The organism is Pseudoalteromonas sp. SG41-1 (genome assembly GCF_014164575.1).
Taxonomy (GTDB): Bacteria; Pseudomonadota; Gammaproteobacteria; order Enterobacterales; family Alteromonadaceae; genus Pseudoalteromonas; species Pseudoalteromonas rhizosphaerae.
In genome coordinates, this window is record NZ_JACJFL010000005.1 from 57,672 (window position 1) to 115,342 (window position 57,671).

The 57,671-nt window shown below is 40.9% G+C and carries 58 protein-coding genes (2 of these 58 cut by a window edge); 47 read left to right on the forward strand and 11 right to left on the reverse strand.

Features of this window, described 5'->3' with window-relative positions; translation table 11 throughout:
• Together H5203_RS05450 and H5203_RS05455 are read left to right on the forward strand one after the other, a co-directional pair.
• A protein-coding gene (locus tag H5203_RS05450; RefSeq protein ID WP_182758306.1) for a hypothetical protein crosses the window boundary here: on the forward strand, window positions 1–1,301 show its 3' portion. 283 nt of this gene lie to the left of the window's left edge; only the last 1,301 of its 1,584 coding nucleotides appear in the window; the start codon falls outside the window, past its left edge; its stop codon occupies window positions 1,299–1,301.
• Window positions 1,291–2,817, forward strand: coding sequence for a class I adenylate-forming enzyme family protein (locus H5203_RS05455; RefSeq protein WP_182758307.1), 1,527 nt, complete (start codon window positions 1,291–1,293; stop codon window positions 2,815–2,817). The genes H5203_RS05450 and H5203_RS05455 overlap by 11 nt, the downstream gene beginning before the upstream one ends.
• Before the next feature lie 5 nt (window positions 2,818–2,822).
• On the opposite strand, the gene H5203_RS05460 is transcribed toward H5203_RS05455, so the two are convergent.
• The 3 genes from H5203_RS05460 to pseB are packed head-to-tail and all read right to left on the reverse strand — an operon-like array spanning window position 2,823 to window position 6,169.
• Window positions 2,823–3,977: a Gfo/Idh/MocA family oxidoreductase gene (locus H5203_RS05460; protein WP_310736544.1), complete on the reverse strand. Its 1,155-nt coding sequence runs from the start codon at window positions 3,975–3,977 to the stop codon at window positions 2,823–2,825.
• A gap of 39 nt (window positions 3,978–4,016) precedes the next feature.
• On the reverse strand, window positions 4,017–5,171 hold the full coding sequence (gene pseC / locus H5203_RS05465; protein ID WP_145239433.1) for a UDP-4-amino-4,6-dideoxy-N-acetyl-beta-L-altrosamine transaminase: 1,155 nt from the start codon (window positions 5,169–5,171) through the stop codon (window positions 4,017–4,019).
• The gene (gene pseB, locus H5203_RS05470; protein WP_182819464.1) at window positions 5,168–6,169 is read right to left on the reverse strand and encodes a UDP-N-acetylglucosamine 4,6-dehydratase (inverting); all 1,002 of its coding nucleotides are present in this window, start codon (window positions 6,167–6,169) and stop codon (window positions 5,168–5,170) included. Before pseB ends, pseC begins: the two co-directional genes overlap by 4 nt.
• Before the next feature lie 210 nt (window positions 6,170–6,379).
• Between pseB and H5203_RS05475 the strand changes: the two genes are divergently transcribed.
• Window positions 6,380–7,165: a flagellin gene (locus H5203_RS05475; protein ID WP_182819465.1), complete on the forward strand. Its 786-nt coding sequence runs from the start codon at window positions 6,380–6,382 to the stop codon at window positions 7,163–7,165.
• Between the two features lie 163 nt (window positions 7,166–7,328).
• Window positions 7,329–8,765: a sigma-54 dependent transcriptional regulator gene (locus H5203_RS05480; RefSeq protein ID WP_182731007.1), complete on the forward strand. Its 1,437-nt coding sequence runs from the start codon at window positions 7,329–7,331 to the stop codon at window positions 8,763–8,765.
• 405 nt (window positions 8,766–9,170) lie between these two features.
• Here the strand turns inward: H5203_RS05480 and H5203_RS05485 are convergent, their stop codons facing one another.
• Window positions 9,171–9,758, reverse strand: a complete 588-nt coding sequence (locus H5203_RS05485) for a DNA-3-methyladenine glycosylase I (protein ID WP_145239421.1) — start codon at window positions 9,756–9,758, stop codon at window positions 9,171–9,173.
• A gap of 140 nt (window positions 9,759–9,898) precedes the next feature.
• On the opposite strand from H5203_RS05485, the gene H5203_RS05490 reads away from it, so the two are divergent.
• The 31 genes from H5203_RS05490 (at window position 9,899) to H5203_RS05640 (ending at window position 40,580) form a co-directional block, all read left to right on the forward strand.
• Entirely contained in the window at window positions 9,899–11,011 is a 1,113-nt protein-coding gene (locus H5203_RS05490; RefSeq protein ID WP_182819466.1) for a PAS domain-containing sensor histidine kinase, read from the forward strand.
• Window positions 11,008–12,486: a sigma-54 dependent transcriptional regulator gene (locus tag H5203_RS05495; RefSeq protein WP_182731009.1), complete on the forward strand. Its 1,479-nt coding sequence runs from the start codon at window positions 11,008–11,010 to the stop codon at window positions 12,484–12,486. The genes H5203_RS05490 and H5203_RS05495 overlap by 4 nt, the downstream gene beginning before the upstream one ends.
• A gap of 178 nt (window positions 12,487–12,664) precedes the next feature.
• The gene (gene fliE, locus H5203_RS05500; protein ID WP_145239413.1) at window positions 12,665–12,997 is read left to right on the forward strand and encodes a flagellar hook-basal body complex protein FliE; all 333 of its coding nucleotides are present in this window, start codon (window positions 12,665–12,667) and stop codon (window positions 12,995–12,997) included.
• Between the two features lie 20 nt (window positions 12,998–13,017).
• On the forward strand, window positions 13,018–14,733 hold the full coding sequence (gene fliF, locus H5203_RS05505; protein WP_145239410.1) for a flagellar basal-body MS-ring/collar protein FliF: 1,716 nt from the start codon (window positions 13,018–13,020) through the stop codon (window positions 14,731–14,733).
• Window positions 14,726–15,766 carry a flagellar motor switch protein FliG gene (fliG, locus tag H5203_RS05510; protein WP_145239407.1) on the forward strand — a complete coding sequence of 347 codons (1,041 nt, stop codon included), beginning with the start codon at window positions 14,726–14,728 and terminating at the stop codon, window positions 15,764–15,766. The genes fliF and fliG overlap by 8 nt, the downstream gene beginning before the upstream one ends.
• Before the next feature lie 3 nt (window positions 15,767–15,769).
• Complete coding sequence (gene fliH, locus H5203_RS05515; RefSeq protein ID WP_182758310.1) at window positions 15,770–16,588, forward strand: flagellar assembly protein FliH; 819 nt, start codon at window positions 15,770–15,772, stop codon at window positions 16,586–16,588.
• Window positions 16,589–16,606: 18 nt separating this feature from the next.
• Window positions 16,607–17,941: a flagellar protein export ATPase FliI gene (gene fliI, locus H5203_RS05520; protein WP_145239400.1), complete on the forward strand. Its 1,335-nt coding sequence runs from the start codon at window positions 16,607–16,609 to the stop codon at window positions 17,939–17,941.
• Window positions 17,941–18,387 carry a flagellar export protein FliJ gene (gene fliJ, locus H5203_RS05525; RefSeq protein WP_145239397.1) on the forward strand — a complete coding sequence of 149 codons (447 nt, stop codon included), beginning with the start codon at window positions 17,941–17,943 and terminating at the stop codon, window positions 18,385–18,387. The genes fliI and fliJ overlap by 1 nt, the downstream gene beginning before the upstream one ends.
• Window positions 18,388–18,515: 128 nt before the next feature.
• The gene (locus tag H5203_RS05530; protein ID WP_182819467.1) at window positions 18,516–20,909 is read left to right on the forward strand and encodes a flagellar hook-length control protein FliK; all 2,394 of its coding nucleotides are present in this window, start codon (window positions 18,516–18,518) and stop codon (window positions 20,907–20,909) included.
• Between the two features lie 102 nt (window positions 20,910–21,011).
• Complete coding sequence (gene fliL, locus H5203_RS05535) at window positions 21,012–21,542, forward strand: flagellar basal body-associated protein FliL (RefSeq protein WP_145239392.1); 531 nt, start codon at window positions 21,012–21,014, stop codon at window positions 21,540–21,542.
• A 9-nt stretch (window positions 21,543–21,551) separates the two neighbouring features.
• Window positions 21,552–22,643, forward strand: a complete 1,092-nt coding sequence (fliM, locus tag H5203_RS05540) for a flagellar motor switch protein FliM (protein ID WP_145239389.1) — start codon at window positions 21,552–21,554, stop codon at window positions 22,641–22,643.
• Window positions 22,644–22,665: 22 nt separating this feature from the next.
• The gene (gene fliN / locus H5203_RS05545) at window positions 22,666–23,064 is read left to right on the forward strand and encodes a flagellar motor switch protein FliN (protein WP_145239385.1); all 399 of its coding nucleotides are present in this window, start codon (window positions 22,666–22,668) and stop codon (window positions 23,062–23,064) included.
• On the forward strand, window positions 23,061–23,444 hold the full coding sequence (fliO, locus tag H5203_RS05550; protein WP_145239382.1) for a flagellar biosynthetic protein FliO: 384 nt from the start codon (window positions 23,061–23,063) through the stop codon (window positions 23,442–23,444). Before fliN ends, fliO begins: the two co-directional genes overlap by 4 nt.
• Window positions 23,445–23,448: 4 nt before the next feature.
• Window positions 23,449–24,189, forward strand: a complete 741-nt coding sequence (gene fliP, locus H5203_RS05555) for a flagellar type III secretion system pore protein FliP (protein ID WP_145239379.1) — start codon at window positions 23,449–23,451, stop codon at window positions 24,187–24,189.
• A gap of 43 nt (window positions 24,190–24,232) precedes the next feature.
• On the forward strand, window positions 24,233–24,502 hold the full coding sequence (fliQ, locus tag H5203_RS05560; protein ID WP_145239376.1) for a flagellar biosynthesis protein FliQ: 270 nt from the start codon (window positions 24,233–24,235) through the stop codon (window positions 24,500–24,502).
• 1 nt (window position 24,503) lies between these two features.
• Window positions 24,504–25,283, forward strand: coding sequence for a flagellar biosynthetic protein FliR (fliR, locus tag H5203_RS05565; RefSeq protein WP_145239372.1), 780 nt, complete (start codon window positions 24,504–24,506; stop codon window positions 25,281–25,283).
• A gap of 9 nt (window positions 25,284–25,292) precedes the next feature.
• Window positions 25,293–26,423: a flagellar biosynthesis protein FlhB gene (gene flhB, locus H5203_RS05570; RefSeq protein ID WP_145239369.1), complete on the forward strand. Its 1,131-nt coding sequence runs from the start codon at window positions 25,293–25,295 to the stop codon at window positions 26,421–26,423.
• Window positions 26,424–26,518: 95 nt separating this feature from the next.
• Window positions 26,519–28,627: a flagellar biosynthesis protein FlhA gene (gene flhA, locus H5203_RS05575; RefSeq protein ID WP_145239366.1), complete on the forward strand. Its 2,109-nt coding sequence runs from the start codon at window positions 26,519–26,521 to the stop codon at window positions 28,625–28,627.
• A 23-nt stretch (window positions 28,628–28,650) separates the two neighbouring features.
• Entirely contained in the window at window positions 28,651–30,132 is a 1,482-nt protein-coding gene (gene flhF, locus H5203_RS05580) for a flagellar biosynthesis protein FlhF (RefSeq protein ID WP_182758312.1), read from the forward strand.
• On the forward strand, window positions 30,125–30,985 hold the full coding sequence (locus H5203_RS05585) for a MinD/ParA family protein (protein WP_145239360.1): 861 nt from the start codon (window positions 30,125–30,127) through the stop codon (window positions 30,983–30,985). The genes flhF and H5203_RS05585 overlap by 8 nt, the downstream gene beginning before the upstream one ends.
• Window positions 30,986–31,011: 26 nt before the next feature.
• Window positions 31,012–31,722, forward strand: coding sequence for an RNA polymerase sigma factor FliA (locus H5203_RS05590; RefSeq protein WP_145239602.1), 711 nt, complete (start codon window positions 31,012–31,014; stop codon window positions 31,720–31,722).
• A gap of 40 nt (window positions 31,723–31,762) precedes the next feature.
• Complete coding sequence (cheY, locus tag H5203_RS05595) at window positions 31,763–32,146, forward strand: chemotaxis response regulator CheY (protein WP_016708035.1); 384 nt, start codon at window positions 31,763–31,765, stop codon at window positions 32,144–32,146.
• Between the two features lie 17 nt (window positions 32,147–32,163).
• Window positions 32,164–32,928, forward strand: coding sequence for a protein phosphatase CheZ (locus tag H5203_RS05600; protein ID WP_145239357.1), 765 nt, complete (start codon window positions 32,164–32,166; stop codon window positions 32,926–32,928).
• Window positions 32,929–32,942: 14 nt separating this feature from the next.
• Window positions 32,943–35,141, forward strand: a complete 2,199-nt coding sequence (locus tag H5203_RS05605) for a chemotaxis protein CheA (protein ID WP_182731013.1) — start codon at window positions 32,943–32,945, stop codon at window positions 35,139–35,141.
• 68 nt (window positions 35,142–35,209) lie between these two features.
• Window positions 35,210–36,340 (forward strand): chemotaxis response regulator protein-glutamate methylesterase, encoded by a 1,131-nt coding sequence (locus tag H5203_RS05610; protein WP_145239351.1) that lies wholly within the window; start codon window positions 35,210–35,212, stop codon window positions 36,338–36,340.
• Window positions 36,333–37,097 (forward strand): flagellar motor protein, encoded by a 765-nt coding sequence (locus H5203_RS05615; protein ID WP_145239348.1) that lies wholly within the window; start codon window positions 36,333–36,335, stop codon window positions 37,095–37,097. Before H5203_RS05610 ends, H5203_RS05615 begins: the two co-directional genes overlap by 8 nt.
• A gap of 5 nt (window positions 37,098–37,102) precedes the next feature.
• On the forward strand, window positions 37,103–38,062 hold the full coding sequence (locus H5203_RS05620) for a flagellar motor protein MotB (protein ID WP_145239345.1): 960 nt from the start codon (window positions 37,103–37,105) through the stop codon (window positions 38,060–38,062).
• Window positions 38,063–38,070: 8 nt separating this feature from the next.
• Entirely contained in the window at window positions 38,071–38,841 is a 771-nt protein-coding gene (locus H5203_RS05625; RefSeq protein ID WP_145239342.1) for a ParA family protein, read from the forward strand.
• Window positions 38,842–38,844: 3 nt separating this feature from the next.
• Window positions 38,845–39,642: a chemotaxis protein CheW gene (locus tag H5203_RS05630; RefSeq protein WP_145239338.1), complete on the forward strand. Its 798-nt coding sequence runs from the start codon at window positions 38,845–38,847 to the stop codon at window positions 39,640–39,642.
• A gap of 19 nt (window positions 39,643–39,661) precedes the next feature.
• On the forward strand, window positions 39,662–40,159 hold the full coding sequence (locus tag H5203_RS05635) for a chemotaxis protein CheW (protein WP_145239335.1): 498 nt from the start codon (window positions 39,662–39,664) through the stop codon (window positions 40,157–40,159).
• A gap of 16 nt (window positions 40,160–40,175) precedes the next feature.
• On the forward strand, window positions 40,176–40,580 hold the full coding sequence (locus H5203_RS05640; protein WP_145239332.1) for a DUF2802 domain-containing protein: 405 nt from the start codon (window positions 40,176–40,178) through the stop codon (window positions 40,578–40,580).
• A 13-nt stretch (window positions 40,581–40,593) separates the two neighbouring features.
• On the opposite strand, the gene H5203_RS05645 is transcribed toward H5203_RS05640, so the two are convergent.
• Window positions 40,594–40,902, reverse strand: coding sequence for an EscU/YscU/HrcU family type III secretion system export apparatus switch protein (locus H5203_RS05645; protein WP_145239329.1), 309 nt, complete (start codon window positions 40,900–40,902; stop codon window positions 40,594–40,596).
• Between the two features lie 3 nt (window positions 40,903–40,905).
• Window positions 40,906–43,590, reverse strand: coding sequence for a flagellar hook-length control protein FliK (locus H5203_RS22810; protein ID WP_259399567.1), 2,685 nt, complete (start codon window positions 43,588–43,590; stop codon window positions 40,906–40,908).
• Between the two features lie 102 nt (window positions 43,591–43,692).
• Here H5203_RS22810 and ccmA point away from each other — a divergent pair, with 102 nt between their 5' ends.
• The 10 genes from ccmA to H5203_RS05700 are packed head-to-tail and all read left to right on the forward strand — an operon-like array spanning window position 43,693 to window position 51,438.
• The gene (gene ccmA, locus H5203_RS05655) at window positions 43,693–44,313 is read left to right on the forward strand and encodes a cytochrome c biogenesis heme-transporting ATPase CcmA (protein ID WP_145239326.1); all 621 of its coding nucleotides are present in this window, start codon (window positions 43,693–43,695) and stop codon (window positions 44,311–44,313) included.
• Window positions 44,313–44,999 (forward strand): heme exporter protein CcmB, encoded by a 687-nt coding sequence (gene ccmB / locus H5203_RS05660; RefSeq protein ID WP_145239323.1) that lies wholly within the window; start codon window positions 44,313–44,315, stop codon window positions 44,997–44,999. The genes ccmA and ccmB overlap by 1 nt, the downstream gene beginning before the upstream one ends.
• A 1-nt stretch (window position 45,000) precedes the next feature.
• A complete protein-coding gene (locus H5203_RS05665) occupies window positions 45,001–45,738 on the forward strand; it encodes a heme ABC transporter permease (RefSeq protein ID WP_145239320.1) in 738 nt (245 codons plus the stop codon).
• A 2-nt stretch (window positions 45,739–45,740) separates the two neighbouring features.
• Entirely contained in the window at window positions 45,741–45,944 is a 204-nt protein-coding gene (ccmD, locus tag H5203_RS05670; RefSeq protein ID WP_145239317.1) for a heme exporter protein CcmD, read from the forward strand.
• Window positions 45,941–46,420 (forward strand): cytochrome c maturation protein CcmE, encoded by a 480-nt coding sequence (gene ccmE, locus H5203_RS05675; protein ID WP_145239314.1) that lies wholly within the window; start codon window positions 45,941–45,943, stop codon window positions 46,418–46,420. The genes ccmD and ccmE overlap by 4 nt, the downstream gene beginning before the upstream one ends.
• A 1-nt stretch (window position 46,421) precedes the next feature.
• Entirely contained in the window at window positions 46,422–48,389 is a 1,968-nt protein-coding gene (locus tag H5203_RS05680) for a heme lyase CcmF/NrfE family subunit (protein ID WP_145239311.1), read from the forward strand.
• On the forward strand, window positions 48,386–48,958 hold the full coding sequence (locus tag H5203_RS05685) for a DsbE family thiol:disulfide interchange protein (protein WP_145239308.1): 573 nt from the start codon (window positions 48,386–48,388) through the stop codon (window positions 48,956–48,958). Before H5203_RS05680 ends, H5203_RS05685 begins: the two co-directional genes overlap by 4 nt.
• Window positions 48,955–49,416: a cytochrome c-type biogenesis protein gene (locus tag H5203_RS05690; protein ID WP_145239304.1), complete on the forward strand. Its 462-nt coding sequence runs from the start codon at window positions 48,955–48,957 to the stop codon at window positions 49,414–49,416. The genes H5203_RS05685 and H5203_RS05690 overlap by 4 nt, the downstream gene beginning before the upstream one ends.
• Complete coding sequence (ccmI, locus tag H5203_RS05695; RefSeq protein ID WP_145239301.1) at window positions 49,417–50,697, forward strand: c-type cytochrome biogenesis protein CcmI; 1,281 nt, start codon at window positions 49,417–49,419, stop codon at window positions 50,695–50,697.
• A gap of 9 nt (window positions 50,698–50,706) precedes the next feature.
• Complete coding sequence (locus H5203_RS05700) at window positions 50,707–51,438, forward strand: VacJ family lipoprotein (RefSeq protein WP_145239298.1); 732 nt, start codon at window positions 50,707–50,709, stop codon at window positions 51,436–51,438.
• Between the two features lie 69 nt (window positions 51,439–51,507).
• On the opposite strand, the gene H5203_RS05705 is transcribed toward H5203_RS05700, so the two are convergent.
• Complete coding sequence (locus H5203_RS05705) at window positions 51,508–52,731, reverse strand: EAL and HDOD domain-containing protein (protein WP_145239295.1); 1,224 nt, start codon at window positions 52,729–52,731, stop codon at window positions 51,508–51,510.
• 377 nt (window positions 52,732–53,108) lie between these two features.
• Between H5203_RS05705 and putP the strand changes: the two genes are divergently transcribed.
• The gene (putP, locus tag H5203_RS05710) at window positions 53,109–54,620 is read left to right on the forward strand and encodes a sodium/proline symporter PutP (RefSeq protein WP_182819468.1); all 1,512 of its coding nucleotides are present in this window, start codon (window positions 53,109–53,111) and stop codon (window positions 54,618–54,620) included.
• A 70-nt stretch (window positions 54,621–54,690) separates the two neighbouring features.
• Here the strand turns inward: putP and H5203_RS05715 are convergent, their stop codons facing one another.
• Window positions 54,691–55,005, reverse strand: a complete 315-nt coding sequence (locus H5203_RS05715; protein WP_145239289.1) for a YebG family protein — start codon at window positions 55,003–55,005, stop codon at window positions 54,691–54,693.
• A 261-nt stretch (window positions 55,006–55,266) separates the two neighbouring features.
• Between H5203_RS05715 and H5203_RS05720 the strand changes: the two genes are divergently transcribed.
• Window positions 55,267–55,563 (forward strand): ComEA family DNA-binding protein, encoded by a 297-nt coding sequence (locus H5203_RS05720; protein WP_145239286.1) that lies wholly within the window; start codon window positions 55,267–55,269, stop codon window positions 55,561–55,563.
• Between the two features lie 16 nt (window positions 55,564–55,579).
• Here the strand turns inward: H5203_RS05720 and H5203_RS05725 are convergent, their stop codons facing one another.
• From H5203_RS05725 to nhaB, 3 genes are all read right to left on the reverse strand, one after another.
• Window positions 55,580–55,882 carry a DUF6170 family protein gene (locus H5203_RS05725; protein ID WP_145239283.1) on the reverse strand — a complete coding sequence of 101 codons (303 nt, stop codon included), beginning with the start codon at window positions 55,880–55,882 and terminating at the stop codon, window positions 55,580–55,582.
• Window positions 55,882–56,394 carry a disulfide bond formation protein DsbB gene (gene dsbB, locus H5203_RS05730; RefSeq protein ID WP_145239280.1) on the reverse strand — a complete coding sequence of 171 codons (513 nt, stop codon included), beginning with the start codon at window positions 56,392–56,394 and terminating at the stop codon, window positions 55,882–55,884. The genes H5203_RS05725 and dsbB overlap by 1 nt, the downstream gene beginning before the upstream one ends.
• 123 nt (window positions 56,395–56,517) lie before the next feature.
• On the reverse strand, window positions 56,518–57,671 hold the 3' portion of the coding sequence (gene nhaB / locus H5203_RS05735) for a sodium/proton antiporter NhaB (RefSeq protein ID WP_145239277.1). 430 nt of this gene lie beyond the right edge of the window; 1,154 of the gene's 1,584 nt are visible here — the last part of the coding sequence; its start codon lies off the right edge, out of view; its stop codon occupies window positions 56,518–56,520.

The window sequence follows — 57,671 nt, forward strand, 5'->3', positions numbered from 1 at the left end:
TGATAAAGAAATCCGGTTTTACCTTAACCGTTATTGATGATAACGAGCGACAACATACTTGCGATTTTTTGATTGATTATAAATGGGTAGGACCGAATACAAAGAGCCGTTATGAATCGCTAGTACCGACTGATTGCGTTCGTCTTTTAGGCCCGAATTATTGTATTTTAGATCCCACATATCGTACCGTTGAAAAGCACTCTTCGGAGTCAGATCTTCCCGTTCGAGTTTTATTTTCATTAGGTGGCGGTGGTGATCTTTTTATTCTAAAAAGAATCTTTGATGGATTACCAAGAGCCATTCAAGCAAATGTTCTTTTTGATATAGTGGTAGGTCCCTATGCAACGAATAAAGATACTATGTATGCTATTGGGCAAGAGTTTCCAAATATTAATATTTTAGAGAATGTAACTTGCCTGAAAGAGTATTATGAAAGAGCCTCACTTTTTGTGGGTGCATTAGGCACCTCTTTTTATGAATGTGCTGCGACTAAAACACCAGCGATTACTTTTTCTCTTGAGGATAACCAGACTAATGATATTGATATCTTGGAGTGGTTAGGTCACTACCTCCATATTAATGATGTTTCTATTGATGATTTTTTGCGATTAGGAGAGTTAATTGATATCGCTCTTAGTCAATTACCAAGATTACAATTGCTGGTAGCCAAAAGAAAAGTATCGGTTGATGGCGAGGGGGCACGGCGAATAGCTAAAGCTCTTGTCGGTGAGAAGATATCAACAAATTGTTTTGCTATTGCTGAGCAGCACTGCGAAGTAAAGACTGAATTAACAGATAATTTGGTTGTTTGCCAAGTTGATGATACCCATATAAATAGTTATTTATCGGCTAGAAACTTACCTAGCAATAGCGTGAGAATGACTGTGCAGAATGCTATTAAGCCATTGGAACATTATTTATGGTGGTTTAATCAATCACGTTTTAACTTTGTGATTACAGAGCGAGAAGGCAGTAGGCAATCTCAAAGTTTGTATATCTGGCATAATTTATATAAAGATAAGTATTTATATGGCGGCTGGTTTTCTTGTAATCAAGATCTTTCTTTGCCCATAGCTATGATCGCCTTACAATGGCAACTTGAGTTTTGTAAAGCGAGTCATCCCAATGCTATTTGGCTTGCGGTGATCCACAAAGACAACAAATTTGTAAATTTGCTAAATAGCTATATGGGATTTGTGGCAATACCAATACATTCAAAAGAATATAAAGTAACGCAACAGTTATTTCCTTTGGCCGATGAGCAGTTTAATTTTGTAATGTGGGACCCAAATGCACAATAAAAATATATACCAGCTTGTTCAATCACATACGGTTACTCAACCTGAGAAAATTGCGTGTATATATCAACAGACCCAAATTAACTACCAACAACTAATAAATAAGGTTGATTCTTTAGCTGCTGGCCTGACTCAGTTAGGAATTAAGCAAGGACATAAAGTTGCGTTATTTTGTCCAAATAACCTCGAGTTTACATATTGTTTATTAGCTGCGGCTAAACTGGGTATTGCGCTTGCGCCATTACCACTAACTCTTAAAGGACAGGCTTTATCAAAAGCGTTACAAGTAGCTGATTGCGAGTATGCTATAGCATGGATAAGTGTGGCTGAACAACTTGTTAATAATGATGTTTTAGCTACCGACAATATAATTACGATAGGTGGCAATAGTGATAACTTGATTGATTTGGTCAATGTAATGTCTGCATCCACGGCGCAATATGATGAGTTTCCAGTAGAAAATATCAATTTACCTTATATTCTTACCATGACTTCAGGTTCTACTGGTCAACCTAAGCCAATAGTATTTACTCAAGCGACTAAAATTGTTCGCGCATTTGATGCGACGGCTCAGTATTACCAATTAGATAAAAGCGATGTTGTGTTGGTTTCAACACCTTTATATCATTCACTTGCACAGCGCTCTTTACTGATGCCACTAATGTTGGGCGCAAGTGTAGTTATTTTACCCAAGTTCTCAGTTAATGCTTGGCTTGATGCAATCAATACTCATAAAATTAGTTTTTTATTTGCTGTTTCAAGTCAACTAAAGGCCTTGATCCCAGAGTTAGCAAAAGCGCAGTTAACAAGCTTGAAGTGTGTTGTATCATCTTCTGCAACGCTTGAAAGCGACGACAAAAAGTCACTGTTATTAGCCTTGAATTGCCGTTTCCATGAATGTTATGGGGCATCAGAAATGGGGGTGATCAGTGATTTTGATATAACCGAGCCGAATGTACCGATCAATAGTGTAGGTAAGCCTTTACCAAATCTGAAAATAAAGATATGTGATGCTGAACGTAATACTTTGTCTAATGGTAATATCGGTGAAATAGCTTGTCGCTCACCAACTGCGTTTGCACAATATTATAACTTACCAGAGCAAACTGCGCAGAGTTACGACAGTGATGGTTATTTTTTTACTGGTGACCTTGGTTATTTGGATGATGATAATTATCTTTATTATGTTGGTCGAACAAAAGAAGTTATTAAATCGGGCGGGATCAATGTTTACCCGAGCGATATTGAGTTGGTAACTAATTACTTACCTTGGATTTCTGAGTGTGCGGCTTTTGGAGTAAGTGATGATAAATTTGGAGAAGTCATTTTATTATCTTTTGTTTGTAATGATGCTGCGCCAGTGAATGCAAAAATGCAGTTGCAAATGCATTTATTCAAAGAACTTACTGACTATCAGCAACCGCGAATTTTGTTTGAGATGAAAAGACTGCCAAAAACCGAAATGGGTAAAATCCATAAACCGAGTATCAAGCAGGCATATCTAGAGAGTTGTAATTAAGCGTATTACACGCTTTCCCAGCCAAGTGTTTGTGTCGAACGTTTAGCAGCAGCAAATAACTTTAAGCCATCTGCGGCGTGTTCTAAACCAAATACGTATGGTTGGTTATTTTCTTGCCCTAGTTGAAAACATTGTAAATCTTCAGCGATGTCGCTGTATAAGTTTGCAAATGCTTCTACAAAACCAGTGGGGTGGCCTGGTTTCATGCGGTTATATCTAAATTGGTGGGCGTAGTCGCACTGACCCGCTCGGTCTAATATCTCTCGCCTACCATCATTAAAATTTAGTTCTAACTCATCGGGGTTGAGCTGTAACCATTTAGCACTTCCGGTATCTCCATACACTCTGATCTGTAAACCGTTACGATGACCAATAGCCGTTTTTGACATCCACATGCTGCCTTTGACGCCACTGGCATACTTTACTAGCATTTGTACGTCATCGACTAAATTAGCATATTGAGAGTGGTTACTAAATTCAGCTAATGTGTGAGTTGGTTCCTCACCCAATAAAAAGCTACTTAGGTGATGAAGGTGAACACCTAAATCTAAGCAAATGGTTGGTACTTCAGCATCTCGCAGACGCCACGCCTGCGGTTGTGATGTTTTTCCCGCGATATCGGGGGGGCGGCGAAAGCCTTCTTGCGGCATTTCTAAGTGAATTTTTTGAATTGTTCCCAGCTTTCCTGAATTTATTAAATGCTTTAACTCACGTACCATTGCATAGCCACTGTAGTTAAAAGTAACAGCTAAAAATTGTTTCTTTGGATCATAATAAGGGCGAAGAGTTGCAATTTCTCGTGGTCCACAAACCATCGCTTTTTCACAGATTACGGGTAATTTTTTTTCGAATAAATACTGTAAAACTTCTAAATGATGTGGTGTTGGAGTGAGCACTACAAAAGCATCAATGTGACCCTTTTCAGCTTCGACCATTTCTTTCCAATCTGCGTAAACACGTTCTGCTGGGATCCCCCAATGAATACCTGTAGCTTGATTATTTTCTTGATTACGACAAAAGGCACCGGCAACAACTTGAAATTTATGATCCATGTGAGCTGCGCAAAAGTGCACATAACCAACAGCTGACGTGTTACCCCCGCCAATAAAAGCAAGTTTGAAAGTCGGGTGAGTTTGTAACATAGTTGCCTCAAGGTTCATTAAATAATATGTTTATATCGTCAAAAAAGGTTGAAAACTTTAATTTAAGATTTGCTGTAGAGTGTTCAGTACAAAATGCACTTCTTGCTCTTTCAACGATGGATGAAGAGGAAGGGTGATAGCACCTTGATAATATTTTTCAGCATTAGGGAAGTCACCAACCTTAAAGCCTAGAGTTTGATAGTATGGCTGTAAATGTATTGGAATATAATGAACGTGGCCAATGATCCCAGCTGCTCGAAGCTGAGTTACAGCGTTTTTATGACGAGTTGTATTGCTATTATTTAGTTGAATTATGTACAAGTGATAAGCGGAATAACAGGTATCAATTTGCTGTAATGGACGAACCAAATTTAAATCAAGATGTGTATCATATATTTTAGCAAGGTGATGTCGCTGCTTAACAAATTCGTCAACTTTACTTAGTTGGCTAAGCCCTAACGCTGCGTGTAAATCAGTCATACGATAATTAAAGCCAAGCTCGATTTGCTGATAGTACCAAGGTCCATGACTTGCATCGGTCATTTCACTTTCATCTGATGTGATCCCATGGCTTCTTAATCGTTTTAAACGCTTTGCTAAATTATCATCATTTGTAACCGCCATACCGCCTTCAGCTGACGTGATGATTTTCACAGGATGAAAGCTGAATACGCAAATATCTGAAAACTCACAATTACCAACAGGTTTATCTAAATATTTAGCACCAATGGCGTGAGAGGCATCTTCGATAATTTTAAAATCATATTTAGTAGCGAGCTGATGAATGGCTTGCATATCGCATGATTGACCCGCCAAGTGTACCGGTATGACAACTTTAGGTAAGCAGTTATTTTTTTCTGCTAGGATCAGCTTCTGCTCAAGTTCCTTAATCGACATGTTGCCGGTATCTAAGTCAATATCAACAAAGTCAATCTTAGCACCACAATAAAGTGCGCAATTACTTGATGCTACAAAAGAAATAGGAGATGTCCAGACTATATCGTTTTCTCCAACGCCTAATGCTAGGCATGCGATATGTAACGCCGATGTTGCACTATTTACTGCAATGCCATGCTTTACTTTACAGTAACTAGCAATGCCAGCTTCAAATGCAGGTACTTTAGGACCTTGCGTGAGCCAGTCAGATTGTAAAACGTTGAGTACCGCATCAATATCTGCTTGGTCAATAGATTGCTTTCCATATGGGATCATAAAAGTGCCTGAATATTAAAAGCTGCTATTTCTTCTATTGTCAAAAAGTGGGGGTTACTTAAAGAACTATACTCAAACCCGACTTCAACTTTTTTACCGCGCTCATTTAATGCGTTTGTATCAAAACTATTGCTGCGACTACTAAATTTAATACCAGGTGCAATCACAAAATGATCATCAAATTCGTAGGTATCAAAACACAAATCAGAAGGGCACATCACCTCATGTAATTTTTCACCCGGGCGAATACCAATATTTTTATGTGGCAGGTTTGGTGCCATAGCTGTTGCTAAATCTGTAATACGAATTGATGGGATCTTGGGAACAAAAATTTCTCCCCCTAACATCCTCTCAAAGTTAGTTAAAACAAAATCAACACCTTGTTGTAGGCTTATCCAAAAGCGGGTCATTTCTTCATGGGTGATAGGGATATGGTCGCGGCCTTGGTCAATAAACTTTTGGAAAATAGGCACTACTGAACCGCGCGAGCAGACTACATTACCGTAGCGAACAACTGAAAATGTGGTGCGATTACCACCGGCAATATTATTAGCGGCAACAAACAATTTATCGGATGCTAATTTTGTCGCACCATATAAATTAATTGGGTTGGCTGCTTTATCAGTAGAAAGCGCAATGACTTTTTCAACATTATTATCTAAGGCAGCATCAATGACATTTTCAGCACCATTGATGTTAGTTTTGATGCATTCCATCGGGTTATATTCTGCGGCAGGGACCTGTTTAAGAGCTGCAGCATGAATAACGTAATTTACTCCACGCATTGCACGGCGTAAGCGGTCTTTGTCGCGTACATCACCGATGAAGTAACGCATACATGGTTGATCAAAGTCTTGCTGCATTTCAAATTGTTTTAACTCATCACGAGAGAAAATAATTATTTTTTTTGGCTTGTATCGCTCAAGTAACGTTTTTACGTATTTTTTACCGAATGATCCGGTACCACCGGTAATTAAAATTGTTTTGTTATCGAACATAGTTTTACCCAAGTTATTTATCATTGGCGTAGTTATAGTAAAAAATTAAATACGCAAAAAGTGAAATTTAATACACTGCTCAGTACTTTACCTATTAACAGAGTATGTTAGCAAGCACGATGCCAAGTTAATTTAATTAAACAATGGTACAAAGTGCAAAATTTGGCAAATTAAGCTATAATTTAACCAATCAGCGTGTCGGAGCCTGTTATGAAAATTCAATCACCAGCAACTAGTTTTTTAAACCAAACACAGCAAACCAGTAACAAGCTTGCAGAGCAACTTGCTACGGGTAAAAAAGTCAACTCTGCGGCAGATGATGCCGCTGCATTACAAATAATTAATAGATTAACCTCCCAGCAAGACGGTTACAGCCAAGCGGTGAATAATGCCTATGATGGTATTTCTTATTCGCAAGCGACCGAGTCAAACTTGTCGGGTGTCAACGATGCTGTCTCGCGTATTCGTGAATTATCTATCCAAGCAGGTAATTGGGCATTAAATGATAATGACCGTGCTGCTTTGCAAGAAGAAGTAGTGCAGTTACAAAGTCAAATTACAGAGACGTTTGAAAATGCTAATTTTGCAGGAAAACCTATGTTTGATGGTCAGTCGGTGTCGTTTCAAGTTGGTCCAGATGCGAATGCAAATCAAACGATTACTCCTTCGGACGGTAGTTTTGCATCAGTAATATCAACAATTGATATTTCTACTCAAGCAGGTGCTCAAGCTGCAATTGATATTAGTGACCAAGCGGCGGACGAAATTAACGCCCAGCGAGCTGAACTTGGTGCTTTTCAAAATACTTTGGCAAGTACCATTAAAGGCTTAGGAACTCAGCAAGAAAATATTGCCGCGAGCCAAAGTCGAATTCAAGATACCGATTATGCTCAGGCGGTTTCACAGCAAGTATCAAATGATATTTTAGCACAAGCGTCAGTTGCACTGCGTGGACAAGCCAACCAATCGGCTGAATCTATTTTAGGCTTGCTTTAATATTAAAGATACTGCGGTAATTCTTAAGTATTACTTGCAATTAGCTAAGCGTCTATTTTTTGGCATGGTTGTCAAAAAACTGCCGCTTAGTGCTTGCATCCCTGTCAAACTCGCTTACAATTTAAATTATTAATAGCTTGTAGTAACTGTGGTTCGCTAAATAATGATCTTGATCTTAGATAATAATAATAATCGTGCGATTGGTTTACATGCTGCGCTTACCTTTATTGGTGAGGCAGTGCAACTGCTTGATGATGCAAGCCTTGAACAAGAATGTGAAAAATACCAAAAGCAGTCATGTATGGTGATCCTCGGCGCATTACAAAGTTTAGATCATGAGAGCGTGATCAAGCGCCATCCAACAATACCATTTCTATTAATTGGTGAAACCCTTAAATCACTGTTGAGCATTGCCAATGTAGTTGGCCTTATCTGTGAACCTTTTAACCATGATGTAACGACTCAATTACTGCATGATTGCCAACAGTATCAACGGATGTTACCAAATGAGCATAAACACGCAAAACCGCACAAAACCTTTGATGGCTTAGTTGGTGAAACTGAAGCGGTTAAAGATGTACGCTTTTTAATTGAACAAGTTGCTAAAACGGACGCTAATGTATTAATTTTAGGCGAATCAGGTACTGGTAAAGAAGTGGTTGCTCGTAATGTTCATTTACTATCAAAACGTAATACAGGGCCATTTGTACCCGTTAACTGTGGGGCGATACCTGCGGAGCTGTTAGAAAGTGAGTTATTTGGTCATGAAAAAGGCGCGTTCACCGGTGCTATTTCAGCGCGCAAGGGCCGCTTTGAACTTGCCCAAGGTGGGACGCTTTTTTTAGATGAAATTGGCGATATGCCGCTGCAAATGCAAGTAAAGTTATTGCGAGTGTTACAAGAGCGCAGCTATGAGCGGGTTGGTGGTACAAAACCAATTCAAGCGGATGTGCGGGTGATTGCTGCAACACACCGTGATCTTGAAAAAATGATAGAGCAAGGAAGTTTCCGCGAAGATTTATATTATCGACTCAATGTTTTTCCTATCGAAAACCCATCACTTGCAGAACGTGCTGATGATATTCCATTATTATTAAAAGAGCTAATGCGCCGTATTAATGAGCAAAGTGGTACTACCGCTAAATTTACCGAGCGCGCAATTGATAGTTTAAAAGAGCATACATGGCCGGGTAATATTCGCGAGTTAGCGAACTTAGTTGAGCGTATGGTGATCATGTTACCAGATAAAGTGGTTGATATTCCCGATCTACCAGCAAAATATCGTTATATTGAAGTTGATGCTTATGAACCACAATATCCCGAAGAGCTTATGGAGCGTGATGCTTTCAATGATATTTTCAGTACTGGTTTTAGTGATTACGACGATGAGCCAGAAGTTGAAGCAATTCAGCCATCAGCAGACCTTTTACCCGACGAAGGGATTGAGCTAAAAGATTATTTAGCTGAGCTGGAAATTAGCCTGATCACTCAGGCCTTAGAGCGTTATGATTATGTCGTAGCGCGTGCTGCGGAGATCTTGGGTGTACGCCGCACAACCTTAGTTGAAAAAATGAAAAAATATAACCTATCACGAGATTAACAGCTAAGAGCAGGTTTTAGGTGTCAGGTAGCAGGTTTTAGGCAGAAATTAACCAAGTACGATGGTAATTACACCTTTAGAATGGGCTTCGTCATTACTTGTAGGCGTTAAGCTTGCTGACGCGCACACCGTCTTTAATTCGGGGGGTGCTATGGTGAATATCACTAAAAAACCTTTTGCACAAAGAGAAGACAATGAGGGTAAATGAGAAGAAAAAATGCCACGGGCTTCGAGCGACGAGCTTCGAATACCCTAAAATCTAATACCTTTATTTTTACCTCATAAGCGCAGCGCACTCTTAACCTCTTTGTGAATACATTTTAATTGCGCGGGATAAACCCGCGCCTACAAGATTAATTGCGCAAAGAGAAGATTTTCTAGCACCTAGCACCTAGCACCTTTCACCTAGTATTTTTCAATAATCTCTGCTTTTCTAAAACAATCATTACTATGATCATTCACCATACCACAGGCCTGCATATGGGCGTACACTGTGGTTGGACCTAAAAACTTAAATCCCCGTTTTTTTAAATCTTTTGCAAATGCAGTTGAGGCCTCTGTAATTGCAGGGTAGTCACTAAGTTTATCTAACTCATTCACTAACGGCTTACCACCTACAAACTGCCATTGATAGTTACTGAAGCTGCCAAATTCTTGCTGAATTTCAATAAAACGTTTGGCGTTATTTATAGTTGCTACAATTTTTAAACGATTACGTATAATTGTTTCATCAAGCATTAATCGTTCAACATCGTGCTCGTTCATTTGTGCGACTTTTTCTACATCAAAATCCAAAAATGCACGACGATAGCCATCACGTTTCTTTAAAATCGTATACCAACTTAATCCTGCTTGTGCTGATTCCAGAGTAATAAATTCAAAAAGTGTTTGGTCATCATATACTGGGATCCCCCATTCATCATCGTGATAGGCAACATAGTCATCTTTACTGGTATCGAGCCAAGGGCAGCGACATAAATTTGTTGAATTCATAGTGTCTCCTTGCTTTGCTTATTTTAGTTTGTCATTTTTTTGTCGCGTTATTTATACGCTAAGCAAATGAAATTAATCAATATAATTGTTGGTACAATTTGTGCATTTAGCTAGTTAGATCCTGTAAACGAGAATGCATTATGGCCTTAGCTAATGTCTTAAAACCACAATTTATCACAGCGACCCAGTATAACCCATGCTTACTGCAAGAAGAGTACATTGGTGAGTTAAGTGAATTACGCCAGCAAGCCAGTTGGTTAAGTCATTTAGTAGATACAATGCCTGCGGGTGTTGTGGTGCTTGATGGTCGCGGTTTGATCGCTAAAGCTAATCAAATCGCAACAGACATGTTAGGGGAACCACTCGAAGGTGAAAAGTGGTTCAGTGTGATCCAGCGCTCGTTTCGGCCCCAACAAGATGATGGCCATGAAGTATCGCTAAAAGATGGACGCTTAATTAAGTTAGAAATAACGGCATTAGCGCCAGAGCCAGGGCAATTAATCTTAATGACTGACTTAACCGAAACGCGTCGTCTACAAACACGCGTTGCACATATGCAGCGTTTAAGTGCATTGGGTAAAATGGTGGCATCTTTGGCACATCAAGTGCGAACACCACTGTCTGCTGCGATTTTGTATGCCGCTAATTTAGGTTCAAAGCGGTTACCCGAAAGCTCTCGAGGCAATTTTCATACTAAGTTAATGTCGCGTTTAAAAGATCTCGAAACCCAAGTAAACGATATGTTGTTGTTCGCAAAAAGTGGCGATCAGCAAGTTGTTGAACATGTTTCCATGCAGCAATTATTAACTGAAGTGAAAACTGGCGCTGATGCTATGGTCGCACTTAATAATAGTGAACTTCAGGTCAGTTTACCTGAGCCTGATATCGAGATAATGGGCAATAAAACTGCGCTTGCCAGTGCCACTCAAAACCTTATTCACAATAGTATTCAAGTCATTGGCAGTAATGCACTCGTTCAATTAAGTGCGCAGCGGGATGCGAGTGACCCCGAGCTAGTGTGTATTACTGTAAGTGATAATGGCCCTGGGGTCGATTTAAGCTTACTTGATAAATTATTTGAACCATTTTTTACTACCCGAAGCCAAGGCACAGGTTTAGGCTTAGCGGTGGTTAGTTCAGTCGCAAATGCACACCAAGGACGAGTTGAAGTAACGAACAATGCTCAAGGCGGAGCCTGCTTTAGTTTACTGTTACCTATTTGTACAAAGTCAACATCGGCGGAGGCAATATGAACAACACGATTTTAGTGGTTGAAGATGATGCAGGGCTTCGTGAAGCCTTGATTGATACGCTTGAAATGTCTGGAATAGATTGCGTTGCGGCTGACAGTGCCGAGCAAGCTATGGTGCTACTTAAAAAAGACAGCTTTTCGCTGGTCGTGAGCGATGTGCAAATGGGCGCGATGAGTGGTCTTGATTTACTGCGCAGCATAAATCTTAATTACCCTGATCTACCGGTTTTAATGATGACAGCGTATGCGACTATTGATGATGCTGTTGAGGCTATGCGGTTAGGGGCAATTGACTATATGGCCAAACCGTTTGCGCCCGAAGTGCTACTTAATATGGTAAGCCGCTATCTACCTGAGCCGGAAAAAGAAACTGACGGGCCGATTGTCGCTGATCCGAGTAGTATTCAGCTATTAGAACTTGCAAGTCGGGTTGCTAAATCGGATGCTAGTGTGATGGTGCTTGGTCCTAGTGGCTCAGGTAAAGAAGTACTCGCACGGTTTATCCATGATAAATCAGATCGTGCAGAGCAGCCATTCGTCGCAATAAACTGTGCTGCGATCCCTGAAAATATGCTCGAAGCTACATTATTTGGCTACGAGAAAGGCGCGTTTACTGGTGCGATTCAAGCTTGTCCGGGTAAATTTGAGCAAGCACAAGGTGGCACAATTTTACTTGATGAAATCACTGAGATGGATTTAGGCCTACAAGCTAAGTTATTACGTGTATTACAAGAACGCGAAGTTGAACGTTTAGGTGGTCGCAAAACTATTAAGCTGGATGTGCGTATTTTGGCTACCAGTAACCGTGATTTAAAAGAGGCTGTGGCTAAGCACCAGTTTAGAGAAGATTTATATTATCGATTAAATGTATTTCCGTTGATGTGGCGTCCACTTTGTCAACGTCCAGGCGATATTGTCGTGTTGGCAAAGCATTTAATTGAACGTCATCTCAATAAAAGCAAAGAGCCTATCGCTGTACTTAGCGAACCGGCAGAGAAAAAATTATTAGCTCATACTTGGCCAGGTAATGTGCGTGAACTGGATAATGTGATCCAGCGTGCGCTGATATTACGCCACGGTGATATGATTGACGAAAGTGCTATTTTTATTGAAAATTTAACCCAGACTCCTCTAACTGCGGCTTTATCAGCAAGTTTAGTGCCGGCTAATTCAGCACCAGAAAGCACTACTTCGGCGGTTACAAGTTCACCAACTAATGATGCTTATTATGATCTGCAAGCGCCAGCAATAAAAGCCACAGCACAACGCAATCAGCTGCGTGAAGAATTACCAAGCTTGGATTCGGGAAGTTACAAAGATGAACTTAAAGATAAAGAGCATAGAATTATTTTAGAAACCCTAAATCGTTGTCAAGGCAAGCGTAAAGATGTAGCTGAAACATTAGGGATCAGCCCACGAACATTACGTTATAAATTGGCTCAAATGCGTGATTTGGGGATCACCTTACCTGCTTAAGCCTCTATAATTTTTGTTTTCCTTCACTATTTAATTTACGCTCAGCCTTGCTGGGCGTAAACTTGTCAAAACTCTGACAACTAAAATAAATCTTAAGCTTCTGATATTTATTGGTTTATTAGTTGGCATGCTTTGTGCTTTATTAAGTTATTAGTAAACTGCATCGTCAGAGACAATTATGAAAATTCAAAACAGCGCATTATTTCAAGAAATGCAATCTATGGCTCTCGAAGCTGGTCGTAGTAATCAAGTAAACAAATTACCGACGCAGGCGCAGCCTACTTCGAGCGCCCAATTTGGCGATTTGTTAAGTGATGCACTCAATACAGTGAATGGCCTTCAAGCTGATGCGAAACAAAAAGTCGTAGCGGTTGAAATGGGTGATCGAAATGTGTCATTAGCGGATGCAATGATCGCATCACAAAAATCGTCAGTTGCCTTTGAAGCTACGGTGCAAGTTCGTAACAAACTTGTAGAAGCCTATAAAGAAATCATGAACATGCCTGTTTAACTAGGTAGTGGAGAATTATTGTGGCGCAATCTAATCAATCAACAGATCTTGCTTTGGCCGGCGGCGGTATCGACCAAACTGATAATGACGATCAACAAGAACAAAAGTCAGGCTATTTAAGTGCATTAAACGGCGTTGATGTATTGCGTCAGGTTACTCTAATTATTGCATTAGCGATTTGTTTAGCGATTGCTATTTTTGTGATTATTTGGGCACGTCAACCAGATATGCGTCCACTTGGAAAAATGCCAACGGAAGAGCTAATTCAAACGCTCGACTTTTTAGATGCACAAAAAATTGACTATCAACTTGATGGCAATGTGGTTTCTGTTCCTGAAAATGAATATCAAAATATTAAATTGTTAATGACCCGCGAAGGTATTGAGCAAGCGCCGAACTCGGGTACTGATATTATCATGCAAGATATGGGTTTTGGTGTTAGTCAGCGTTTAGAGCGTGAACGTTTAAAGCATGGTCGTGAACAACAACTAGCGCGTACGATTGAGGAACTACAAAATGTCACGCGTGCTAAAGTATTATTGGCAATACCGAAAGAAAATGTTTTTGCTCGTCGTGAGAAAAAACCATCCGCAACAGTGGTATTAACTTTAAAACGTGGTCGTATGCTCGGTAGTGAAGAAGTGGACGCCATTGTTGATATTATTGGTTCAGCAGTGCAAGGTTTAGAGCCGTCACGAGTAACTGTAACAGACCAAAATGGCCGATTACTTAATTCAGGATCGCAAAGTGCGTTAGCTGCTCGCTCACGCAAAGAATACGATATTGAACGTAAACGTGAACAAGAATATCTAGATAAAATAGATGGTATCTTAATGCCAGTTATTGGTATGGGTAACTACACTGCACAAGTCGATTTAAGTATGGACTTTAGTGCGATTGAAGAAACTCAAAAACGCTACAACCCTGATTTACCGGCGGTACGCAGTGAAACCACCTTTGAAGAAAACAACATCGGCGGGTTAGCTATCGGTATTCCTGGCGCGCTGACAAATCAGCCTCCAACAGATTCAAATATTCCTGAAATTGCCGGTCAAGGTGGTGCAGGCTCTGGTTCATCACCCAGTCGCACTCACAAAGAAGCGACACGTAACTATGAACTTGATACTACTATCTCCCACACACGTCAGCAAAGTGGTGTTATTCGTCGAATTAGTGTGTCTGTGGCAGTCGATTATGTGGCAAAAGTGGGTGAAAATGGTGAAACGACTATGGAGCCTCGCTCAGTTGAAGCACTGTCAAATATTCGTCGTTTACTGCAAGGTGGTGTGGGTTTTGACTTACAGCGTGGTGATGCATTAGAAGTAGTGACAGTACCGTTTGTACGTGAACCGATGGACTTAGCTATTGAAGTGCCACTGTGGGAACAAAACTGGTTTATGAAAGTTGTGCGTTTAGTGCTTGGCGCATTGGTTATTATAGTGTTAATCATGGCGGTGGTTAAACCTATGCTGAAACGCTTGATTTACCCAGATGATACCCTTGAAGAGTATGATGATGATGCGCTTAGTTCTGGTGTAGATATTGGTGATAACACCCTAGATATGCTAAATAAAGATTTTGATTCTGCTTCGGTTGGCTTCTCAAGTGATGGTACACTACAGTTACCAGACCTACATGGCGATGAAGACTTATTAAAAGCTGTTCGTGCCTTAGTAGCAAATGAGCCAGAACTCTCCTCACAAGTTGTGAAAGCGTGGTTAACTGAAGATGACTGATCAAGAACAAAAACAACTGCCAGCAGCGTTTGATGTTGATAAATTAGACGGTGTAGATAAAGCCGCAATTTTATTGCTAAGCTTATCCGAAGAAGATGCAGCGCAAATATTAAAGCACCTTGAACCTAAACAGGTGCAAAAAGTGGGTATGGCAATGGCGGCGATAGATGATCTATCGCAAGCCAAAATCAGTGCCGTGCACAATTTATTTATAGAACAAATACAAAGCTTTAGTACGATTGGCTTCCAATCAGAAGATTTTATCAAAAAAGCGCTTACTGCGGCACTTGGTGAAGATAAAGCGGCAAGCCTGATAGATCAAATTGTTATGGGATCTGGTGCCAAGGGTCTTGATTCATTGAAATGGATGGACTCAAAGCAGGTTGCCAATATTATTCGCAATGAGCATCCGCAAATACAAACTATCGTTTTATCGTATTTGGAGCCTGAGCAATCGGCCGAAATTTTAGCGCAGTTTCCTGAAAAAGTGCGCTTAGATTTAACCATGCGAATCGCCAACCTTGAAGAAGTTCAACCTGCGGCTTTACAAGAGTTGAACGAGATAATGGAAAAACAATTTGCCGGACAAGCTGGTGCGCAAGCTGCAAAAATGGGCGGCTTGAAAGCGGCGGCAGATATAATGAACTATCTCGATACTAATATTGAAGGTCAGTTGATGGATTCTATCCGTGAGCATGACGAAGAGATGTCGCAACAAATCCAAGATTTAATGTTCGTATTTGAAAACTTAATGGATGTTGATGATCGTGGTATTCAAGCTATCTTGCGAGAAGTCCAACAAGATGTACTGATGAAAGCCATCAAAGGTACTGATGATGCATTGAAAGAGAAAATCCTCGGCAATATGTCAAAACGGGCTGCAGAGATGCTTGCTGATGATTTAGAAGCAATGGCACCTGTGCGGATCAGCGAAGTTGAAGCCGCGCAAAAAGAGATCTTATCTACGGCACGTCGTCTCGCTGATTCAGGTGAAATTATGCTTGGTGGTGGTGGTGGTGAGGAGTTCTTGTAAACCATGAGCAAACCTACTCAATATCAAGGTCGTCCTTTACGTGCCAGTGAAGCAGTTGATGAATTATTAGAAAACTGGCCAATTCCAGATGTTACGCAAGACACTCGAAAATTCGATGGTCGTTCAACGGCGTTTGGTACACCGCTGGCCGATTTATATCGTAAAGAGCTTGAAGAAAGTGAACAAGCACTAGAGCCCGAAGAGCCTGAGCTGCCCTCGTTAACGATGGCTGAGCTGGAACGAATTCGTCAAGATGCCTACGAAGAAGGCTTAAAACAAGGCCACGAGCAGGGTTATATTGATGGTTTTGAAAAAGGCGTAGGTGAGGGAAAAGAAGCCGGTTATAAAGAAGGCATTGAGCTTGGTAAAACACAAGGTCAAGAAGAAGTAAAACCACTGATTGAAGAACAGCTAACGGGTCTAAAAGTATTGTTGGATAGTTTGTCAGCGCCATTAGCTAAAGTCGATGATGACGCCGAAAAGCAACTTGTACAGTTAACCGTAATGCTAACCGAAGCGTTAGTTTATCAAGAAATTAAAACCTCCCCTGAAATCATTTTGCAAAGTTTAAAGCAGTGTATCGATGCGTTAGCCAATGAGCAGCAAAGTGTGCGTATTCATTTACATCCTGAAGACATTGAACTGGTTAAAAATAGTTATGGTGAAGCTGCACTAGCTGAAAACCATTGGCAGTTAGTTGCAGAGCCGACTTTAGATCGCGGCGGTTGCCAAGTAAAAACACCTCAGTCATCTATTGATATGACTATAAAAACCCGCGTCAAAGAAACGTTGGATAGTTTTTTGCATAGTAGTGGTATCTAACGCTATTTTTGGTTTGCAATGAGTTCTCAACCACGCCCATTAAGTGAACGTTTACAACAGTATCAAAAACATATTCATAGCCCAACGCCTGCTGTTGCGGGAATTTTAACCCGTGTTGTAGGGTTAACATTAGAGGCAAAAGGATTACGCGCGCCAGTTGGCAGCCAATGTAAAATTGAAACCATGCATGGTTTTGTTGATGCTGAAATTGTTGGTTTTAATGATCAGACGCTTTACTTGATGCCAAATGACCATATTTCTGGTGTACTACCTGGAGCGCGAGTGATCCCACAAGTAAATGATACCGGACTGCCTGTTGGTATGTGTTTACTTGGTCGTGTTGTTGATGGCTTAGGGCGTCCGTTGGATGGGCTTGGAGCTATTAAAGCAGAGCATTACTTAAAATTTGCACAAAATTCAATTAACCCATTATCTCGACGACCAATTACGCAGCCGATGGATGTTGGTGTACGCGCTATTAATTCAGTGATAACTGTTGGCCAAGGCCAGCGCATGGGGCTATTTGCAGGCTCAGGCGTGGGTAAGTCGGTATTACTGGGTATGATGACCCGAGGCTCAGAAGCTGATGTAATAGTTGTTGGTTTAGTGGGGGAGCGTGGCCGCGAAGTAAAAGAATTTATCGAAGAAATACTCGGTGTGGAAGGGCGTAAGCGTTCTGTCGTAGTTGCTGCTCCCGCCGATGCATCGCCATTAATGCGATTAAAAGGTTGTGAAAGTGCGGTAACTATCGCGGAGTACTTTCGCGATCAAGGCTTAAATGTTTTATTGCTACTGGATTCTGTAACGCGTTATGCCATGGCTCAGCGCGAAATAGCGCTTGCGGTTGGTGAACCACCGGCGACTAAAGGTTATCCGCCCTCAGTATTTGCAAAGCTACCCGCGCTGGTGGAACGTGCTGGTAATGGCGGCGAAGGGCAAGGCTCTATCACAGCGTTTTTTACTGTACTGAGTGAAGGGGATGATATGCAAGATCCGATTGCTGATGCGGCGCGAGCCATTTTAGACGGTCATATCGTGTTATCCAGAGAGCTCGCTGACAGTGGTCATTATCCTGCTATTGATATAGAAAAATCGATTTCACGGGTGATGCCACAAGTTGTCTCAGAAGCACACATGCAACAAGCGCGAGTGTTAAAACAAGTGTATTCAATGTTCCAGCAAAATAAAGATATGATTACTTTAGGTGCTTATCAAAAAGGCACCGACCAAATGCTTGATCAGGCCATTAATATGATGCCAAGAGTGAATGCATTTCTACAACAAGGCATGAAAGATGTGATTAGCTATGACGATGGCCTACAAGGGCTTGCGCAATTATTAGGACAAGCATAATGGCAACAAATAAGCTCAATCTATTGCTGAAAATAGAAAATGATAAAGAAGAAACTTTACGGATAAATTATTTACAAGCGCAGCAAAACTTGCAAGGCAATCAACAAAAATTGCAAGGCTTGAATAACTTTCGTTTGGAGTATACTCAGCAATTACATTTAAAAGGAAAGTCTGGTTTAAGTAGTGCAGGGTTTAGTCAATACCATGCTTTTATTGCCAAAATAGAAGAAGCTATTCGTCAACAAGCGAATACCGTCAGTACTGCTAAACAAGTTGTTTCACAACGACAAAGTTTATGGCTGAAACAGCAGATTAAGGCTAAAGCGGTTGCTAAATTAATAGAAAAACAGCAGCTTAAAGCGAATGTAATCGCACAAAAAAATGAACAAAAAATGCTTGATGAATTTTCTGCAAATCAATTTTATCAAAGACGTCGCGCTCTATAGTCATCGCCCAAAACAGCATTATTTATTTATTAAAATTAGCTTAGGCATATTATTTGCTTGTTTAACGTATGAAGTATTTATTCTGGCAAACTGCGGCGGCAAATTGCCACTTTTAATCTAGGTGAATTATGGCTATTAGTGATCTTTCAGTGTTTATCTCAACTGAGCAGGATGTTCAGTTAAATAAAAAAGACAGTGCCAAAGGCAGTGCGGCAACAGGTAAAGAAAGCACCGATAGTGATTTCTTTAGTGAGTTACAAAACGCTAATAATGCTGCAGAAACACCCATGAAAGTTAACTCATCTGGCGCTGTGTCAGCTGCAAGTGAAGCCGAAGTTGCTGCTGAAAAAGCGCAAAAAACGCCCACTGACAGCAGTGATGAGAAAACGATGTCAGGTGATGCTATGTCTGGTGATGCAATGCTTGCTCAGATCACGGCAGCCAACAATATGGACACTCGGGTAAATAATACGCCAACTGTTGCAAATGCCTCATTACTTTCAACGTTGGGTAAATACAGTGAAGAAAAAATAGATCCGAAGCTTATTAAAGTCACTGGACCTCGTCCAATTGATGATGTTACGCCTATTATTGATACAGACACTCCTGCCACTGATGATCCTATTGCACAACTAGTCGATAAACAACTAAAACCAACGCTACTTACTGAAAAAACGGTGCTGGCAGAGGCGATTGATAAACAGCTTCAACTGAAGGGAAACACCCCTCCTGATGATGCTGTGACTCCTATTATTGATGATATTCAAGTGGCAAAAGAGATATCGCAAAATAAAGCGATGACAATGCAGCCAACAAACCAACAAGCTGCAGCTACCTTAAAGAGTGGGGAAGTTGGCAATGAAACAGCTCAAATAAATATTGCTGAAAATACAAGCAAAGGTAAGCCACAAAACAGTGAAGTATTAGCTAAAGGTTTGGACGTAACGCTTGCTCAACAAGTTAAACCACAAGAAAGTGAAGTATTAGTTAAAGATTCGGACACAAGGATTGCTCAGCAAGAAAAACCTCAACAGAGTGCAGCGTTAACTGCAGATGCGCACGCAACTGTAGCTAACGTTACTGCTAACGCCAAACAAGCAACCACAAGTGCTACTGCAGTAGCAATGGACGTTGCTTCAAAGGCAGAACCAGTAGTTAAAGGTGTGGAATCAACCACTACGATTGGCTCTCAAACTGATGTAGCTGAAAAAGCAGCTACACAGGCAAAGCATAGTAACAGTGCTGTATTAGAGCAAATCAGTAAGGTATTGCTTAACTCACCAACTACAGTACAAAAAAATGAACACCCATTGTTGGCGAGCTTAACACCAGAGCAGCAAAAACAGCTACAAAATCAAGTTGATGTCATTCGTCAGCAAGATCCATCACCGGCTAACGTAACTGACTTAAAAAAAATGCTGGCTGAATTTGTAGAGCTTAATAGTAAAGAAGTTGCAAAACCTACCACGGCAGTTGCGACAATGAACACGGCAGAGCTAACCCAACTAAGTAAAGATATTTCGCTGTTGAGTCCTGTACAAAAGCAGGCATTGAGCCAGCAATTACAAAATTTTGTGAGCACTGAGCAGCCTAAGGGGGCTTTATTAACTCAGATCAATACGGCTATTGCAGAATTAGCTCAGCCAGAGAGTATTGAAAAAAAGACTGAGTCAAAAGCTCAATTGACGGTTCAGTCAATGACAGATAATTTAGTAAGCACTACAACAACCAATAGCAACACCGCTAAATCAGATACAAATAAAGTATCTGCGCCACAAGATGCACTTATAAAGGCCGCGAGCAAAGAGCAAGAAGTGAAACTGGCAGTGCAAGATAATGTTCTAAAAAGTGAGCAACTTGCTGAAAATATTAAAGCAGAGCAAAGCCCTGTGCGCGACAACACATTGACACGTGTAAATCAATTGTTTGGCCAGCTCACCGGATTAACCACTGCGGTTACGACAGCCTCGGCTGTAGAAGGGAGTGAGCAAAGCTATCAACAAGCTTTGGCAGATATGCAAGTTATGCATGCCCAGCAAGCGAGCCCTACATCACAGACAAGACAAATAAATCTTGATCCAACTGCGTTACAAGCATTGAATATCATGAAAAGTGATGCAGCCAAATTACTACAAGAACGAGTGAGTGCATTACTAAGTATCAATAATAAAGAAGCTGAAATACGTCTTGATCCGCCAGAAATGGGTAGTATGCAAATTCGTATTCGTAGCGATGCAGAACAAGCTCAAATTAACTTTGTGGTACAAAATCAGCAAGCCAAAGAAGCTCTTGAGCAATCAATGCCGAGATTACGAGAAATGTTAGCACAGCAGGGAATTGAACTGGGTGAAAGCAGTATCCAGCAGGGAAATAGTCAAAGTGATACTGGTGGTGACGGACAACAAAATGGTCGTGGTCAACAGGCAAATCAGCAACAAAATGAAGAGGAAAGTGCATTAACTCAGCAACCAATTCGAGGCTCTGGGCAACAATCTTCATCATCAATAGATTACTATGCCTAACACCTGCTATTATATGAGGTATAAGACTATAAAAATAAATAACTTGATGGTGCGCGGTGACACTCGTAATATCGCTATTATTAAGGCATAAAGGAAAGCAGCATGGCTGAAGAAGCAAACTTAGAAATTGAAGACGGTAGTAAAAGTAAAAAAAAGCTGATTATAATTATTATTGCTGTGGTATTGGTAATTGGTGGTGCAGCTGGCTTTTTCTTGATGTCTGGCTCCGACGCTGCTCCTGAAACACTTGCGGATGAATCTGTTGCATCAGCAACTGAAACTGCAGATGTAAGTGGTAGTGGTGCAAAGGTTGGCAGTGCCTTATATGTTGCGATGCCTCGACCTTTTATTTTTAACGTACCTGGTGCCAGTCGTGATCGCATTGTGCAAATAAAAGTGCAATTACTAGTGCGCGGTGATGTGAATGAAGAAACGGCTAAAAAGCATATTCCACTTATTGAAGGCACATTGCTTGGTGTGTTTTCAACCACCACCGCAGATGAGCTTGGTACTAGCGAAGGCAAAGAAACCCTACGAGTAGCAGCGCTTGATAAAGTACAAGCCGCGTTAACTGATGTAGAGGGTAGTAAAGTAATTGAGCGGGTGTTGTTTACCGGCTTTGTAATGCAATAAGGGGTCAGCGTGAGTGATTTATTATCCCAAGATGAAATCGATGCCCTGTTGCATGGTGTCGATGAAGTCGAAGAGGAGGATCTACAGGACGGTGATGATGGTAGCGGTAATACGTTGCAATACGATTTTTCTTCACAAGATCGTATTGTTCGTGGTCGCATGCCGACTCTGGAGATTGTGAACGAACGATTTGCTCGACACATGCGCATTAGCTTATTTAATATGATGCGCCGTACTGCTGAAGTTTCTATCAATGGCGTACAAATGATAAAGTTTGGTGAGTATATCCACACTTTATTTGTTCCTACCAGTCTTAATATGGTGCGCTTTCGTCCTCTTAAAGGTACTGGGTTAATCACTATGGAAGCACGGTTAGTGTTCATCCTGGTTGATAACTTCTTTGGCGGCGATGGTCGCTATCATGCGAAAATAGAAGGTCGTGAATTTACACCTACTGAGCGCCGTATTGTACAAATGCTATTAAAAATAATCTTTGAAGATTACAAAGAAGCATGGGCGCCGGTAATGGATGTGTCTTTTGAATATCTTGATTCAGAAGTTAATCCGGCAATGGCTAATATCGTCAGTCCCACCGAGGTGGTGGTGATCAGTTCATTCCATATTGAGCTGGATGGCGGTGGCGGGGATTTCCATATCGCATTGCCGTATTCAATGCTTGAACCTATTCGTGAATTACTCGATGCTGGTGTGCAATCAGATACTGAAGATACCGATTTACGTTGGAGCAAAGCCTTACGTGATGAGATTATGGATGTTGAAGTTGGAATATCAACACAACTGCTTGAAGTTGATTTAACCTTAGCGCAAATTATGGAGCTTAAGGCTGGGGATATTATTCCTGTTGAGATGCCAGAGCACATAACGGTGTTTGTCGAAGAGCTGCCAACCTTTAGGGCTAAAATGGGTCGCTCTCGTGATAACGTCGCGCTGCAAATTAGTGAAAAAATTAAACGTCCTGAATCAGTCAAATCAGAGTTGCATGTCTTTACAAAAGGTGGCAAAAAGCTTGATTCAGATGCGGAATTAGCAGAACTAGAAGATGATCTACACCTTTCCGAAGGCGTAGATTTAGACTGGTAAGAGAATAAAAAGGTTTAATAGTATGAGTGATGACCAAGATACAATGGACGAATGGGCGGCTGCTTTAGCCGAAGCCGAAGGGACCGATAGTTCTGATGGTGCCAAAGTAACTGAACTTGACGAGTTAAGTGATGCTAGACATGAAATGAGTGGCGAAGAAAAACGCAAACTCGATACAATTTTAGATATCCCCGTGACTATTTCGATGGAAGTCGGGCGTTCAAAAATTAATATTCGTAACTTACTTCAGCTTAACCAAGGTTCAGTTGTTGAGCTTGATCGTGTTGCCGGTGAGCCATTGGATGTATTAGTTAATGGTACATTGATAGCGCATGGTGAAGTGGTCGTAGTTAATGATAAATTTGGTATCCGCCTGACTGACGTGATCAGCCAAGTTGAACGGATCAAGAAGCTGCGATGAGCAGTTGGCTTTTTTTATCGACTGCAGCAAGCTCAGCGCTGCCTGCAGCGACACCAATGGGCGACTTACTCTCAATGGTAATGTCTTTAATCATGGTGCTAGTACTGATTGTGGTACTGGCATTTTTGGTTAAAAAACTAAACCCCAATTTAGCAAATACCGACGAATTTAAAGTGGTGCGTAGTTTACCGTTAAGTGCGCGAGAGCGATTAATGGTCGTCGAAATTGATAATTGTCAGCACTTACTAGGCGTAACCCCGCACAGTATTAACTACCTGCATAAATTAGAGACTCCATTGACAGAAAAAGAGTTGCCAGCCCTTGCACAACGTTTTGGTAAACTCTTAAACCCACAAACTAACCACATTAAAAAGAATTAATAATATGACTAAGTGGCTGCTTATACTTTTTGCATTAGTTTTTATCCCCACAGTTAACGCCGAAGGCATTGAAGCGTTAAGTATTACGACTAATCCAGACGGTTCACAAGATTACTCTGTAACCTTGCAAGTACTGGCTATTATGACCGCGCTAAGCTTTATACCTGCAGCGGTGATCATGATGACCTCATTTACTCGCATAATCGTAGTACTGGCTATTTTACGCCAAGCAATTGGTTTGCAACAAACACCATCAAATCAAATATTGTTAGGTATGTCGCTATTTCTAAGTATTTTTATAATGACGCCGGTTTATCAAAAAGTGAATCAGCAAGCTATTGAGCCATATTTAAATGAGCAGGTGACCTCGATTCAAGCGCTTGAACTTGCCAAAGAGCCGATGAAGGAATTCATGCTCTCACAGGTGCGCATAAAAGATTTAGAAACCTTCGCTAAAATTGCTGGGTATGATAAGTTAGATTCTCCTGAAGCAACGCCATTAATTGTATTAATCCCCGCATTTATAACCAGCGAATTACAAACTGCATTTATTATTGGTTTTATGTTCTTTATTCCATTTTTGATAGTCGATTTAGTTGTGGCTTCAGTCTTGATGGCCATGGGTATGATGATGCTCTCGCCGATGATTGTGTCTATGCCGTTTAAAATTATGTTGTTTGTACTTGTTGATGGCTGGAGTTTAGTGATGGGGACTTTAGCTAAAAGTTTTGGCTTAGGCACTTGATATGGCAATACAATACTTTGCCTACAAAGGCTAGGGGGGCACCATGGAACCAGAAATCTTCGTCGATATTCTCAGTAATGCATTATTTTTAGTTATTAAATTAGTATCGGCAATTGTGGTACCAGGTTTATTAGTGGGTTTAGTTGTAGCTGTATTTCAGGCCGCAACGTCAATCAATGAACAAACATTAAGCTTTTTGCCGCGGCTATTAATTACTATCAGCGCCTTGATTGTTGGAGGGCATTGGTTAACGCAAGAGTTAATGGATTTTTTTAGTCGAATAGTGTTAATTATTCCTGAAATTGCGGGCTAGTATGGAATTCCCATTTTCGGTTATTATTCAGTGGCTGAGTGATTTTTTGTTACCACTAGTACGGATCAGCTCGATGATTATGATCATGGCGGGGCTGGGTGCTAAAAATGTGCCTACGCGGATCAAGATGGGTCTAGCGGTAATGATTACTTTTTTAGTTGTACCAGTACTTCCGCCTGCGACATTTAATAACTTATTCTCTTTTGAGATGATATTGGTAGTTATTCAACAAATGTTAATCGGTGTTGCGATAGGTTTTGCTTCTGTACTGATGTTGAATACTTTTGTGTTAGCAGGGCAAATATTAGCAATGCAAACTGGCCTTGGTTTCGCCTCTGTTGTTGATCCTTCTAATGGTATGAGTGTGCCTGCTGTTGGGCAGTTTTATTTGATTCTAGCCACGCTATTATTCTTTGTATTTAATGGCCATTTAATGATGATCCAAATGGTAGTGCATAGCTTTGAGGTGCTACCAATCGACGGTAATTGGTGGGCGGTTGATCATTATTGGGACATAGTGACGTGGGGCGGCTGGATGTTTACTACCGCCTTGGTGTTATCTTTGGCGCCTTTAACAGCTATGCTGGTGATTAATATGTCGTTTGGTGTGATGACCCGTGCAGCACCGCAGTTAAACATTTTTTCAATCGGTTTTCCGTTTACCTTGGTTGCAGGTTTAGTCATTATTTGGGCAACCTTAGGTAACTTTGTTACTCAATTTGAATTTCAATGGCTAAAAATGATTGAGTTAATGTGTACTTTAGTTGGTTGTTCCCCATAGGAGAGAGTGATGGCTGAAGATTCAGGTCAAGAAAAAACCGAAGAACCCACGGGGAAAAAAGTAGACGACGCGAAAAAGAAGGGCCAGGTTGCGCGCTCAAAAGAGCTTGGCACCATGTTTGTACTTATTTTTTCAGCGATTTCATTACTTATGTACGGACCTGAGATTGGCAAGGGACTGTATAATATAATGGGTCGCATGCTCAGTTTGAACCGCAATGAAACCTACGATACTACGAAAATGTTTTCTGTGTGGGGAGCGGTGGCCGATGCGCTAGTATTTCCGATGGCGATGTTCGTGTTTATTATTGTGCTGGCGGGTATCATAGGTAATACCTTGTTAGGTGGTTTTAACTTTAGTTGGGAGGCGGCAGCACCCAAAGCCAGTAAAATGTCACCAGCAAAAGGTATAAAGCGGATGTTAGGTCCACAAGCGGGCGTCGAGTTGGTGAAATCGATTTTAAAGTTTGTGGTCGTGGCGGGCTTTGCCATTTTTTTGATCAACACCTTCTTTGATGAAATTCTTCATCTGAGTATTGAAAGTGCGCCGGGCAATATCATTCATGCCTTAGAGATACTCGCATGGATGTTTTTAGGGCTGACCTGCACCTTAACCATTATTGCTGCGATTGATGCGCCATATCAAAGCCATAAACATCACAAAGAATTAAAAATGACTCTACAAGAAGTCAAAGATGAATATAAAAATTCTGAAGGTGATCCGCAAATTAAAGCGCGTATAAGGCAAACGCAAAGACAAATGTCGCAGCGACGCATGATGCAGGATGTGCCAGATGCCGATGTAGTTGTTACCAACCCTACTCATTACTCTGTGGCATTAAAGTACGACACAGAGCGCGCTGGCGCGCCTATATTAGTTGCCAAAGGCGTTGATGAGATGGCGATGCAAATTAGAAAAATAGCCATAGGTAACGAGGTACCCATTGTAGAGTCCCCCATGCTTACTCGAGCACTGTATCATACTGCCGAAGTAGGAGAACAAATCCCTGACCAACTATTTACTGCAGTCGCACAAGTTTTAGCTTATGTATTTCAGCTTAAACGCTTTCAAAAAGGCCGTGGTAAACGCCCTACAAAATTGAATAAAACACTCCCAATTCCAGATGCCTATAAGTATTGATTTGAATAATCAGTATTCTTTTAAGCTCGTAATTAATAACTTGGAATAGTTATTGCAAATTCCGTTTAGTGTCAATTTTTTGAAATTGTAGAATTATGGAATTTAAAGCTGTATTACAACAACTTAATAAAGATAAAAAAGAGTATTTAAAAGGTGTTGGTACACCTTTGCTGGTGCTCGCTGCGCTGGGCATGGTGATTTTACCGTTACCGCCATTTTTACTCGACATTCTTTTCTCGTTTAATATAGCTTTAGCATTAGTGGTGTTGTTAGTGACAGTTTACACCATGAAGCCTGTTGAATTTGGGATGTTTCCCGCAGTACTATTGATTGCAACTATTATGCGTTTGGCACTAAATGTTGCCAGTACCCGGGTGGTGCTGCTTGAAGGCCATAACGGTGGCGATTCCGCAGGTAAAGTAATCGAAGCTTTTGGTTCAGTGGTAATTGGTGGCAACTACGCAGTTGGTTTAGTGGTGTTTTTGATTTTGATCATCATCAACTTTGTGGTAATCACCAAAGGCGCAGGCAGGATCTCTGAGGTATCGGCACGCTTTACCTTAGATGCGATGCCAGGCAAACAAATGGCCATTGATGCCGACTTGAATGCGGGTTTTATTAGTGCAGAGCAAGCACGAGACCGCCGTGAAGAAGTCACCCGTGAAGCGGACTTTTATGGCTCGATGGATGGTGCGAGTAAGTTTGTAAAAGGTGATGCGATTGCTGGTATAGTGATACTGATCATCAATATTGTTGGCGGCTTGTTTGTTGGTATGATCCAGCATGATTTAAGCTTTGGTAACGCAATGGAAGTGTATACCTTACTGACCATTGGTGATGGTCTAGTTGCACAATTACCATCATTACTGTTATCTATTGGCACTGCAATTGTTGTTACTCGTCAAAATGAATCGCTCAATATGGGCGATCAATTTAAGAAACAACTCGGTAACGAAAAATCATTATTTATTGCTTCGGGTATTTTAATCGTGATGGGTTTGGTCCCGGGTATGCCACATTTTGCCTTTTTAAGCCTTGGTGCTTTACTTGGTTATTTAGCGTATTACACCCAGCAAAGTAAGCTCAAAGAAGCGGCTGCTAAGGAAGCAGAAGCTGCCAATGGCGGTGCAACAGGCACTGGTGTTGCTAACAAGCAAGAGCAAAAAGAGCTAGGTTGGGATGATGTACAACAAGTTGATGTAATTGGCCTCGAAGTTGGCTATCGCTTAATTCCATTAGTTGATCAATCACAAGGTGGCGAATTATTAAACCGAATTAAAGGAGTACGTAAAAAGTTATCTCAAGAACTTGGTTTTTTAATTCCACCGGTGCATATTCGCGATAACTTAGAGTTAGACCCAAATGCATACAGAATTACCATGATGGGTGTTTCAAGTGGTGAGGGCGAGCTTAAGCATGGTGATGAGTTGGCTATTAATCCTGGCCAAGTATTTGGTCCAATAAAAGGGATTGCTACTAAAGATCCTGCCTTTGGTCTAGACGCTATTTGGATCAAACCAGATCAAAAAGATGAAGCACAATCACTCGGTTATACCGTGGTTGATGCAGCGACTGTGGTAGCAACGCATATTAGTCAGTTACTAACTAACAGCGCGGCCTTGTTACTCGGCCACGAGGAAGTGCAAAATCTATTAGATATGCTGGCAAAAAGTCATCCTCGTTTAGTTGAAGGGCTAGTGCCAGATATTTTACCACTAACAGCAATTGTTAAAGTATTACAAAATTTATTAAATGAAGGCGTTGCTATTCGCGATATGCGTTCAATTGTACAAACCCTTGTTGAGTATGGCCCTCGAAGCCAAGATCCTGATGTATTAACCGCAGCAGTGCGAATTTCACTGCGCAGATTAATTGTTCAAGACGCGGTTGGAATGTCATCAGAAATCCCTGTCATAACCTTGGCGCCTGAGTTGGAACAGATGTTGCATCAGTCACTACAAAATGCAGGCGACGAAGGTGCCGGAATAGAGCCAGGACTTGCAGAGCGACTTCAACAATCATTAAATGAAGCGCATCAAAACCAAGAAATGGCCGGTGAACCTTCGATATTGCTAACGTCAGGAATGTTACGCACTGTGTTATCTCGTTTTGTTAAGTACACCATTCCAGGATTGCGAGTGATGTCTTATCAAGAGGTACCAGACGAAAGACAGATCAAGATTGTCAGCTCAGTAGGCCAATAATCGGATTTTAAAGGGGTTGAACCATGAAAATAAAACGTTTTTTTGCTAAAGATATGCGCACCGCACTGAAAGAAGTTAAAGATGAACTCGGTGTAGATGCTGTAATCATGTCAAATAAAAAATTAGCCAATGGGGTAGAGATTGTTGCCGCCGTTGATTATGAAAAAGCAGCCCCGAAAGCACCGGCACAACCACATGTTGCTAAGGCGCAACCGCAAACGAATGCTAACTTTGTTAAACCTGCGCCACAACGTGCGCAGCATGAGCCGCAAGCTGCGGTAGCTGATAGCTTACAAGCATTATTAGAGCGCCAATCACCGCGTCCACGCTCACCTGAGCTTGCGTCTATGTTTAGCCAGTCAGGGATTGATACATCTACTCAGTATCAACCACAGCAACAACATCAAGCACAGCAAGCTCGCCATGAACCACAAGCGCATAGTGACTTTGCTCGTCGCGATACTGCGCCGCGTCCACAAACGCAAGCACATAGCTTAGGTTTTGATGATGATCTAGAAAGTGGTTTTGATGATTTAGATACTCCAATGCTAACAAAAAGTGCAGCCAAAACAGATGAAATCACCGCTATGCGTGATGAAATGGCTGCGATGCGTCAATTACTTGAGTATCAGGTATCGGGTTTGATGCAACAAGATTTAGCGCGTCGCGATCCTACTCGCGCATGCATGATCGATCGTTTAGTTGGAATGGGTATCGACAGTGAAGTTGCAGAGCAAATGGCCTGCTTTATTCCGGACGATGTGTCACGTCAGCAAGCCTGGCAAGCACTATTGCAAATGGTTGAAAACCAAATGCATACTACAAATAACGAAATCCTTCGCCAAGGCGGGGTATATGCACTTGTTGGTCCTACTGGGGTAGGTAAAACTACAACCGTGGCAAAACTTGCAGCCCTTGGCGCACAAAAATATGGCGCAGATAAAGTTGCGCTAATTACCACTGATACTTACCGTATTGGCGCTTATGAACAGTTAGCTACTTATGGCCGGATCATCGGTTGTGGTGTAAAACAAGTTAAAGATGCCAATGAATTAGCAGAAGTTTTATATCATTTACGAAATAAGCGTCTAGTATTAATAGATACTGCGGGAATGAGCCAACGTGATTTACGTTTAACTGAGCAGCTAAATACACTAATGCGTAATCAACGTGTCGATATTCGCAATTATTTAGTGCTCAGTGCGACCGCACAAATTAATGTTTTACAAGAAACCGTAAGACATTTTAAGAAGGTACAATTAAGTGGCTGTATTTTCACTAAATTAGACGAATCATTAAGTTTAGGTGAGATTATTAGTATAGCGATTCAAAATCGCCTTCCAATAGGGTATCTTACTAACGGTCAGCGCGTTCCAGAGGACATTCGGGTCGCCAATGCAGAGAAATTAGTAAAAAAAGCAGAACAATTGTATTTAAAAAGAACAAAAGCACAACATTCACGACGCCAAGCAGTAGCGTCAAGCACAGTAGGGATGTATGATTAACACAGTATTAGATCAAGCAAGTGGCCTGCGTAAAATGAGTCAAAACAATAATAACGGCGTTAAAGTTATCGCTGTAACAGGTGGTAAAGGTGGCGTAGGGAAAACTAACGTCTCACTTAACACTGCGATTGCGTTGGGTCAGCTCGGAAACCGAGTGTTAGTTCTGGATGCCGATTTGGGTTTAGCAAATTGTGATGTGATGTTAGGGCTTCGGGTTGAACGTAATCTATCTCATGTACTATCAGGTGAATGTGAGCTCGATGAAATTTTAGTTGAAGGGCCTGCAGGAATTAAAATAGTACCAGCGACGTCAGGCTCACAAAGTATGGTGGAACTTTCTCCATCAGAACATGCTGGATTAATTCGTGCTTTTAGTGAGTTGAATACCGAATTTGATATATTAATTGTTGATACTGCTGCTGGTATCTCTGACATGGTATTAAGTTTTTCGCGCGCAGCGCAAGATGTCATGGTAGTAGTATGTGATGAACCGACCTCAATAACCGACGCTTATGCATTAATCAAAGTGTTGAGTCGTGAGCATGGTGTGTATAAGTTTAAAATAGTTGCTAATATGGTGCGCAGTATGCGTGAAGGCCACGAACTATTTGCTAAGCTCTCAAAAGTAACGGATCGCTTTTTGGATGTCTCAATGGAATTGGTTGCAACAGTCCCTTATGATGAAAACATGCGTAAAGCAACTCGTCGTCAAAAAGTAATTGTTGATTTATTTCCAAATTCTCCAGCGGCAATTGCATTTAAAACATTAGCGACAAAAGCAGTTAAATGGCCTATACCTAATCAACCATCTGGCCATTTAGAATTTTTCATAGAAAAATTAGTAAACGGCTAACTATGACGGCATCGGTGAATAAAGCGATGGGATATCAATCGACACAAAATTTAAATGTGATTGTTGAGCGACATGCTTCTTTAGTTAAAAAAGTGGCTTGTCATTTGATCGCTCGTTTACCCGCGAGTGTGCAACTCGATGATTTGATTCAATCGGGGATGATAGGGTTAATTGAAGCATCAAAAAACTTTGATGCGACTAAAGGTGCAAGCTTTGAAACCTTTGCAGGCATTCGTATTCGTGGTGCGATGCTGGATGAAATGCGCCGAGGTGATTGGGCTCCTCGCTCAGTGCACCGTAATAGCCGCAGAGTTGCTGAAGCGATTAGTGAGCTAGAAAGCAGCCTGAATCGAGAACCTAAAGATAGTGAAGTTGCTGAAAAACTTGATATTACGCTAGATGAGTACCATCATATTCTTAGTGATGTAAATTCAAGTAAGGTTTTAGGTATAGAAGACTTGGGAATTGATGAAGATGTTATCACACCAGTGGGACATGATTTAGCACTAGACAAGCCCTTTAATAACGTTAAAAATGAACGTTTTAATCAATCATTATTAACAGCTATACAATCTTTACCTGAACGAGATGGGTTAGTATTGTCGCTTTATTATAATGATGAAATGAATTTAAAAGAGATTGGACATATACTCGATGTAAGCGAATCGCGTGTGAGTCAGATACATGGTCAGGCGATGATTAAGCTCAAAGCAAAAATCAATGACTGGATTAACTAGTAGTAAGTAAATATAGGTTCAGACCTCACCGGAGGATGTTTTGGATAAAAACATGAAAATTCTTGTTGTTGATGATTTTTCGACGATGAGACGTATTATCAAAAATCTGTTAAGAGATTTGGGTTTTACAAATGTACAAGAAGCTGATGATGGCTCAACAGCTTTACCGATGTTGCAGAATCAAGAATTTGATTTTGTAGTAACAGATTGGAACATGCCTGGCATGCAAGGAATTGACCTCTTGCGCGCTATCAGGGCCGATGACAGCCTGAAACACATCCCTGTTTTAATGGTAACAGCAGAAGCTAAAAAAGAACAAATTGTTGCTGCTGCACAAGCTGGTGTTAACGGCTATATCGTTAAACCATTTACAGCCGCAACACTGAAAACCAAATTGGAAAAAGTGTTTGAGCGTTTAGGTTAAATAAATAGGAGAGGCTTATGTCAGCACCAGCTGCGCCTCAGATCAGTTTAGAACAAGCCCGGCAGCTTGTGGTTTACCTTGAAAATGGTGAACAAGATAAAGCTGATCAGTTAATTATTGATGCGGCGTCAAAAGAGCAATCAGAATTATTTGCCGAAGTAGGCAAACTTACGCGTCAGCTTCATGATGCGTTGAAAAATTTTGAGCTTGATACACGTTTAGCTGATTTGACCAAAGACGCACTCCCCGATGCTAAGCAGCGTCTAAACTATGTTATGGAAATGACAGAGAACGCTGCTAATAAAACCATGGATGCTGTAGAAGCAAGTTTACCAATTGCCCAACAGCTTGCAGATGATATTTCAGACATTAAACCCACTTGGGATCGTTTAATGAATCGTGAAATTGAGCTAGGTGAGTTTAAAACATTATGCCACAGCTTAGATAAGTTCATGAATAGCTCGCAAACTAAAACGGATGAGTTGCAAGGACTCATGACCAATGTCTTGATGGCACAAGATTTTCAAGATTTAACAGGTCAAGTGATCCGTCGAGTGATAGAGCTTGTTAGAGAAGTAGAAGACAGCTTGATCCACTTGTTGACAGCATTTGGTAGCCAAGATGATAGCGAAACAAAAACAATAGCACCAGTCATTGAAAAACCGCCTGCTGAAAATACACTTGCAGGCCCTGAAGGGCCAATTATTGATAAAGAATCTCGTGATGATGTTGTCTCAGGGCAAGATGATGTTGATGATTTATTATCAAGCTTGGGCTTCTAAGAGGAGAGAACTGCATGAGCTTTGAAGTCGATGAAGATATTTTACAAGATTTTCTAGTAGAGGCTGGAGAAATTCTTGAGCTTTTGTCAGAACAGCTGGTGGAGCTTGAAAATAACCCAGATGATACCGAATTACTCAATGCAATTTTCCGTGGTTTTCATACGGTAAAAGGCGGCGCAGGTTTTTTAAGTATGACTGAGCTAGTTGACGCTTGTCACGGTGCAGAAAACGTTTTCGATTTATTGCGTCAAGGTGTTCGTAAGGTTAATTCTGAGCTGATGGACGTGATCTTGCAAGCGCTCGATACTATCAACGAAATGTTTGCGACCATCCAAAGCCGAGAAAAACCAGAACCTGCAAATCCAGAGTTGCTGGCTGTGTTACATAAATTGGGATTGCCGCCAACTGCTGAAGAACTAACTGGCGCTGCTGAGCCTGCAGACGATACTCCTGTTGTTGATGCTGATGCTATTTTAGATGATTCTGATGATCCATTTGCATTTGACTTGTTATTTGATGGTCAAGTTGATAGCGATAAAAAAGATGTTCAAATCGATGATATATCAGAAGATGAATTTGAAAGTTTGCTAGATGAGCTGCATGGAAAAGGACAAAGTCCTGTAACTCCAGCAGTAACAGTTAGCAATGAGTCATCAAATAGTGATATTACTGATGACGAATTCGATAATTTATTAGATGAATTACATGGTGTTGGTAGCTTTGGTTTGGTCAGTAATAAAGATGCTGCAAGCACCGAAAATACTGCGCCTAAACCGCCCCAAGCGTCATCAGAGCCAACTAAAAGTAATAGTCCAGACGAGATCAGCGATGATGAGTTTGAAGCATTATTAGATGAATTGCACGGCAAAGGGAGTGCACCGCAAGCAGTTGCAGATACTGAGCCAACACCCGCTCAAAAACCAGTCCCTCCCCCAGCACCTGTTGCCGCAGCTAAACCTGCGCCTAAACCAGCAGTGTCTGAGCCTGCGAAAGCGGCTGAAAAGCCAGCTCCAGCGACAGCTGTTGCGAAAAAATCAGTTCCACCACAAGCTGATACCACTGTGCGCGTTGATACAAAACGCCTTGATCAAATAATGAATATGGTCGGTGAACTTGTGCTAGTGCGCAATCGCCTAGTCAGTTTAGCAACCAATACTGAAAGTGAAGCGATGGGTAAAGCCATTTCAAACCTTGATGTAGTAACTGCGGACTTGCAAGGTGCGGTGATGAAAACGCGGATGCAACCGATCAAGAAAGTGTTCGGTCGTTTCCCTCGCGTAGTACGTGATTTAGCCCGCAGTTTGAAAAAAGATATCAATTTATTGCTCGTGGGTGAAGAAACTGATTTAGATAAAAACTTAGTTGAGGCACTGGCAGATCCTTTAGTCCACTTGGTGCGTAACTCTGTAGACCACGGTATTGAAATGCCTGATGTGCGTGAAGCGGCAGGTAAAGCAAGGACTGGGACTGTAACTTTATCAGCATCGCAAGAAGGTGATCATATTTTGCTTACCATCCGAGATGATGGTGCTGGTATGGATCCCGAAAAGCTGAAAAAAATAGCAATCAATAAAGGGGTGCTTGATCACGAGCAAGCTGCTCGATTATCTGATACAGAAGCCTATAACCTTATTTTTGCACCAGGCTTTTCCACCAAAGAACAGATCTCTGATATTTCGGGTCGTGGTGTGGGTATGGATGTGGTGAAAACCAAAATTACCCAACTAAATGGTTCTGTGAGTATTCAATCTGAGCTAGGTGTAGGTACAATCCTAGAAATTAAAGTTCCGTTAACGTTGGCTATTTTGCCGACATTGATGGTGGTTGTCGGTGAGCAAACATTTGCATTACCACTGGCTGGTGTTAATGAAATATTCCACCTAGATCTAACTAAAACGAATGTAGTTGATGGCCAATTAACCATTATTGTTCGTAAGAAAGCACGACCGTTGTTTTATTTAGAACATTGGTTAGTCAAAGGTGCTGACAGATCATTACGCAAAGCTCAAGGCCATGTTGTAATTGTACAAATAGGTACGCAACAAGTTGGTTTTGTAGTGGATTCATTGATTGGTCAAGAAGAAGTTGTTATTAAACCGCTTGATGCTTTACTACAAGGAACACCTGGTATGGCAGGTGCAACGATCACGTCTGACGGTGGTATAGCGCTAATCTTAGATGTTCCAAACCTGTTAAAACATTACGCAGGTTAGTCCAATTCTTATCTTATTGTGAGAGCTATATATGGCTCTCACAGATAAAATTTACATAGAGTATGCCAATGGCAGTTAAAGTTTTAGTTGTTGATGATTCAAGTTTCTTTCGCCGCAGGGTGAGCGAAATACTCGAGCAAGATAAGGATATTGAAGTAATTGGTTTTGCGGTAAATGGCAGAGAAGCGGTAGACAAGACAAATCAATTGCGTCCAGATGTAATCACTATGGATGTTGAAATGCCTGTGCTTGATGGTATTAGTGCTGTAAAAGAGATCATGGCAGCAAATCCAACCCCAATTCTGATGTTCTCTTCCTTGACCCGTGATGGCGCAACAGCAACCTTAGACGCACTTGATGCGGGTGCTTTAGATTTTTTACCGAAAAAATTTGAAGACATTGCTCGTAATAATGAAGATGCGATTAAGTTATTACAAAATAAAGTAAAAGAAATTGGACGCAAGCGTCTATCACGCTTCAGTAGGCCGACACCGACATCAATACCTTCCGTTTCTGCAGGTACAACAAGTCGACCTGCGATAACTCAACCTGATAGAAGTTTTAACCGCAGCACAGCGCCCGCTTCGAACATTGCAGCTAATACACGTGCTTCGGGTAAGAAATATCAAATAGTTGCAATAGGCACCTCCACAGGGGGGCCTGTCGCACTGCAAACTATTTTGACTAAGTTGCCGGCCAATTTCCCACATCCCATTTTGTTAATACAGCATATGCCAGCTGCGTTTACGCCAGCATTTGCCGCTCGTTTAAATGGCTTGTGCAAAATAAAAGTAAAAGAAGCACAACAAGGCGACCGATTAATGCCAGGCGTCGCTTATCTAGCGCCAGGTGGTCAACAGATGCTGGTTGAGGGACGAGGTGGAAATCGCACGTTACGTGTTTTTGAGGACGACAGTGCGCGGATCACTTATAAGCCCAGTGTTGACGTTACTTTTGCTAGTACAGCCAAATCTTTTCAAGGTGATGTGTTAGCTGTGGTACTTACAGGCATGGGCGCTGATGGACGAGATGGTGCAAGAATGCTCAAACAAGCCGGCGCCACTATTTGGGCGCAAGATGAAAAAACCAGTGTGGTATATGGTATGCCACAGGCGGTTGCTAACGCTGGGCTATCGTCGGCAAGTATCGCACTTGAAGAGGTTGCTAATCGGTTAGTTCGAGAAATTGGTTGTGGATAAGTTGTCGTTTTTAGGCCTGTTCGTTGCACTTTTGGCGATTGGCTATGGTTACTCACTAGAGGGTGGGGTTGTAAGTGCTTTATTTAATGGCCCAGCATTAATTATTGTTTTGGGTGGTACGTTAGGTGCTGTAATGCTACAAACACCGGCACATACGTTTAATAAAGTCTTAAGAATAAGTCATTGGGTGTTTTTTCCTCCAAGTCATGATATCGACAGGGCAATTGAGCAAGTTAAAAGTTGGTCACAAAAAGCTCGCCAAGAAGGGTATTTAGCGCTTGAAGAAGTAGCATTAACACATCCAGACCCGTACGTTGCCAAAGGCCTGAGTTTATTGATTGATGGTAACAGCGAGCAAAAACTTAGAGATGCGTTAGAAATTGATTTATTGTTAGAAAGGGAACGTTTACTTGAAGCCAGCCGGGTGTACGAGGCGTTGGGCGGTTACAGTCCTACTATCGGTATATTAGGTGCAGTGCTTGGTCTGATCCAAGCAATGTCATTTATCACTGAGCCTGAAAAGTTAGGTGCGGGGGTTGCGACGGCTTTTATCGCGACCATCTATGGGGTTGGTTTAGCAAATTTACTGTTTTTACCCATGGCTAATAAGCTAAAACAACAAGTAGAACAAAAGATGCTGTTTCATGAGTTATTAGCTGAAGGAATTATTGCAATGAGCCAAGGTGATAGCCCTGTCAATATTGAGCTGAAACTTGAAGCGTATCGTGTAGAGCGTCCAAGTCAGCTGCAAGAATAATTATTATGATGCGCCGTCGACTTCGTCACTCATCGACCAAAAGTCAGCATACAGAACGTTGGCTAGTGTCGTACGCCGATTACATGACTATTATGTTTGCATTCTTTGTAGTGATGTATGCGATTGCGATTAATAAAGAAGAAAGCTTCCAAATTTTATCTGATTCGCTGGAGCAGGTTTTTGACAAGTCAGCTCGTCAGTATAGCCAAGAAGGCCAAGGTGTGACCGGTACTGGTTTATTAACCGACAGAGTAAGCCCAGAAAAAGAACTGTTGTTTGGTGAGAGTATTCAAAAGCAAGAAGTTGGCCCGCAGTTACTTGATGGCCAAAGCGACACCAGTAACATAAAACAAAAACACTTAGGTAAACCGCTAGATAGTTTATTAACTAAATTACAATCAGCTTTGATCGATGAAATACGCGATGGCGAAGCAAGTTTAGAGTTACACCAAGACTGGTTGATTATTGAGTTAAGCTCAGGAATGTTATTTTCCAGTGGCAGTGCTGTGGCGCATCAACGCGCGAAAGCAGTAATAAAATTAGTGAACGATATTATTGCTCCTGTAGATAACTACGTCAGAGTACGTGGTTATACCGATAATGAAACTATTCATAATGAAATGTTTCGTTCTAATTGGGAGCTATCTGTTGCAAGAGCGACCTCTATTTTAGTCGAACTTGATGCATTGGGTATCAACCCTGCGCGAATGGCCATCGAAGGTTACGGTCAGTATTCTCCTTTTTCTGATAATGATACAGAGCAAGGGCGCGCTGAAAATCGTAAAGTAGTCGTTGCATTATCAAAATATGGTTTACCACCCAAGCCCATTGTATCAATCGAGCAATCAGCAATAGAAACTGAAGCTGAGCAGCCAATTGAGTTGCCAAGTGATGATAACACTATTAAAGTGATCCAACTCCCACACGGTGGTATACGAATTACAACGCGCAACGAACAAAAATAAGGTGTGATGTGAAAATTTGGACGGTAGCAAATCAAAAAGGCGGAGTAGGGAAAACGACCACGGCTGTGAGTTTAGCTGGTATATTAGCGCTGCAAGGAAAGCGGGTATTACTGATTGATACCGATCCTCATGCATCTTTAACGTATTACTTTGGCATTGATTCAGAAGATTTAGAAGTTAGTGTGTATGATATATTTGCCCGTGGTAACACCATGGCAAGTGAAGAAATATTGCAAGCTTTGTGTCCATCGAACATAGACAACTTAGATATTCTTCCTGCAACTATGGCTATAGCGACACTCGATCGTAGTATGGGTAATAAGACCGGAATGGGGCTTATCTTAAAAAAAGCCTTAGCAAAAATTAGTGAGCATTATGATTATGCTATTTTAGATTGCCCGCCAGTGTTAGGTGTCTTAATGGTTAACGCATTGGCTGCAAGTGAGCGCATTTTAGTGCCAGTACAAACTGAGTTTTTAGCTCTCAAAGGGCTTGACCGAATGATGCGGACCATGGAATTAATGCAAAGCTCGCAATCAAAGCAGTATCAATATACCATTATCCCTACAATGTATGATAAGCGCACAAATGCATCCCTTGAAGCATATAAGACATTACAGCAAACGTACCAAGAAAAAGTATGGCCAGGGGTAATACCCGTAGACACTAAGTTCCGTGATGCAAGTTTAGCTCAACAAGTACCGATTCAGTATTGTCCACGCTCAAGAGGTGTTTATGCTTATCGCGCATTACTCGATTATTTGATTGAACAAGGTTAATGAATGAGTAAGCAATTATTTGCTAATGAAAAAGTAATGACCCAGTACTTGGGGGCTTTACTGTGCGAAGACGATGAGTCAACAGACTTACACCCGGTTGCAAAATTACTCGAACAAGTTCCATCCACAGAAAGTAGCAATAAAATGCCACTAAAGGCATCGCAGCAAACGATTGTGCAGCCAAACGCACTTGATGAGCCAAAGACGAGCCTTGAGAAAGAAATACCAGCGCAAATTACACCGCTCCTTGAGAAACCACAGATCCAAGCTAATATCAAAGATATAGCTAAAGTGAGCGAACAGTTAAATATTGCTAAAGACAAGACTCCTGTACAGCGTCAAGAAGATTATTTTGACGGCGAGTTTCAGGCGTTATTCTTTGAAGTGGCAGGGCTGACTCTCGCTGTACCATTAAAAGCATTAGGTGGTATTCATCAATTAGGTGAAGTTAATCAGCTTTTTGGTAAACCCAAGTGGTTTAAAGGAGTGATGCTAAATCGTGATGAGAATCTTAATGTAGTCGATACTGCTCGCTGGGTGATGCCAGAAAAGTATACCCAAGAGTTAGAAGACAAATTAAACTACCAATACTTAATTACTTTAGGTAATAGCCAATGGGGATTGTTGGCTGAAAAGCTAGTTAATAATATTACACTACGTAGTGAAGATGTAAAATGGCGAGCTAAAAGTGGCAAGCGGCCTTGGCTTGCAGGTGTAATTAAAGAAAAAATGTGTGCCTTAATTGATGTGCAAAGCTTAGGTCAATTATTAGAGCAAGGTTTAGATAGCCGCGACCAGTAACGATATTTGGAGTAATAACATGAGTGAACAAAGATTATTATCAAGCAGTAAAAATACCGATGGCAATGATGAAGTATTGCAGTGGGTAACTTTTAAGCTTGAATCAGAAACCTATGGTGTGAATGTGATGCAAGTGCAAGAAATTTTGCGTTACACAGAGATTGCTCCAGTACCAGGTGCTCCAAGCTATGTTTTAGGGATTATTAATTTACGTGGCAATGTTGTAACAGTAATCGATACGCGTGCACGATTTGGTTTGATGTCTGCAGAAGCAACAGACAATTCACGAGTATTAATTATTGAAGCTGAAGAGCAAGTTATTGGTATCTTAGCCGACAGTGTAGCAGAAGTGGTTTATTTGCGTAGCTCAGAAATTGATAGTGCACCAAACATTGGTACTGAAGAAAGTGCCAAGTTTATTCAAGGTGTTAGTAATCGTGATGGTGAATTATTGATTTTAGTTGATTTAAATAAATTACTAAATGACGAAGAGTGGGATGAGTTGAGCGATTTATAACGCTTACGGAAAAACTATGTTGTTATACTCGTTGCTTGGAGTCTCAATTGTACTGGTGTTAGTATGCCTGGGACTAATTTTTATTAATAATAATAAGTACGCTGCAGCATTAAAAAGCAAAATACTGCAACTGCAAGAAACTCAACAACAGCTCAGTATTTTACGCAGTGAAGTCGCAGAAATGCGCACCGGTATGCTAAGTATTGGTAAGCGCTTAGTTGCTGTAGAGCAGCGAAATCAAGAGTTAGCGCAGTTACAAGATGCGCAAAAATATGACGATCCTGATGCGAAAATTTATTCTCGAGCAGTGAAAATGGTTGAACTAGGTGCCGATATTGAAGAGATCATACGAGAATGTGAACTTCCGCGTGCCGAAGCCGAACTATTAATGTCGTTACATCATCAAAAGGGCGCTAATTAGCGCCTTTTATTTTTTACGCCTGAATATTTAACTTGCCTTGAAAGTCTTGCCAGCCAGGTGGAAATTTACCCCGCAGTACATATGAAAAAGCAATCAGTTCGGCAATCACATAATACAGTTCTCTTGGGATCTCTTCGCCAAGCTCTAAATGCGATAACGTTTTAGCCAAAGCTTCATCTTTGTGGATCAAAATTCCTTTTTCTTCTGCGGCTTTAATGATCTCTTCTGCGAGCTCACCAAACCCTTTACTACTGACTGTAGGAGTGCGACCGGCTTCGTAAACTAAACCAATTGCAGACTTATGTTTTGGTATCTCACTCATGGTTTAAACCTTAATATTAATAATGGCATGGGACTGATAAAAAGCTTGGTGTTGCGGCGCACCTTGGCTTAGCTTCATTTCACCAACTTGTAAGCCATGAGCTGTTAATTTATGGCGCAAACTCTCAAGATGCGGATGAGCCATTGCGGTGATATCTTGGCTTGAGGCAAGTAATTGACAATCTAGTGCTTTATCCATTAATTCAGCGGTGATCTGTAATTGGCCTAGCTCTGCGTAATCAAAATTAAGTCGCACAAACCAAACATTTTTATCTTCGAGTTTATTTTGGCTTGGTTTTTTATATTGCCCTAATGAAATTTCTGTCTGTGCGGTTTCCGGTGGCAGTCGCATCGGCAGTAAAAATTGTACTAACGGATTATTATCAGGCTGCTGATTTATGGGGGTCGTGTTAATTTGGCTAATTGCAGTTTTTATTTGGCTCAGCTCAGCCGCTAATGCTTGTGATTGTGGCTGTAGTAATTGTTCTTGCAGTTTCTGTGGGTTAATTGCTTTAAAGTTAGGCACCAATACTTGGAGTAAAGCATCAAGTGAGCTTTGACTATTAAAATTCAATGCGCTGATATTTGCTAAGCTTGGAGCCGCTAAAATAGCCACGGCCAAATGCTCAACAGATTGGCTAAAACTATTTTGCAGGGCACTATTTGTTAAGCTTTCTGGACGTAAAACACTGAGTATTTCTCGTTGAATGGTTAACGGTTGCAACGATTGGCTGTCAATCATGCGGCTAAAAGCTTGATTGACTAGCCGATTTAAATCGACATTATCACTCACTTTGGTCGTTGCTAGTTTATCAATTTGTGAAGCGATATGCTGTTTATCGTAGTTTGCTGCTGATTTAAAATTAGGCAGCGGCTTTTCGATAGGCGTTTTTAAAAGTGGTGCCAATAATTTGGCTTCCAGTGGCAAGCTAATCTGGCTGGCTGGCAAAGCGCTAGTTATCGGCCCTTTTAATGGTGCATCGATATGTGAGTGGGTACTTGCTTTTAGATTGTCGTTGTTTAACTGTGCTGTTAGAGATGCTACTTTGGTATCTACCCCAGCAGCAAACGGTGGAGTTGTTTTTAATTTTTGCTGAGCATCGGCTATAACTGTTTTGGCTGCAGCGCTATTATCACTGACATTGACAGTTGTACTATTGATTTTGCTGGGTAGAATTTGTTCGGAACTGCGTGCCGGCGCTTTAGTGATAGGTTCTTTATTTAGCTGAGCCGGTTGAGTCGGTTGAGCATGAATATCAGCGGCTGTTTGTTTTGGATTAGCAGTAACCTGCGGTATTTTATTTTGCGCTACTGCAGTTTGCTTGCTGGATTGAATCGCGGCGGCTAGTTTATTTAATTGCTGATGGCTATCTGTATCGTTGCTCAGTGGCGCCGCAGTAGTACTGTTATTTTTAACCACATTAGGCTCTGTAATACTTGCTAAACCGGCTTTTAATCGCTGAAATAACTGTACCAGGGGAGGCGACTGGTGATAATGCTTTGGCAGCGCGGTACCTTGACTGATATCTGCCAGTAATGGTTGGGTGTTGCTTGTCGCCATTGCCACAAGGTTTATTTGCCGGAGTGATTTGGGTAATAAGGTTTGTGCAGTTTGATGTGTTGGTGTTAGCGATTGTGCTACAGCTGATTTATTGCTGATCATTGCTAATTGACTAAATGGTTTGCTTTCAAAATAGCGTACTGCGTCACTTATTCGGGTTTTTAAGTCAGCAAAACTGTCTTGTAACCACGAGCTTATTGGGCTGCTACTGACCAATGAGGGGCTACTAGGTGCTGCACTTGTTTGGGTATTAAACTGGCCTGGTACATGGCTTTTTTGTACCAGTGAATTAAAAGTATGGGCTAATGAATTTTTTAACTGCAAGGCTATTTTTGGTAGCTGCGTTTTTATTATTAATTGTTCATTAAGCGCATTTAATTGTACTTTTTGAATTACTCCGCCAAGCTGAGTTGTGTGTGTACTGTGGCTCTGTAACGGCTGCTGAGGTACTAATTTAATACTGCCATTATAGTTATTAAAACTCAGTATTACGGCGTTTTTATCTAGCTGTAGCTGCCCATTAGGCACTTGTTTACTTAGCCAAAGAGCAAGTTTTGCTTGACTGATTGGCTGTTGGTGAAGTGTATCAGCAAAGCGATTAATAACACTTAAGGTAAAATTATTGCGGTTCGGAGTAATTATTGCTTTTAGGCCTTGTTCACTGTGCAGTAGTTGGGCGACTTCTTTATTGATAGGAATACTGGCGTGTAATTGGTTTAACAGTAATTTTGCAGCAGGTTGTAAAATAATTTGCAACGACAATGGTTTATTATCGACCTGATCACCACTATTAATAAAATTCAAAACACTTTGCAGCTGGTTTGTTTGGCGTATGCTGATTTCAGTTTGTTTTGGTAAAATAGTGAGTTGTTTACCATCATTACTGAGTTGAATATCGGCACTGGCAATTTTTTGAGTGTTTGTTTCAGTGCCAGTTGTAGCTAAGCGCAATGTTTGCCAATGCTTATCAATATAGACTTCCATCTGCACAGAGCCATTGGCGAATACGATATTTTTAGCGCTGAGTGTTTGCTCGCTGAAAACAGGTAATTGCTGTGCAACGCCATTGTGTGACGAATGACTTATAGGAAGCGAATTCGCTAATGTTATCTGTGTAGGTTTGTTCATTAATTTAAATCAAGTTTTCGTTAATAGGTGCAAAGCATTATTCGTATTACCCTATCATTATGATAGACTAACGCCTAATTTTGGGTATAGAGAATCATCATCTTGTTACACATTAAGTCCGTCACCTGCATCAAGCAAGAGCGTTGTTTGTTTGCGGATCTTAATTTCAGCTTGAAATCAGGTCAAATCATGCAATTAGCAGGCCCAAATGGGGCTGGTAAAACATCACTGTTGCGTATAATTGCGGGTTTTTCTGCGCCCGATGAAGGACAAGTTATGTGGCAAGGTGAATCAATTGCTAAAAACTATGATGAATTTGCCCGACAGTTGTTATTTATCGGTCATAAAACCGGGGTGAATAGTCAACTTAGTGCGATTGAAAACCTACGGTTTTGGTTGCAAATTCAAGGTTACAATACTGAGCAAGATCTTTACTCATTATTAGCTAAAATTGGCTTAGTTGGTCTTGAAGATGTACCTGTGCGTACTCTATCAGCCGGTCAGCAACGTCGTGTTGCGCTGATTAGGCTCTGGCTTAATGATGCGAAGTTATGGGTTCTGGATGAACCATTTACAGCCTTAGACAAATCCGGGGTTGCATTTTTACAGCAACGGTTTTTAGCCCATCTAGAACAAGGTGGGGCGATTTTATTAACTACCCATCAAGATTTAACTACGCATTTTAATGAGTTACAAACAGTGACTTTGGAGTACCGACACTGATGTTACGCCAGCATTCATATTGGCAGCTATTTAGTGCCGTTTGTAAGAAAGATTTACAGCTGGCATTTCGCCAGCGTGCTGAAATCGTAAACCCCATTTTGTTCTTCTTGATTGTTATTACATTATTTCCGTTAGCAATTGGTCCTGAGCCCGGTCTACTTAGCCGTATGGCACCTGGTATTATCTGGGTCGCCGCTTTACTTTCAACCATGTTAGGCTTAGATAAACTATTTCGTGATGACTATCATGATGGTAGTTTAGAGCAATTGATTGCTTCATCGTACCCGCTACCGTTAACGGTGCTCGGTAAAGTTGTTGCCCATTGGATCATTACTGGCTTGCCGTTGGTGTTGATGACGCCGCTGTTCGCCTTGTTATTAAATTTAGACAATCAAGCATTGATTGCAACGGTGCTTACCTTGCTCTTGGGTACGCCATTACTTAGTTTTATCGGCGCTATTGGCGCTGGGCTTACTGTGGGATTACAAAAAGGCGGTATTTTGATGAGTTTATTGGTCCTGCCTTTGTATATCCCCGTATTAATTTTTGCAACGTCTGCTATCGATACCAGTACAATGTCACTGGATTATAGTGGGCAGCTTGCCATCCTTGGTGCGATGCTCGTCATTGCAATTATCAGCGCACCAATCGCCATATCGTCAGCATTGAAAGTGAGTGTAAGTTAATATGTGGAAGTGGTTACATCCCTACGCCAAAGCAGAGCGTGCATATCAATTATGCAATACGTTACTGCCCTATTTTACCGTGATAACGGTTGTCTGTATGCTTATTGGTTGGGTCTGGGGGTTAGCCTATGCGCCTGCCGACTATCAGCAAAAAGACAGTTATCGCATTATCTTTATTCATGTACCATCAGCTATTTTATCGATGGGTGCTTATTCATCAATGGCCATAGCTGCAGTGATCGCTTTGGTATGGCAACTTCGTAATGCAGAGTTAGCAGTAATTGCTATTGCACCTGTTGGTGCATGTGTAACTGCAATTGCACTTATTACTGGCGCCGCTTGGGGTAAACCTATGTGGGGGGCCTGGTGGGTATGGGATGCACGACTCACGTCTGAGCTCATTCTATTATTTTTATACTTAGGGGTATTGTCTTTATATCATGCCTTTGAAGATAAAAAAGCAGCAGGTCGAGCTGCATCTATTTTGGCTATTGTGGGGGTAATTAACCTACCAATCATCCATTTTTCTGTTGAGTGGTGGAACACCTTGCATCAAGGTGCCAGTATTACCAAGTTTGATACGAAAGCTATTGATCCAAGTATGTTTTGGCCATTAATGGTAAATATAGTCGCGTTTGCCGGCTTTGTCGGTATGGTGACTTTGATGCGTCTTAAAAATGAAATTTTACAACGTGAAAAGCATCGTCCTTGGGTGCGCCAGTTGTTGAATAGGGGTTAGTTATGCAGTTTGATTCTTTTTCTGATTTTATTGCCATGGGCGGCTACGGCTTTTATGTGTGGCTTTCTTTTGGTTCATGTGCACTGATTTTGTTAGGTATTTTAGTAAGCTCTTTGAATGATACAAAGCGTATTATGGCTTCTGTGCAGCAACAAGCTGAACGAGAAGCTCGCATTAAACACGCTAAGCAGGAGAATCATGCATGAACCCAAGACGTAAGAAACGTTTGCTTGGCGTCGTCGCTATTGTATTTGGTATTGGTGCCGCCATTGGTTTAGTACTTTATGCTCTGCAAGAAAATATTAATCTATTTTATACACCAAGTGAGTTAATCGAGGGGAAAGGCCCAGATAAAGAAAAGCCGCATATTGGTCAAAAGTTGCGTATTGGCGGTATGGTAGTTCCAGGATCAGTGATTCGGGATGAAACCAGCCTACAAGTAAGCTTTACCTTGATTGATACAGGCCCCTTAGTAACGATTAAATACCAAGGTATTTTGCCTGACTTATTTCGTGAGGGGCAAGGGATTGTTGCTCAAGGTGTGTTGATTGAACCTAATGTAATAGAAGCGTTCGAGGTATTGGCTAAGCATGACGAAGAGTATATGCCTGCCGAAGTTGCGGAAGCGGTGAAGGGGATCAAACACGAAAAACCAAAATATAACTTAGAAAGTGGCAATTAAGATGATCCCAGAAATCGGTTATTTTTCTCTAACACTGGCTATGGTGCTAAGTGTTTTATTGTGTATTTTTCCTTTGTGGGGCGCACATACTGGTAATTTACGGTTAATGCGTGCTGCTCCTTCATTAGCTATCGGCCAATTTGTATTCGTACTGTTGTCATTCGCAGCCCTTATTTATGCAAGTTTAACTGATGATTTTACCGTCGCGTATGTGGCGTATCATTCAAGTAGTACTTTGCCTTGGTATTATAAAATCACCTCAACTTGGGGCGGCCATGAAGGCGCTATTTTATTATGGTTAGTTATGCAAGCTGGTTGGACTGCAGTTGTTGCACTGCGCTCTAATTCATTACCTTGGATATTAAGAGCACGTGTATTAGGTGTGTTAGGCTTTTTAGGGGTTGGCTTTATGCTTTATACTCTGTGGATGTCGAACCCATTTGAATTATTACTGCCGTATTTTCCTGTCGAAGGGCGCGACCTTAATCCGTTATTACAAGACCCCGGAATGATCATCCATCCTCCTTTACTGTATATGGGTTATGTTGGGCTATCGGTCTCTTTTTCATTTGCAATTGCTGCATTATTAACAGGTAAACTTGATAATACTTGGGCTAAGTGGTCACGTCCGTGGACAATGACTGCGTGGGGATTTTTAACATTAGGTATCACTATCGGAAGCTGGTGGGCATATTCCGAGCTTGGCTGGGGTGGCTGGTGGTTTTGGGATCCCGTTGAAAACGCATCGCTCATGCCTTGGTTAGTAGCTACGGCGCTATTGCATTCATTGACGGTAACTGAAAAACGCGGTGTATTTAAATCATGGACCGTATTACTTGCGATTGCTGCATTTTCATTAAGTTTACTGGGCACCTTTATTGTTCGCTCTGGCATTATTGTCTCCGTGCATGCATTTGCTACCGACCCCGATCGTGGTTTATTTATCTTAGCGTTTTTAGCGATAGTAGTCGGCGGTGCGTTAACGTTATATGCATTTAGGGTATCGCAAGTACGCAGCGAAGGTCGCTATAAACTGGTATCACGTGAAGTGGCATTATGGCTCAATAATATATTTTTAGTGGTTGCTACTTTTATTGTGTTACTAGGTACTTTATTACCTATGGTTCATAAAGAAATGGGCTTAGGCAGTATTTCAATTGGCGAACCATTCTTTAATAAAATGTTTGCCATTATTTTGGTGCCGTTTGCCATCTTAATGGGTATTGGCCCTCTGTTACGTTGGAAGCAAAACAAGTTGTCTTTTTTACAAAATAAACTCCTTGTCTCAGCGTTAATGAGCATAGTAATCGGTGCTACTTGGTTATATTCAAGTTATGCCATCGTAGCGCCTTTAACTTTATTGGCGACCACGCTTGCGATATGGATTGTGATCACCACCGGTGTTGATTTATATGTTAAAGCTACTGTGCAAACTAACTTTAGCCAAGGCCTTAAAAGGTTAGGACTTAGTTATTGGGCTATGGTACTAGGGCATGTAGGTATTGCCTTTGTCATCGCAGGAGTCACTTTAACTTCTGCGTACTCTGTTGAACGTGATGTTTCGATGAAGCCGGGCGAAATTGTGCAGTTAAACCAATATCAGTATCGCTTTGAAGGGGTTAACACTATTCGTGGACCAAACTACAGTGGTCATGCTGGAGAAGTGAGTGTCCTGAAAAATGATAAACTAGTTACTATACTGCATGCAGAAAAACGCCGTTACGATATTGGTATGCAATTTATGACTGAGGCTGCAATTGATGCTGGCTTTACCCGCGATTTATACCTTGCCCTTGGTGAGCAATTAAATAACGGTGGTTGGTCACTGCGTATCTACCATAAGCCATTTGTGCGTTGGATGTGGATTGGTGGCGTGTTGATATCACTTGCCGGTTTTATGATTTTAGGTGATAAACGTTACCGCACTAGTAAGAAAAGCATTGATAAGTCACAGGAGAAGCTGGTATGAACCGCAAGTTGTTAGCGCTAATACCTCTGTTGGCGTTTGTTTTAGTGTGCGTGTTTTTATTTCAAGGTTTGTTTTCAAACCCAAGAGAAATTCAAACTGGTCGGTTAGGTCAACCGATGCCAGCTTTTGATTTACCAGATTTAATGCAGGATTCAAAGCGTTGGCAAGATAGCCAATTAAAAGGCGATGTATATTTACTCAATGTGTGGGGCACTTGGTGTCCTACCTGTTTGGCTGAATTAGATTATTTAACCCAATTGCGAGAGCAAGGCGTTAAAATTATCGGGCTTTACTATGTGCAAAGTTACGATGCTGACTTTGATGGTGAATTTGATATGTCAGCGCTTCGTGAAGAAGTGGCGTCAATGTTAAGTCGTGCAGGTGATCCGTATCAGTTTAATATTCTTGACTTACATCGTACACTTTCGCTTGATTTAGGTGTATCAGGTGCACCTGAAACATTTTTAGTGGATAGCAAAGGCACCATTTTATTGCACCATACTGGCGATATAAACCCACGAGTTTGGCGTGCTAAATTTGCTCCCTTGATGCAGGAATTACAGCCATGAAATATTTTATAATTGCTTTAATGATATTAGCTAGTGGCATAGCTATGGCAGAGCAAGATCGGTACCAATTTGATAACAACGAACAAGCGCAACGATTTACTGAGTTAACTAAAGAATTACGTTGTCCTAAATGCCAAAATCAAAATATCGCAGATTCAGATGCTGTGGTTGCAAAAGATTTACGCGAAAAAGTATTGGCGTTAGTCAAAGAAGGCAAATCGAAAGACGATGTGATTGAATATATGATTGACCGCTATGGCTATTTTGTTCACTACGATCCGCCGGTTACGCCAGCAACATTAGTGTTATGGGTATTACCTATTTTGATTGTGGTATTTGGCTTTGGTTTTATTATTTTTCGACAACGTAAGGCTGCGGTTAAGCAAACATGGAGTGAGCAAGATGAGGCGTTATTAGCCAAGCTCATTGCGAAAAATGAACGTCAGGAGCAGATTTAAATGATACTAATGTGGGTTTCTTTTGCATTATTAACCTTATTAGCTGTGGCGTTTGTGGCATTGCCTTTTTTGAGTAAAGAGCGCATACAAAGTCTCACTTACAATGCTAATTCAGAGCTTATTGCCATTTACCATCAGCGCCTTGGTGAGCTGGCGAATGATTTAGCAAATCAACGTATTGATCAAGCTAATCATGATGAGTCTGTGATTGAGCTCAAACGTCGTTTACTAAATGAGTTATCACCTGAAAAATCACTGATGAGTAAGGGTAATAACCGTATCTTTGCGTTAACCGGTAGTGCATTTTTAATTGCTTTTACGGCTATATTTTATACTGCTACTGGCTCACAACAGCAATTACAGAACTGGCACAGCGCTATGGATAATTTACCTGCCTACGGTGAACGTGCAGTGATGCAAAAAGGCGAGCCTTTAACCCAAAATGAATTACAAGCGTTTGCGTTAGGGCTACGCACTAAACTAGATCAAAGTGGTGATGATCAAGTGGCCTGGATGCTGCTAGGACGTGTTGCTATGTCATTGAATGAATACGATATGGCACAACAGTCATTTGATAAAGTGTTGCGTCTGGATCCTGACAATATGCCTGTGCTTATCAGTTACAGCCAAGTGCTATTACTGGAAGGCAGTGAGGTAAATATGACGCGCGCTGCGGGTATGCTCTCTAAAGTACTTAAAGACGATCCAACTAACCTTGATGCTATTTCATTGTTAGCATTAATTGCTTACGAGCGTCACGATTGGTTACAAGCAAAATCAGCATTCGAAGTACTTTTAAATAGTATGGACGAACAAGACTCTCGTTATGGCATGATTGCTCAGAGGATTACTGAAATTGAACAAAATATTTCTGCTGAAAATACACAACAACAAGTTCAACAGAGCAGTGACGAAGATAATAACGCAGTCCAAACTAGCGCTATTAAAATCACTGTTAATCTTGCTCCACAGTTTACTGACAAGCTTCCAACGCAAGGAACCTTATTCGTCTTTGCAAAAGCCGCCAATGGTCCACCAATGCCACTCGCAGTGGTAAAATTAACAGATTATAGTTTTCCAATTGAAGTACAGTTAAGTGATAGTAATGCTATGGTTGCAGGTTTAACGCTTTCGAGCGTTGATAAAATTATTTTAACTGCACGCATTTCAAAGGATGCATCAGTAATGCCTTCAACGGGTGAGTTGGAAGGGCGTTCAGATGTGTTAGAACGTAGCCAAACCAAGGCTTATGATTTACTTATCAATGAATTAATACCTTAAGGATAAAAGATGTTAAGACAGAGTTTAGTTTTGTTTGGACTATTGGTGCTAGCAGGATGCGCACAAGTGCCTGACGAAAAAATAGATGAGCGAGATCCACTACAATCATTTAATCGTCCAATGTATGATTTTAATATGGATGTACTTGATGCGTATGTTCTGCGCCCTGTTGCGGTAGGGTATGTGGCTGTAACGCCAACACCGGTGCGCCGTAGTATCGTCAATTTTACTGGTAACATTAGTGCACCAACTGATGTAATTAATGCCACGTTACAAGGTAAAGCGGGTAACGCAGGGGTTAGTTTAGCGCGCTTTTTAGTTAATTCAACAGTGGGTATTTTTGGCTTATTTGATGTTGCTACATCGCTTGGTTTGAATATTGTTGATGAAGACTTTGGTCAAACTCTGGGGGTGTGGGGAATAGGTGACGGTGCCTATTTAATGCTACCGGGAATGGGACCGTCAACAGCGCGTAACCTGACGGGTGATGTTGTTGATAGCTTTGTGTTACCGAAAATTGCCTTAACCACGCCACAAACTGTATTGGTGTTTGCATTAAAGGCCGTAGAAGCCCGAGCCTCTTTAATACCGCAAGAAAGCTTATTGAATGAGTCACTCGATCCGTATATTTTTATGAAAGACATTTACTTTCAACGTCAGTTATATGAGCTGTATGATGGTAATCCACCTGTTGAAAAAGAGCCCGAAGATTTTGATGAAGACTTTTTAGAAAGCCTTTAATATATTATATTTTCGGGTTAAATAACAATGCCAGCATCTAAGCTGGCATTGTTTTTACGGCGTTATTTATTACCCAGCCAGTACTTTCATTTGTTCATTAGCCCAGTTAACTGCGTCATGGTATGCATCTGGCACTTTACCAGCTGTAAGACCAAGCTCATCTTTAATCGCGTTTGCACCTTGCCAATTGGCTTGTTCGTATAATTTTACCAAGCGCAGATATTGTGCCAGTAAACCTTGATCCTCTAATAATGCTAACTTTATGTCGTTGGATAATGGTAGCTTATTCATCACGCTTTCCATATCTTCATCTAATATGGCATCCATTAGTGACATCATACCGGTTAAAAAAGCCATTCCCGTATCTTTGAGTTTACTATGGTTTATAGCTAGCAACTCAGTAAAGCGTGCTCTAGTTAACGATAAGCGTATTAACTCTGCGGGTTTATCACCAGCAACTTGAGCTGCAAACAACAAGGATAAAAACTTTTTAATTTCTGCTGCACCTAGCACAATTAGTGCTTGTTTGATGGTGCTGATCTCAGCTCTGCGCTTAAATGCCGCTGAATTACTATAACGTAATAATTTATAAGAGAGGTTTACATCTCGCTCAAATACGTCGGTAATTTTCTTTAAATTGACTTCAACAGTGGATGTCTCATAAAGCAGCTCGGCAAGAGCTATCTCTGATGGCGGCAAGGTTTTACTTTGCACCATTTCTGGCTTGGAAAAGAAAAACCCTTGAAAGTAAGTAAAGCCAAGATCTAATGCTAATTGATACTTTTCGTAGGTTTCTACCTTTTCTGCTAATAATTTTATATGCGGATAAGGTTTAATTTCTTCGATTATGCTGTGGATAGTGTCAACTTCACAATTGAGAAAATCTATTTTAATAATATCAATAAAAGGATAAAAATGACGCCATACAGGCTGGTGAATATAATCATCCAGGGCGAGCGTATAACCTTTTTGTTTTAAGTCTTTGACGATCGCGAGTAAGCGTTTCCCTGGTTGAATTGTTTCGAGTATTTCTACAACAATCTGATCTTTACCAAGCAGGGTTGGGTAGCCTTTTTGTAATGTTTCAAGCGTAAAGTTGATATACGCTGGTTTATTATCGGTGAGATCTTCTAAGCCAAAATTGAATTGACTACCTTCAATTAGCCGGCTAGTTGCCTCGTCACCATCAATATCTGGGAATACATTATCAACGCCGTCACGAAAAAGTAACTCATATCCTACAAGTTGTTTGTTTCGATCTAAAATTGGTTGGCGTGCAGCATAAAAATACATAAACAGCGGGTCCACATCAGTTAAGCGATTACTTGGGCAATATAAGATAAAATAACATAAATAGCATTAACTATATTTAAAATATCAATACTATAGTATTGATTAATTGCAAAATCATCGATCTAATCCTAGGGTAATTAAGTATTAATTACCATGTTCTATAGTCAAATAATTAACCATTAGGTAAAACCGCTTAACCCTATATCATTGTAAGGTTAACTTAGTAATTGGAGTTATTCACCCTTTGCGTGATATAGTCAAGCTCTAGGTTGGTTTTTACACCAATAATGACTTTATATAGTATTGATTTATGAGTCATTATTAGGATTAAAAGCCAGGTTTTAACTTCAGAGTTGGAGGCGAGTTTGGAAACTGGAATGATTATTTCTTTAGCTGCGTATTTTATCGTAATGCTAGGTATTGGCTTGTACGCTTATAAGCAGTCTACCGCCGATGTGTCGGGCTATATGTTGGGTGGCAGAAGTTTATCACCAGCTGTAGCTGCTCTATCTGCCGGTGCATCGGATATGAGTGGTTGGCTACTTATGGGCTTACCCGGTGCTATGTATCTATTTGGCTTAAGTAAAGTTTGGATTGCAATAGGCTTAGTACTTGGCGCTTGGGCAAACTACTTCTTAGTAGCGCCACGCCTGCGTGTCTATACTGAGAAAGCGAATGACTCGATTACTATTCCTGATTACTTTGCTAATCGTTTTGCTGATAATAAAAATATATTACGTGTAATTTCGGCAATCGTGATCATCGTTTTCTTCACACTTTATACTTCTTCAGGCGTTGTCGCTGGCGGTAAATTATTCGAAAACTCATTTCAGATGAGTTACGAAACGGGGCTTTATGTGACAACCGGGGTCGTCGTACTTTATACATTGTTTGGTGGTTTCTTAGCTGTGAGTTTGACTGACTTTGTGCAAGGTTGCATCATGTTCATCTCGCTACTTGCTGTACCTGTTGTTACTTATATGATGCTAGATCAGCCAGTGTTAGACACACTTACTAATGCCAGTTATGACTTGCTGTTAAGCGCTCCGAAAGAGAGCGAAGTCCACTCTCTTAATATGTTAGATTGGTTTGCAGGCGGTTCAACCATCGCTATTATTTCTGCAATGGCATGGGGCTTAGGTTATTTCGGTCAACCGCATATCATAGTGCGTTTTATGTCAGTACGATCTGTTAAAGATATGCCTACTATGCGTCGTATTGGTATGTCGTGGATGACCTTATCAGCAATTGGTGCAGTGTTAACAGGACTATTTGGTGCTGCTTACATGATCGAAAATCAAATGTTGATTGACGATAAAGAAACGATATTTTTAGTATTATCTGAATTGGTTTTCCATCCACTTATTGCCGGCTTTTTACTTGCTGCTATTTTAGCTGCGATTATGAGTACTATTTCATCTCAGTTATTGGTTTGTTCAAGCTCTTTGACTGAAGACTTCTACAAAATTTATTTAAACCGTGATGCATCACAAACCGAGCTGGTTTTAGTTGGTCGAATTAGTGTACTACTCGTTGCATTATTTGCTATTTATTTGGCTTATGACCGCGACAGTTCTATTTTAGATTTAGTAAGTAATGCGTGGGCAGGTTTTGGGGCTGCGTTTGGCCCGTTAGTATTACTTAGTTTATATTGGAAGCGAATGAATCTACAAGGTGCGATCAGTGGTATGGTTGTGGGTGCAGGGACAGTGTTGATCTGGATATATGCGCCAATCACCATAAATGGAGAGAGTCTCAGCAGTATCATTTATGAAATTATACCGGGCTTTATACTTGCAACAATTGCAATCATTACAGTGAGCTTATCAACAGCGCCACCAAATAAAGAGATCACCGAATTATTTGATGAAGTTGAACGAGGGCTATAACGAGTAGTAATTTTTATAACTAAAAAAGGGCAATTAATTGCCCTTTTTTAGTTAGTTAACTTATGATTTTTTAGCTTGCTTCTTTATCAGTGCTGGCTTTAATAGACGCTACATTTTCTTTTTTTACTTTCGCCGTTGGTGCTTTCTGTATTGCCTCTTTGCCGCCTTTAAGTACATTCATAAAGTCGTCTTTACTTTTAGCAATCTCAAGTGCGAGCGATTCGATTTGTTGTTCGCTTAGTGGTACATCAACTTTCTCAAGCATAACCTCAAGCGACTCTGCTATATCAAGCATTTTGTCATACGCGTCAGCTTCTTTTTTAGTAGTAAACGTCATACGCTCGACTCCGTTTCTCTCTACAACATATTTAACAACAACAGCCATGATTTCTCCTGCCAATTTGCTTGGTGAATAACAAGTTCACCTTGATTGATTACTGTTTTTATGTACAGTAATTGTTTATTGGTCTTTTTGCAAGTGAACATTTTTATTTTTTACTATTAGGATTTGACAAAGAGGTACAACTTTACTTTATTTAAATAGTCGCACTTTTTTAGTATGACTTTATTTGGAAGTAGTCCAAAAGTGAAGGCATTAAAGTCAACTATTAATTGAGTCCACGTATGGACATCATGGAGGAGAAACATGAAGTTTTTAACTTTAATAGTCGTAGTGCTTGGCTTGGCTATATCATTGCCTAGTGGTGCCGCTGTAACTAAAACCGAAGCTACTGAAAGTATGGGTAAAGTTCAGTTAGTCAATGTTAATCAAGCAACAGTCGAGCAGCTTACCCAGCTGCCAGGTATTGGTAAATCAAAAGCACAAGCGATAGTTGATTACCGTACCGAGCAAGGCAAATTTAAGTCTGTTGCAGATCTAGCGCAGGTGAAAGGTATTGGCGATAAATTAGTCGCTAAACTGGATGGCAAAGTTACATTTTAAAAAACTACAGGGCGAATTATTCGCCCTGTTCAAATTGCTTTATAGCCTTGCTCAAATAGTGTTTAGAGAATTGAATTTCAACAGGGGTGGTTAACAACGGGTAACTTAACCCAGCCACCAGTAATACAGGAAGTAACAGCCAACCTTCGATATACGCTAATGATAGAAATACTGGGATCAATAAAATCAGCTTTATAATACGCAAACTGATTTTTTGCATTGGAGTTAACATACTCACTGCAATCGCAATTATTTGCTGACGTTGACGTATTTTAAACGATTTTAATTGCGTTACTTGACTTGAAAATAATGCAATCATCACAGCGACTTTTTAATTATTAAACGACTTACTACAACGCTTATCAGTATCAGAGTAAATACCGCAAAAATGATCTCCATCCATGCTGGCATACTTAACCCTGCAAATTGCCAATCGATGTTGCCACAGTCTCCTGTCGCAGCAAAAAAATGTGGCATCCACTCATGTAATGGTAATGGAAAATTAGGCTCGAATTCGCAGCTAAACGCAAAGGGATCGGTTGTCGTTTGCATATCAATATGTTGGCGTGCAATTAAGTAACCCCAAATACTAGCAACTGCCCATGCTGAAAATGCTGTTATACGGCAAATTAAATTGGTTGGTCTGACTGCGCCGACTAACCCTGCGGCTAGTAACCCTAGCATAGCAGTACGTTGATAAATACACATAATGCATGGCTCTAAGCCCATTTGGTATTGGAAATACAATGCGATTAATTCAAAAATAAAAGCGCTAAAAGCGAGTAGTAACCAAGCACTGCGTTGTTGGGCTAAATTTGCTAACCAAGTCATAAAATATCCAGTCTATAATTTGTGGATGAATTATGACTTAGTCATTAAACTACGCGCAAGGATAAATATGATTTGTAACAATAAAAAAGCTGCCGAAGCAGCTTTATTTACTGTTTGGATTATTTAATGCCCAGAACTTCCTATACTTTGTAAGCTTGCACTATGGTGCTCAATCCAGCCCCATTGATAGAATAAATCAGTCATTTCACTTAGGCCAAGATATGTCCCTGCTAAGCCAACAACCGTTAGCACTATGGTATAGGGGAGTGCCATGTAAACCATACGACCGTAGGATAATCGCAATACGGGAGCAAGGGTCGATGTTAGTAAGAATAAAAATGCAGCTTGACCGTTAGGTGTGGCAACACTTGGTAAATTTGTACCGGTATTAATTGCCACCGCTAATAAATCAAATTGATCGCGGCTAATTTGCCCTGCTTTTAATGCTGCCGCCACTTCATTAATATAAACAGTGCCAACAAAGACATTGTCACTGACCATCGAAAGTAGGCCATTTGCGACAAAAAACATAACTAACTGTAATTGCCCTTCAAATGTCAGTACCCAAGTTATTACAGGAGTAAATAAGTGTTGGTCAATAATGACTGCAACGATTGAGAAAAATACACATAACAGTGCAGTAAACGGCAGTGCTTCTTCAAAAGCCTTTCCTAGTTGGTGCTCTTCAATTATACCAGCGGACGCAGTTGCAAAAATAATGACGGATAAGCCGATTAAGCCAACAGTGGCAAGGTGTAATGCTAATGCAATGATCAACCATACAGCAATTAATGACTGAAACATCAAATTAACCTTATCGCGTTTGGTACGTTTGCTATCGAGCTCTTTTGCATGATCAGCTAGTATTTGATGAATCGTCTCTGGTAATTTGGCGCCGTATCCGAACGTTTTTGTCTTTTCAAGTAATATTGTAGTGATAATGCCAGCTATGAATACAGGCATAGTAACAGGCAACATACGCAAGAAAAATTCCCCAAATTGCCAGCTTGCTCGTTCTGCAATAATGAGGTTTTGTGGTTCACCTACCATAGTACAAACTCCGCCAATGGCTGTACCTATCGAGGCATGCATTAATAAGTTACGCAAAAAAGCTCGAAACTCTTCAAGTTCCTGACGATTAACCGGGCGTACTTGATTATCATCGTTAATATCATGTTCGCTAGTGGAATCTTTCCCAGAGGCGACTTTATGGTAAATACTGTAAAAGCCCATGGCGACAGCTATAACCACCGCCATAACTGTAAGTGCATCTAAAA

Coding starts and splice junctions, on each gene's coding strand:
- ccmD (WP_145239317.1), top strand. CDS start 45,741: ATGCAGTTTGATTCTTTTTCTGATTTTATTGCCATGGGCGGCTACGGC.
- H5203_RS05715 (WP_145239289.1), bottom strand. CDS start 55,005: ATGGCTGTTGTTGTTAAATATGTTGTAGAGAGAAACGGAGTCGAGCGT.
- putP (WP_182819468.1), top strand. CDS start 53,109: ATGATTATTTCTTTAGCTGCGTATTTTATCGTAATGCTAGGTATTGGC.
- fliI (WP_145239400.1), top strand. CDS start 16,607: ATGAGTTCTCAACCACGCCCATTAAGTGAACGTTTACAACAGTATCAA.
- fliH (WP_182758310.1), top strand. CDS start 15,770: ATGAGCAAACCTACTCAATATCAAGGTCGTCCTTTACGTGCCAGTGAA.
- fliR (WP_145239372.1), top strand. CDS start 24,504: ATGGAATTCCCATTTTCGGTTATTATTCAGTGGCTGAGTGATTTTTTG.
- H5203_RS05620 (WP_145239345.1), top strand. CDS start 37,103: ATGATGCGCCGTCGACTTCGTCACTCATCGACCAAAAGTCAGCATACA.
- fliO (WP_145239382.1), top strand. CDS start 23,061: ATGAGCAGTTGGCTTTTTTTATCGACTGCAGCAAGCTCAGCGCTGCCT.
- H5203_RS05585 (WP_145239360.1), top strand. CDS start 30,125: ATGATTAACACAGTATTAGATCAAGCAAGTGGCCTGCGTAAAATGAGT.
- H5203_RS05635 (WP_145239335.1), top strand. CDS start 39,662: ATGAGTGAACAAAGATTATTATCAAGCAGTAAAAATACCGATGGCAAT.
- fliP (WP_145239379.1), top strand. CDS start 23,449: ATGACTAAGTGGCTGCTTATACTTTTTGCATTAGTTTTTATCCCCACA.
- H5203_RS05480 (WP_182731007.1), top strand. CDS start 7,329: ATGATCTTGATCTTAGATAATAATAATAATCGTGCGATTGGTTTACAT.
- H5203_RS05495 (WP_182731009.1), top strand. CDS start 11,008: ATGAACAACACGATTTTAGTGGTTGAAGATGATGCAGGGCTTCGTGAA.
- H5203_RS05680 (WP_145239311.1), top strand. CDS start 46,422: ATGATCCCAGAAATCGGTTATTTTTCTCTAACACTGGCTATGGTGCTA.
- H5203_RS05610 (WP_145239351.1), top strand. CDS start 35,210: ATGGCAGTTAAAGTTTTAGTTGTTGATGATTCAAGTTTCTTTCGCCGC.
- flhF (WP_182758312.1), top strand. CDS start 28,651: ATGAAAATAAAACGTTTTTTTGCTAAAGATATGCGCACCGCACTGAAA.
- fliN (WP_145239385.1), top strand. CDS start 22,666: ATGAGTGATGACCAAGATACAATGGACGAATGGGCGGCTGCTTTAGCC.
- H5203_RS05455 (WP_182758307.1), top strand. CDS start 1,291: ATGCACAATAAAAATATATACCAGCTTGTTCAATCACATACGGTTACT.
- H5203_RS05630 (WP_145239338.1), top strand. CDS start 38,845: ATGAGTAAGCAATTATTTGCTAATGAAAAAGTAATGACCCAGTACTTG.
- dsbB (WP_145239280.1), bottom strand. CDS start 56,394: ATGACTTGGTTAGCAAATTTAGCCCAACAACGCAGTGCTTGGTTACTA.
- flhA (WP_145239366.1), top strand. CDS start 26,519: ATGGAATTTAAAGCTGTATTACAACAACTTAATAAAGATAAAAAAGAG.
- pseB (WP_182819464.1), bottom strand. CDS start 6,169: ATGTTCGATAACAAAACAATTTTAATTACCGGTGGTACCGGATCATTC.
- H5203_RS05640 (WP_145239332.1), top strand. CDS start 40,176: ATGTTGTTATACTCGTTGCTTGGAGTCTCAATTGTACTGGTGTTAGTA.
- H5203_RS05720 (WP_145239286.1), top strand. CDS start 55,267: ATGAAGTTTTTAACTTTAATAGTCGTAGTGCTTGGCTTGGCTATATCA.
- pseC (WP_145239433.1), bottom strand. CDS start 5,171: ATGATCCCATATGGAAAGCAATCTATTGACCAAGCAGATATTGATGCG.
- H5203_RS05485 (WP_145239421.1), bottom strand. CDS start 9,758: ATGAATTCAACAAATTTATGTCGCTGCCCTTGGCTCGATACCAGTAAA.
- ccmI (WP_145239301.1), top strand. CDS start 49,417: ATGATACTAATGTGGGTTTCTTTTGCATTATTAACCTTATTAGCTGTG.
- H5203_RS05490 (WP_182819466.1), top strand. CDS start 9,899: ATGGCCTTAGCTAATGTCTTAAAACCACAATTTATCACAGCGACCCAG.
- H5203_RS05590 (WP_145239602.1), top strand. CDS start 31,012: ATGGGATATCAATCGACACAAAATTTAAATGTGATTGTTGAGCGACAT.
- H5203_RS05725 (WP_145239283.1), bottom strand. CDS start 55,882: ATGATTGCATTATTTTCAAGTCAAGTAACGCAATTAAAATCGTTTAAA.
- H5203_RS05460 (WP_310736544.1), bottom strand. CDS start 3,977: ATGAACCTTGAGGCAACTATGTTACAAACTCACCCGACTTTCAAACTT.
- fliL (WP_145239392.1), top strand. CDS start 21,012: ATGGCTGAAGAAGCAAACTTAGAAATTGAAGACGGTAGTAAAAGTAAA.
- H5203_RS05705 (WP_145239295.1), bottom strand. CDS start 52,731: ATGTATTTTTATGCTGCACGCCAACCAATTTTAGATCGAAACAAACAA.
- H5203_RS22810 (WP_259399567.1), bottom strand. CDS start 43,590: ATGAACAAACCTACACAGATAACATTAGCGAATTCGCTTCCTATAAGT.
- H5203_RS05600 (WP_145239357.1), top strand. CDS start 32,164: ATGTCAGCACCAGCTGCGCCTCAGATCAGTTTAGAACAAGCCCGGCAG.
- fliQ (WP_145239376.1), top strand. CDS start 24,233: ATGGAACCAGAAATCTTCGTCGATATTCTCAGTAATGCATTATTTTTA.
- ccmB (WP_145239323.1), top strand. CDS start 44,313: ATGTTACGCCAGCATTCATATTGGCAGCTATTTAGTGCCGTTTGTAAG.
- fliG (WP_145239407.1), top strand. CDS start 14,726: ATGACTGATCAAGAACAAAAACAACTGCCAGCAGCGTTTGATGTTGAT.
- H5203_RS05530 (WP_182819467.1), top strand. CDS start 18,516: ATGGCTATTAGTGATCTTTCAGTGTTTATCTCAACTGAGCAGGATGTT.
- H5203_RS05475 (WP_182819465.1), top strand. CDS start 6,380: ATGAAAATTCAATCACCAGCAACTAGTTTTTTAAACCAAACACAGCAA.
- H5203_RS05665 (WP_145239320.1), top strand. CDS start 45,001: ATGTGGAAGTGGTTACATCCCTACGCCAAAGCAGAGCGTGCATATCAA.
- ccmE (WP_145239314.1), top strand. CDS start 45,941: ATGAACCCAAGACGTAAGAAACGTTTGCTTGGCGTCGTCGCTATTGTA.
- fliJ (WP_145239397.1), top strand. CDS start 17,941: ATGGCAACAAATAAGCTCAATCTATTGCTGAAAATAGAAAATGATAAA.
- H5203_RS05700 (WP_145239298.1), top strand. CDS start 50,707: ATGTTAAGACAGAGTTTAGTTTTGTTTGGACTATTGGTGCTAGCAGGA.
- H5203_RS05685 (WP_145239308.1), top strand. CDS start 48,386: ATGAACCGCAAGTTGTTAGCGCTAATACCTCTGTTGGCGTTTGTTTTA.
- flhB (WP_145239369.1), top strand. CDS start 25,293: ATGGCTGAAGATTCAGGTCAAGAAAAAACCGAAGAACCCACGGGGAAA.
- H5203_RS05645 (WP_145239329.1), bottom strand. CDS start 40,902: ATGAGTGAGATACCAAAACATAAGTCTGCAATTGGTTTAGTTTACGAA.
- fliE (WP_145239413.1), top strand. CDS start 12,665: ATGAAAATTCAAAACAGCGCATTATTTCAAGAAATGCAATCTATGGCT.
- H5203_RS05605 (WP_182731013.1), top strand. CDS start 32,943: ATGAGCTTTGAAGTCGATGAAGATATTTTACAAGATTTTCTAGTAGAG.
- H5203_RS05690 (WP_145239304.1), top strand. CDS start 48,955: ATGAAATATTTTATAATTGCTTTAATGATATTAGCTAGTGGCATAGCT.